At 37.0% G+C, this 51,362-nt stretch carries 49 protein-coding genes and 2 pseudogenes (1 of these 51 cut by a window edge); 37 read left to right on the top strand and 14 right to left on the bottom strand.

From position 1 onward, the window contains the following. Positions 1-163 precede the first annotated feature (163 nt). The 5 genes from BZK16_RS02880 to BZK16_RS02860 all read right to left on the bottom strand — a co-directional run bounded on the left by BZK16_RS02880 (position 164) and on the right by BZK16_RS02860 (position 4,755). Positions 164-1,528 (bottom strand): phosphohexomutase domain-containing protein, encoded by a 1,365-nt coding sequence (locus tag BZK16_RS02880; protein ID WP_077927371.1) that lies wholly within the window; start codon positions 1,526-1,528, stop codon positions 164-166. A 34-nt stretch (positions 1,529-1,562) separates the two neighbouring features. Then, positions 1,563-3,020, bottom strand: a complete 1,458-nt coding sequence (locus BZK16_RS02875; protein ID WP_077927370.1) for a glucosyltransferase domain-containing protein — start codon at positions 3,018-3,020, stop codon at positions 1,563-1,565. 283 nt (positions 3,021-3,303) lie between these two features. Then, positions 3,304-4,221 carry a glycosyltransferase family 2 protein gene (locus BZK16_RS02870; RefSeq protein ID WP_077927369.1) on the bottom strand — a complete coding sequence of 306 codons (918 nt, stop codon included), beginning with the start codon at positions 4,219-4,221 and terminating at the stop codon, positions 3,304-3,306. Beyond that, positions 4,218-4,391, bottom strand: coding sequence for a glycosyltransferase (locus tag BZK16_RS02865; protein ID WP_077927368.1), 174 nt, complete (start codon positions 4,389-4,391; stop codon positions 4,218-4,220). The genes BZK16_RS02870 and BZK16_RS02865 overlap by 4 nt, the downstream gene beginning before the upstream one ends. A gap of 19 nt (positions 4,392-4,410) precedes the next feature. Beyond that, positions 4,411-4,755, bottom strand: a complete 345-nt coding sequence (locus tag BZK16_RS02860) for a GtrA family protein (RefSeq protein ID WP_077927367.1) — start codon at positions 4,753-4,755, stop codon at positions 4,411-4,413. A 95-nt stretch (positions 4,756-4,850) separates the two neighbouring features. Here BZK16_RS02860 and polA point away from each other — a divergent pair, with 95 nt between their 5' ends. From polA to BZK16_RS02720, 27 genes are all read left to right on the top strand, one after another. Then, positions 4,851-7,901 carry a DNA polymerase I gene (polA, locus tag BZK16_RS02855; protein ID WP_077927366.1) on the top strand — a complete coding sequence of 1,017 codons (3,051 nt, stop codon included), beginning with the start codon at positions 4,851-4,853 and terminating at the stop codon, positions 7,899-7,901. A 6-nt stretch (positions 7,902-7,907) separates the two neighbouring features. Further along, entirely contained in the window at positions 7,908-8,723 is an 816-nt protein-coding gene (locus tag BZK16_RS02850; protein WP_077927365.1) for a DUF1152 domain-containing protein, read from the top strand. Positions 8,724-8,941: 218 nt separating this feature from the next. Beyond that, complete coding sequence (locus BZK16_RS02845) at positions 8,942-9,259, top strand: hypothetical protein (RefSeq protein ID WP_077927364.1); 318 nt, start codon at positions 8,942-8,944, stop codon at positions 9,257-9,259. 155 nt (positions 9,260-9,414) lie between these two features. Then, a complete protein-coding gene (locus BZK16_RS02835) occupies positions 9,415-9,912 on the top strand; it encodes a pilin (RefSeq protein ID WP_077927362.1) in 498 nt (165 codons plus the stop codon). Between the two features lie 93 nt (positions 9,913-10,005). After that, complete coding sequence (locus tag BZK16_RS14220; RefSeq protein ID WP_158076793.1) at positions 10,006-10,182, top strand: hypothetical protein; 177 nt, start codon at positions 10,006-10,008, stop codon at positions 10,180-10,182. Continuing rightward, complete coding sequence (locus tag BZK16_RS02830; RefSeq protein WP_077927361.1) at positions 10,155-10,379, top strand: lysozyme inhibitor LprI family protein; 225 nt, start codon at positions 10,155-10,157, stop codon at positions 10,377-10,379. The genes BZK16_RS14220 and BZK16_RS02830 overlap by 28 nt, the downstream gene beginning before the upstream one ends. Positions 10,380-10,400: 21 nt before the next feature. Beyond that, positions 10,401-11,168: an exodeoxyribonuclease III gene (xth, locus tag BZK16_RS02825; RefSeq protein ID WP_077927360.1), complete on the top strand. Its 768-nt coding sequence runs from the start codon at positions 10,401-10,403 to the stop codon at positions 11,166-11,168. 59 nt (positions 11,169-11,227) lie between these two features. Further along, the gene (gene dapA, locus BZK16_RS02820; protein ID WP_077927359.1) at positions 11,228-12,103 is read left to right on the top strand and encodes a 4-hydroxy-tetrahydrodipicolinate synthase; all 876 of its coding nucleotides are present in this window, start codon (positions 11,228-11,230) and stop codon (positions 12,101-12,103) included. 68 nt (positions 12,104-12,171) lie between these two features. Then, positions 12,172-13,218, top strand: coding sequence for an outer membrane protein assembly factor BamC (gene bamC / locus BZK16_RS02815; RefSeq protein WP_077927358.1), 1,047 nt, complete (start codon positions 12,172-12,174; stop codon positions 13,216-13,218). A 64-nt stretch (positions 13,219-13,282) separates the two neighbouring features. Then, positions 13,283-15,151, top strand: a complete 1,869-nt coding sequence (mutL, locus tag BZK16_RS02810) for a DNA mismatch repair endonuclease MutL (RefSeq protein ID WP_077927357.1) — start codon at positions 13,283-13,285, stop codon at positions 15,149-15,151. Between the two features lie 9 nt (positions 15,152-15,160). Further along, positions 15,161-15,991 carry a shikimate dehydrogenase gene (aroE, locus tag BZK16_RS02805; protein WP_077927356.1) on the top strand — a complete coding sequence of 277 codons (831 nt, stop codon included), beginning with the start codon at positions 15,161-15,163 and terminating at the stop codon, positions 15,989-15,991. Positions 15,992-16,010: 19 nt separating this feature from the next. Next, on the top strand, positions 16,011-16,760 hold the full coding sequence (gene ubiE, locus BZK16_RS02800) for a bifunctional demethylmenaquinone methyltransferase/2-methoxy-6-polyprenyl-1,4-benzoquinol methylase UbiE (protein ID WP_077927355.1): 750 nt from the start codon (positions 16,011-16,013) through the stop codon (positions 16,758-16,760). 20 nt (positions 16,761-16,780) lie between these two features. Further along, positions 16,781-18,166, top strand: coding sequence for a ubiquinone biosynthesis regulatory protein kinase UbiB (gene ubiB, locus BZK16_RS02795; RefSeq protein WP_233145162.1), 1,386 nt, complete (start codon positions 16,781-16,783; stop codon positions 18,164-18,166). A gap of 38 nt (positions 18,167-18,204) precedes the next feature. Continuing rightward, positions 18,205-18,534, top strand: a complete 330-nt coding sequence (locus tag BZK16_RS02790) for a hypothetical protein (RefSeq protein WP_077927354.1) — start codon at positions 18,205-18,207, stop codon at positions 18,532-18,534. Between the two features lie 107 nt (positions 18,535-18,641). Continuing rightward, entirely contained in the window at positions 18,642-19,073 is a 432-nt protein-coding gene (locus BZK16_RS02785) for a c-type cytochrome (RefSeq protein WP_077927353.1), read from the top strand. A gap of 87 nt (positions 19,074-19,160) precedes the next feature. After that, positions 19,161-20,258 carry an extracellular solute-binding protein gene (locus tag BZK16_RS02780; protein WP_077927352.1) on the top strand — a complete coding sequence of 366 codons (1,098 nt, stop codon included), beginning with the start codon at positions 19,161-19,163 and terminating at the stop codon, positions 20,256-20,258. Between the two features lie 15 nt (positions 20,259-20,273). After that, positions 20,274-20,621 carry a hypothetical protein gene (locus BZK16_RS02775; RefSeq protein WP_233145161.1) on the top strand — a complete coding sequence of 116 codons (348 nt, stop codon included), beginning with the start codon at positions 20,274-20,276 and terminating at the stop codon, positions 20,619-20,621. 13 nt (positions 20,622-20,634) lie between these two features. After that, complete coding sequence (locus tag BZK16_RS02770; RefSeq protein WP_077927351.1) at positions 20,635-21,879, top strand: hypothetical protein; 1,245 nt, start codon at positions 20,635-20,637, stop codon at positions 21,877-21,879. Between the two features lie 431 nt (positions 21,880-22,310). Further along, positions 22,311-22,835 (top strand): GTP-binding protein, encoded by a 525-nt coding sequence (locus tag BZK16_RS02760; RefSeq protein WP_077927349.1) that lies wholly within the window; start codon positions 22,311-22,313, stop codon positions 22,833-22,835. After that, positions 22,832-23,482, top strand: coding sequence for a hypothetical protein (locus BZK16_RS02755; protein WP_077927348.1), 651 nt, complete (start codon positions 22,832-22,834; stop codon positions 23,480-23,482). The genes BZK16_RS02760 and BZK16_RS02755 overlap by 4 nt, the downstream gene beginning before the upstream one ends. A 23-nt stretch (positions 23,483-23,505) precedes the next feature. Next, positions 23,506-23,868 carry a roadblock/LC7 domain-containing protein gene (locus BZK16_RS02750; RefSeq protein ID WP_077927347.1) on the top strand — a complete coding sequence of 121 codons (363 nt, stop codon included), beginning with the start codon at positions 23,506-23,508 and terminating at the stop codon, positions 23,866-23,868. A gap of 106 nt (positions 23,869-23,974) precedes the next feature. Next, positions 23,975-24,928: a thioredoxin-disulfide reductase gene (gene trxB, locus BZK16_RS02745; RefSeq protein ID WP_077927405.1), complete on the top strand. Its 954-nt coding sequence runs from the start codon at positions 23,975-23,977 to the stop codon at positions 24,926-24,928. A 12-nt stretch (positions 24,929-24,940) separates the two neighbouring features. Then, positions 24,941-26,116, top strand: coding sequence for a phosphoglycerate kinase (locus tag BZK16_RS02740; protein ID WP_077927346.1), 1,176 nt, complete (start codon positions 24,941-24,943; stop codon positions 26,114-26,116). A gap of 10 nt (positions 26,117-26,126) precedes the next feature. Then, positions 26,127-27,647 (top strand): ribonuclease G, encoded by a 1,521-nt coding sequence (gene rng, locus BZK16_RS02735; protein ID WP_077927345.1) that lies wholly within the window; start codon positions 26,127-26,129, stop codon positions 27,645-27,647. 9 nt (positions 27,648-27,656) lie between these two features. Beyond that, positions 27,657-28,859 (top strand): bifunctional phosphopantothenoylcysteine decarboxylase/phosphopantothenate--cysteine ligase CoaBC, encoded by a 1,203-nt coding sequence (coaBC, locus tag BZK16_RS02730; RefSeq protein WP_077927344.1) that lies wholly within the window; start codon positions 27,657-27,659, stop codon positions 28,857-28,859. Positions 28,860-29,069: 210 nt separating this feature from the next. Continuing rightward, a complete protein-coding gene (locus BZK16_RS02725) occupies positions 29,070-30,374 on the top strand; it encodes a porin (RefSeq protein ID WP_077927343.1) in 1,305 nt (434 codons plus the stop codon). Positions 30,375-30,459: 85 nt separating this feature from the next. Next, complete coding sequence (locus BZK16_RS02720) at positions 30,460-31,440, top strand: NAD(P)H-dependent glycerol-3-phosphate dehydrogenase (protein WP_077927342.1); 981 nt, start codon at positions 30,460-30,462, stop codon at positions 31,438-31,440. A gap of 57 nt (positions 31,441-31,497) precedes the next feature. Here the strand turns inward: BZK16_RS02720 and BZK16_RS02715 are convergent, their stop codons facing one another. From BZK16_RS02715 to BZK16_RS02680, 8 genes are all read right to left on the bottom strand, one after another. Then, positions 31,498-31,677: an alanine-zipper protein gene (locus BZK16_RS02715; protein ID WP_077927341.1), complete on the bottom strand. Its 180-nt coding sequence runs from the start codon at positions 31,675-31,677 to the stop codon at positions 31,498-31,500. 127 nt (positions 31,678-31,804) lie between these two features. Beyond that, positions 31,805-32,464, bottom strand: a complete 660-nt coding sequence (locus BZK16_RS02710; RefSeq protein ID WP_077927340.1) for an alpha/beta fold hydrolase — start codon at positions 32,462-32,464, stop codon at positions 31,805-31,807. A 39-nt stretch (positions 32,465-32,503) separates the two neighbouring features. Then, positions 32,504-33,325: a MetQ/NlpA family ABC transporter substrate-binding protein gene (locus tag BZK16_RS02705; RefSeq protein ID WP_077927339.1), complete on the bottom strand. Its 822-nt coding sequence runs from the start codon at positions 33,323-33,325 to the stop codon at positions 32,504-32,506. 23 nt (positions 33,326-33,348) lie between these two features. Then, a complete protein-coding gene (locus BZK16_RS02700; RefSeq protein WP_077927338.1) occupies positions 33,349-34,359 on the bottom strand; it encodes an isopenicillin N synthase family dioxygenase in 1,011 nt (336 codons plus the stop codon). 195 nt (positions 34,360-34,554) lie between these two features. Then, the gene (locus tag BZK16_RS02695; RefSeq protein ID WP_077927337.1) at positions 34,555-36,375 is read right to left on the bottom strand and encodes an ABC transporter ATP-binding protein; all 1,821 of its coding nucleotides are present in this window, start codon (positions 36,373-36,375) and stop codon (positions 34,555-34,557) included. Positions 36,376-36,539: 164 nt separating this feature from the next. After that, a complete protein-coding gene (locus BZK16_RS02690) occupies positions 36,540-36,935 on the bottom strand; it encodes an effector binding domain-containing protein (protein ID WP_077927336.1) in 396 nt (131 codons plus the stop codon). An 8-nt stretch (positions 36,936-36,943) separates the two neighbouring features. Beyond that, positions 36,944-38,455, bottom strand: a complete 1,512-nt coding sequence (ilvA, locus tag BZK16_RS02685; protein ID WP_077927335.1) for a threonine ammonia-lyase, biosynthetic — start codon at positions 38,453-38,455, stop codon at positions 36,944-36,946. Between the two features lie 59 nt (positions 38,456-38,514). Continuing rightward, positions 38,515-39,033 (bottom strand): adenylyltransferase/cytidyltransferase family protein, encoded by a 519-nt coding sequence (locus BZK16_RS02680; RefSeq protein WP_077927334.1) that lies wholly within the window; start codon positions 39,031-39,033, stop codon positions 38,515-38,517. 65 nt (positions 39,034-39,098) lie between these two features. On the opposite strand from BZK16_RS02680, the gene cls reads away from it, so the two are divergent. Further along, positions 39,099-40,580, top strand: coding sequence for a cardiolipin synthase (gene cls / locus BZK16_RS02675; RefSeq protein ID WP_077927333.1), 1,482 nt, complete (start codon positions 39,099-39,101; stop codon positions 40,578-40,580). Here cls and cynR read toward each other — a convergent pair. Beyond that, positions 40,577-41,467, bottom strand: coding sequence for a transcriptional regulator CynR (gene cynR / locus BZK16_RS02670; protein ID WP_077927332.1), 891 nt, complete (start codon positions 41,465-41,467; stop codon positions 40,577-40,579). The two genes, cls and cynR, sit on opposite strands and share 4 nt — an antisense overlap. Positions 41,468-41,795: 328 nt before the next feature. On the opposite strand from cynR, the gene BZK16_RS02665 reads away from it, so the two are divergent. The 9 genes and pseudogenes from BZK16_RS02665 to BZK16_RS14835 form a co-directional block, all read left to right on the top strand. Next, positions 41,796-43,004, top strand: coding sequence for a citrate transporter (locus BZK16_RS02665; RefSeq protein ID WP_096777490.1), 1,209 nt, complete (start codon positions 41,796-41,798; stop codon positions 43,002-43,004). A gap of 17 nt (positions 43,005-43,021) precedes the next feature. Continuing rightward, positions 43,022-44,257, top strand: a complete 1,236-nt coding sequence (locus tag BZK16_RS02660; protein ID WP_077927331.1) for an amidohydrolase family protein — start codon at positions 43,022-43,024, stop codon at positions 44,255-44,257. A gap of 143 nt (positions 44,258-44,400) precedes the next feature. Continuing rightward, a pseudogene (gene ycaC / locus BZK16_RS02655) lies at positions 44,401-45,026 on the top strand (isochorismate family cysteine hydrolase YcaC). 408 nt (positions 45,027-45,434) lie between these two features. Further along, complete coding sequence (locus BZK16_RS02650; RefSeq protein WP_077927330.1) at positions 45,435-47,678, top strand: ribonucleoside-diphosphate reductase subunit alpha; 2,244 nt, start codon at positions 45,435-45,437, stop codon at positions 47,676-47,678. 9 nt (positions 47,679-47,687) lie between these two features. Beyond that, positions 47,688-48,794, top strand: coding sequence for a ribonucleotide-diphosphate reductase subunit beta (locus tag BZK16_RS02645; RefSeq protein WP_077927329.1), 1,107 nt, complete (start codon positions 47,688-47,690; stop codon positions 48,792-48,794). 72 nt (positions 48,795-48,866) lie between these two features. After that, a complete protein-coding gene (locus BZK16_RS02640) occupies positions 48,867-49,094 on the top strand; it encodes a hypothetical protein (RefSeq protein ID WP_077927328.1) in 228 nt (75 codons plus the stop codon). 1 nt (position 49,095) lies between these two features. Continuing rightward, positions 49,096-49,923 carry a TIR domain-containing protein gene (locus tag BZK16_RS02635; RefSeq protein WP_077927327.1) on the top strand — a complete coding sequence of 276 codons (828 nt, stop codon included), beginning with the start codon at positions 49,096-49,098 and terminating at the stop codon, positions 49,921-49,923. Positions 49,924-50,007: 84 nt separating this feature from the next. After that, entirely contained in the window at positions 50,008-51,177 is a 1,170-nt protein-coding gene (locus tag BZK16_RS02630; RefSeq protein WP_077927326.1) for an acyl-CoA dehydrogenase family protein, read from the top strand. A 131-nt stretch (positions 51,178-51,308) separates the two neighbouring features. Next, positions 51,309-51,362: pseudogene (locus BZK16_RS14835) on the top strand (p-hydroxyphenylacetate 3-hydroxylase oxygenase component); its annotated part runs 69 nt beyond the window's last position; the annotation flags it as partial.

Genomic DNA, 51,362 nt, shown 5'->3' with positions numbered 1-51,362 from the left:
GAATTTCATTAAATCCTGACCTTGTTAAAAAATTTGTATCATTGTTCACTAAGTTAATGAATCATATATTTAAAAAATAGCCGACTATTGTAATCTAGAAAAAGAAAGTTGTAACTATGATTGCATAATTACAACTTATAATTTTGTACTTGTTTTACGTTTGTTATTGAATAATCTCTGTTAATACTTGCACATATTCTTCCATTGATTTGGGGTTCTGAGCACTTTGACTTTCAATATTTAATCTTAGTAAGGGTTCAGTGTTGGAAGCACGAACATTTAAGCGCCAAGCACCAAAATCTAAGCTGATGCCATCAGTTGTATCAATACTAGGATTTTGATTTGTGAAGTGATCCATAATTTTTTGGATTGTTACTTGAGTATTTTCTACTTTAAAGTTAATTTCACCGCTACATGGGAATTTTTCAATCATATTTTCCACAAGGGATGATAATGACTGCTGAGTTTCTGACATCACAGAAATTGCTAGTAACCAAGGAATCATACCACTATCACAATAAGAAAAATCACGGAAATAGTGGTGTGCACTCATTTCACCACCATAAATTGCATTGTGCTCACGCATCATTTCTTTGATGAAAGAATGACCAGACTTAGATTGTATCGCTATTCCATTATATTGATTAATAATGTCAAAAGTGTTCCAAGTTAAGCGAGGATCATGCACAATTTTTTCACCAGATTGTTTGAGTAAGAATGCTTGAGCCAATAAGCCTACAATGTAATAACCTTCGATGAACTGCCCTTTTTCATCAAATAGGAAGCAACGATCAAAGTCGCCATCCCATGCAATGCCTGCATCTGCATTGTGTTCTATTACTGCATTGGCTGTCGCTGCGCGATTTTCCACTAAAATAGGATTAGGGATGCCGTTAGGGAAGTTGCCATCAGGATCATTATGTATTTTGATGAACTCTACAGGAATATTAAGCGCCTTGAATTTAGTTTCCAATGCATCTACAACATGACCTGCTGCACCATTACCTGCATTCATCACTAATTTCATTGGACGAATTTTAGCTGGATCAATATAAGTTAATAGGTGTTCGATGTATTCAGGCAAAATATTATAAAACTTAGTTGTACCCTTGTTTTGAACTTCATCGAAATTACCTGATTCTGCCAGAGTTTGAATTTCCTTCAACCCACTTTCTGCACCAATTGGACGAGCATTTTCACGCACTAATTTCATGCCATTGTAATCCATAGGGTTGTGGCTAGCCGTGATCTCAATACCGCCTTGGACATCTAAATGAAATGCGCCAAAGTATACTTCTTCTGTACCTACTAATCCAAGATCTAAAACATTGACACCTGCATCATTCAATCCATTGATCGTCGCTTGTTTCAATGATTCGCTAGTTAAACGGACATCGCAACCGACAACGATAGTTTTAGGTTGGTAAATTTGACCATAAGCTCGGCCGATTTTATAAGCAATCTCTTCGTTGAGTTCTGTGCCGAGTTTGCCACGAATGTCGTAGGCTTTGAAGCAGGTAAATTTCATGGAATAATCCTTTAAGTTAATAATTGTAGATTTCTCAAATACATTTATCAAAGTCAATGATGAATGTATTTTCTTTTTGTCTAATTTGGTAAAAATGATTGCTTTCTAATAAAGGAAAGTCGCATTTTTGTAAGATTAATTCTTCTTTATTTGTTGACCAGTTGAACCAATAGTAGGTTGATAAGCTTTTGACTCCCCAATATTGGTCTTCTGACAAATGGTTGGGGACTAATAAATGCATGATAGGATACTTGTTATATAGTAATAAGCTTCTAATCGCTGGTGGTGCTGATCCTGCAATAACAAGCTCTATTTGTTCGTCTGGTACAACACTGGTGAGTTTATGAGTGATTTCTGTTGCTAAAAGATTATTATAATCATCATTATTTTTTAGAATGCTACCAAATATACTAGAGAGTACGAACGAGTAACTAAATAAAATAATGTAAGCAATTGTTGCAATGTATTTAAGTAGCTTTTTCTGATGCGTAAATAAAGGTTGTATAAAAATTGCTAGGATAATGATAAAAATAGGAAAAACTATAAATGTTCTAGCAGTTAACCACATAGTTTCCAACAGAATATTGGGAAATACTGAGCATATCATCACACCCAAAATACATAGGATTATAATCAATATTTGTTTAAGTCTAACTAACATAGAGTCTATTTTATATAATTTTATGGATAGACCGCAGATTGCACCTATGATTAAGAGTGCTGTTGCAGTTAGGTATTTACTAGATATGAATAATGTTTTATAAATATTAATATAGTCCGATAATCTATTAATTATAATGTGCATATTATTGATAGACATGGGTAAAAGAGCTGCGCGCTCTATAGTATAACCACGGAAATGCAATATTATTTTATATGCAGCAAATGCCAAGAAAAAGCTAATAAGAGAATAGAATAGGACTTTCCAAAGTATTTTTTTGTTATTAATAGAATGAGATATTTGTAGGCATAACAGCGCAGAAAAATATAACATGCTAGAGATTTGATAAAGTCCAAAAATTAAAAATAAACATATGCTACTAATTAAAATGAAAAACTTATGTTGATAATAATAGATCGGCAAAATGGCTAAAAATATTGACAGTGCCATATATAAACTGTCGAATCTGAATGCTAAATTTTCTAGTAGAAAAGGGGGAATTAGTAATATAAGACATGTGAGGTGAGAAATATGAAACTGTTTTGATGGTGTATATAGACCAAGTGTGATCGCTAATATTGTTCCTGATATAAAAATGATAATTGCAGAGATGATAATGGAAAAAGGATATAAAGATATTGCAATATCTTGAAGTGATAGTAGTTTGGCTACCAGTGATGCAATGAATCTACCGTCGTGCCCCCAACTATATCCTAATATTGCTCGCCCCATATCATCTAGATAATATGTGTTAGCCAGAATAATAGGTAGAACATATAATATTGCGATAGATAATAGTATATAATTGATTGGTTTAATTGTTTTCATCATCTGCTTTTACCTTCTACTTCTAAAATATACCTTAGGTATTTGTTTGATTTTGATATGAGTTTTATGTGTGCATTTATCTCAACTTATTAAATATTACTTTTTAGTAAGATATAAGTGATATCTTCGTTGAGTCATGCACAGAGGTGCTATAAATATCCCAAAGTCTAAAGCAAGAATAAACAGTCATAATATTTAATCTATCAAAATCGAGTATTGTCATAGTTTATTCGGGAGATTGCAATTAGGTTAATTTATTTTTGGGTGTCAGTCACAGATCTATAAACTATAACTTCTTTTTTAGAATAAACTTAGGGCGCTGTTTAGTTTCAATATAAATTCTACCAATGTATTCTCCTAGCACACCAATGCCAATTAACTGAATGCCACCTAAAAATAAAATAGACACTAATAATGATGGATAACCAGGCACAGGATTATCAAATAAGATTTTATCTAGCATCATGTAAGCACCATATAGGAATGCGAAACTAGCAACAAAAAATCCTAGGTATGTCCAAATACGAAGTGGTGCAGTTGAAAAACTAGTAATGCCTTCCAAAGCTAAGTTCCATAATTTCCAACCATTGAATTTTGTATCTCCAGCAGAACGTTCCGCACGAGTATATTCAACGATAGCTGTTTTGCCACCCACCCAAGAAAGAACACCTTTCATAAATAGATTACGTTCAGGGAGCTGTTTAATATTTTCTACAACTTCTCGAGACATTAGGCGAAAATCACCAACGTTTTCTTCAATTTTTGGCTGGCTAATTTTGTTATGTAATTTATAAAAAAGCTCTGCCGATTTTCTTTTAAGTGCAGTATCACTTGAGCGATCTACTCTTTTTGCTAAGACAACATCATAGTCTTCTTGCCATTTTTGAATCAATTCAGGGATGATTTCTATAGGGTCTTGTAGGTCAACATCAATAGGAATAATGGCATCGCCTGTCGCATGTTCTAAACCAGCAAACAGTGCAGGTTCTTTGCCAAAATTTCTTGTAAAACTCAAAGCTTTTACAGATGGATCCGAAGCCTCTAGCATATTAATCAAATTCTCTGTTTGATCTTTACTGCCGTCATTGATGAATACTAATTCCATTTGATAAGGCTTCAAAAATTCTGCATTTTTAATTGCTTGATAGAAGATTGGAATGGCAGCTTCTTCATTATAAACAGGGATGATTAGAGATATTTTCATAATATGTGNAGCATATTAATCAAATTCTCTGTTTGATCTTTACTGCCGTCATTGATGAATACTAATTCCATTTGATAAGGCTTCAAAAATTCTGCATTTTTAATTGCTTGATAGAAGATTGGAATGGCAGCTTCTTCATTATAAACAGGGATGATTAGAGATATTTTCATAATATGTGTATCTTTCAATTTATTTAAATACGATCCATTTTGAATATAGGTAACCTAAAATTAGACTCAAAGCTGAAAATGAAGCAAGAGTTATAATAGGGTGCAGATTTAATTTTTCCGCAATTAATCCCGTAGTATAGCTCAAAATCCCCATGAAAATGGTGAATAAAATATATCTTAAACTAGTAGGTGTTTTATTGAATGTGAACTTAGCATTCATAAAAAAAGAGAATGTCACTGCAACGATAAAACCTGCCAGATTTGCAATAGATTGCTCAAAATTTAGCAAGAGAATAAAAATTCCAAAAATTAGCCAATGTAAGCCTGTATTAAGAATGCCAATTGATACATATTTTAAGAACATAATGATTCTAATATTTGATTATTAAGAGTCGCATTGTAAACTTTTAAAGATAATCATGTAAAATCATTCTACTTATTACCAACATCTGGAAAATCATGTCTAACAAAACTTTCTTAATCATCGATGGTTCTAACTTTTTATTCCGTGCTTATCATGCTTTGCCACCTTTGACGACAAGATCAGGTCGTCCAACTGGGGCGATTCGTGGTGTCATCACGATGTTTCAAAAGTTATTGGATAGTTTTGATCCTGCTTATGTTGCAGTGACATTCGATGCGAAAAGTAAAAGTTTCCGTAGTGATATTTATGCTGATTACAAAGCGCATCGCCCGCCAATGCCAGATGATTTGCGTGAACAAATTGCACCATTGATGGATGTTGTGGATTTGATGGGTTTGCCTCGTTTAATCATTGATGGCATTGAAGCTGATGACGTGATCGCAACTTTATCCATTGAAGCTAAGCAGAAAGGTTTCAATGTGATTATTGCATCAAGTGATAAGGATTTAGCACAGCTCGTCGATGATCAAATCAAAATGTATGATGGTATGAAAAATCAGATGCTAGATCGTGAAGGTGTTTTTGAAAAACATGGCGTTTATCCTGAAGCCATTCGTGATTATTTAACCTTAATGGGCGATAAAGCCGATAATATTCCAGGTGTTGAAGGTGTTGGGCCAAAAACAGCTGCCAAATGGATTACTGAATATCAATCCTTAGAAGGCATTTTGGCTAATGCTGAGCAAATCAAAGGCAAGGTTGGTGAACGCTTACGTAATTCTTTTGAGCAAATAGAGCTATCCAAAAAGCTCACAACATTAGTCATGGATGCAGAACTACCTTATAAAGTTGAAGAATTAGAATTACGTGATGCAAATGTGGAAGGCTTAAAAGAGCTTTATACAGAGTTTGAATTTCACTCTTTATTGAAGCAGTTGGTTGCAGGTAAAGCTGATAATGCATTTAAACCGATGTTGAATACTATTGTATCAGCACCGAGAACAATGGAATGGATCATGCCACGTAAACCTGATTTTCAGGATTATCGTGTCATTACAAGGATTCAAGATTTAGATGATTATATTGCCTGTATTCCACAAGCTTATCGTTTATCGATTGATACAGAAACTGATGGCTTGGATTTCATGCAGGCAAAATTAGTTGGCATTTCTTTGTCCATTGCGGCTGGTGACGCTGTGTATATTCCTGTGCAACATGATCTATTGGTTGCGCCAGAGCAATTGGCGTTGCAGGATGTAATCACACGATTGAAGCCAGTTTTAGAAAATCCTGAAATTTTAAAAGTAGGGCAAAATCTCAAGTTTGATTGGCACATTTTACAGCGCTATGGCATTACATTGAATGGTATTGCGGATGATACGATGTTGGCTAGCTACGTTTGGGATGCGACAGAAAAGCATAACATGGATGATCTTGCATTGAAATATCTTGATCATACAACAACGCCGTTTGAAGAGATTGCAGGCAAGGGGCGCGCGCAAAAGACATTCAATGAAATTCCACTAGAAACGGCAACTCATTATGCCGCAGAAGATGCAGACATTACATTGCGTTTATGGCAGGCTTTAAAGCCGAGAGTGGATTCTATTCCAACATTGAAATCATTGTATGAAACGATTGAAATGCCATTGTTAACTGTGTTGGCAAAAATGGAACATGATGGGATTTTGGTGAATGTTCCTCATTTGGAAGCATTTAGCCAAGAGCTATCAGAGCGCTTAACAAAATTAGAAAATGAAGTTTATCATTTGGCAGGCGAAGAGTTTAATTTGAGTTCACCAAAGCAATTGGGTGAAATTTTATTTGGTAAATTGGGCTTGCCTGTGATTAAGAAAACAGCAAAAGGGCAACCGTCAACAAATGAAGAAGTATTACAAGAATTGGCACTTGATTTCCCATTACCAAAGCACATCATTGAATATCGCGAATTGGCAAAATTGAAATCCACTTATACAGATGCATTGGTTGCTGAGGTTGATGCGACAACAAAACGTATTCATACATCATTTAACCAAGCTTTAACATCTACAGGGCGTTTGTCTTCATCAAAGCCAAATCTTCAGAATATTCCTGTACGTACAGAAGAAGGTAGAAAAATTCGCCAAGCATTCATTGCGAAAGATGGTTATAAAATGATTTCTGCCGACTATTCACAAATTGAATTGCGTTTGATGGCGCATTTTTCAGGTGATGAAACTTTGATTGCAGCGTTTAAGAATGATTTAGATATTCATAGAGCAACGGCTTCAGAAGTTTTTCATACGCCATTGGAAGAAGTTTCGGGTGAATTGCGTCGTTCAGCTAAAGCTATTAACTTTGGTTTGATTTATGGTATGGGCGCATTCGGTTTAGCGAAGCAATTGGGCATTGCTCGTGCACAAGCACAAGATTATATTCAGCGTTATTTCAGTCGTTATCCTAGTATTTTGCAGTTCATGGAAGATGCTAAAGAGAAAGCGCGTCAATTGGGTTATGTGGAAACATTGTTAGGTCGCCGTTTGCCATTGTCTGATATCAATAGCACGAATCATATGATGAAATCAGGTGCTGAACGTATTGCTGTCAATGCGCCATTNGAAGAAGTTTCGGGTGAATTGCGTCGTTCAGCTAAAGCTATTAACTTTGGTTTGATTTATGGTATGGGCGCATTCGGTTTAGCGAAGCAATTGGGCATTGCTCGTGCACAAGCACAAGATTATATTCAGCGTTATTTCAGTCGTTATCCTAGTATTTTGCAGTTCATGGAAGATGCTAAAGAGAAAGCGCGTCAATTGGGTTATGTGGAAACATTGTTAGGTCGCCGTTTGCCATTGTCTGATATCAATAGCACGAATCATATGATGAAATCAGGTGCTGAACGTATTGCTGTCAATGCGCCATTGCAAGGTACAGCAGCAGATATCATTAAATTGGCGATGATAGAAGTGGATAAGCAATTAACCGCATCAGGATTAGATGCAAAAATGCTTTTACAAGTACACGATGAATTGATTTTGGAAGTTTCTGAAAAGGATGCAGAAGCAGCAGTGCAATTACTGAAAAATGCTATGGAAAAAGTGATTGAGCTAAAAGTGCCATTGAAAGTAGAGGTAGCGGTTGGCAATAATTGGGATGAGGTGCATTAAAATATTATGGAAATACCTTTTTTAGCAAAAATGAAAAAAGCTCAGAAAATATTATTGGCTGGTGCAGGTGGTGGATATGATATTGCCAATGGTGTGTTCTTATATCTTTATTTAAGAGCGCAAGGTTGTGAAGTTTATTTAGCAAATTTATCATTTGCCACTGTTGGTTATAGTGATTGTGAAGAGTGGACTCCAGGATGTTACGATGTTTTAAGAATATCAAATATTTCTGAAGATGCTCGCCATAGTGATTATTTTCCTGAAAAACATATTTTAGAGTGGCTTTATGAAGTACATGGTGAATCACCTAAAATGTATGCATTTTCTAATCAAATTGGCGTTTTACCTTTGACCAATGCTTACCAAAAAATTATTGATGAATATGATATTGATACTGTTGTTTTAGTTGATGGTGGAACTGATAGTTTAATGTTTGGTGATGAATCAGGTGTTGCCACGATTGTTGAAGATGCTTGTTCAATGCTAGCTGCAACGGAAACTAATATTCCTAATATTTATTTAATGTCGATTGGATTTGGTGTCGAAAATTTCCATAAACTCAATCATTATGCTTGTTTGGAAAATATTTCAACGTTAACTAAATTGGATGCATTTTTAGGTTGCCTATCTTTAACAAAAAATATGAAAGAAGGGCAAGAGTTCTTGGCGTTGACAGATTATCTCAATAATCATTTAAACCATCAAAGTATTGTTGTAAATTCTATTGCTCATGCAATGAGAGGAGAATATGGTGATTTTCATCACTCTAAACGTACTAAAAATTCAGAGCAATATATTAATGCCAATCTGTTGGTTTTTTGAGGCTAGAACTATTGCACAAAAAATAGTGTTTAGAGAAAGAGCGCTAGATACTTATACAATGCAAGGTGTTGTACAAGCATATCGCTTATATTATGCAACTCATACTTTACGACCAAATATGAAAATACCATTAGTGTAGTGACATAAGCGCAATCCATGGGATGGCGCTTTTTTATTGTACAATGATAAGTCTATTAATAATTAAGAATAAAATCATTATGAAAAATCTTTTGTGGATGTTATTAGATGTATCTAAGATGATATTGGGTGTTTTTTCTGGCGTTATTTTAGTATGGGTCGTTCTATTTCTTTGGATGAATGATACAGTGGAAAAAGATCAAGAGCTTCGCACATATATTTCTGAAGGATTGGCTTTGTCAGTAGGTGTTAAATTAGCAAGTATTGATTTCTATGAAAAAGAACAACGGTTCCCAAATGATAATAAAGAAGCTGGTTTAGTTGAGCCGAATAAAATTCAAGGTGCACGAGTGAATGCTATTGAAATTTTGCCTGAAGGAAAAATCATCATTCATTAATTTTGGTCTAAAAAATGATGAGAAACCTCAAATTTTATTAGAAGCACAAGTTGAAAATGGGAAAGTGAATTGGACGTGTAGAGATAATCCAAAAGCATTAGACCATTTTGATCAAAAGCTTTTGCCCGCTTCATGTAGGGAATGAAAATAGAAATATGCAAAATATATCAAAGACAGATAAGTCAAAGATAAAAAAATGGAAGAGAGTATTTGTTATATTTTTAGTCATTGCGATTATTATTAGTGTTGCTAATATGTTTTCGATGTGTGCTTTAAAAGATTATGGAAAACGTACTTATGTTGCTGAAGGATTTACAATAGCTTCAAAAGTAAAGATTGCTATCGCTGAATTTTATGAAAAAGAAAAGCATTTTCCGAATAATAATCAAGAAGCGGGCTTACCTGAAGCTAATCAGATAGTAGGGCAATCGGTTAAAGCTGTTGAAATTCTACCTAAAGGCAAAATCAAGATTACCTACAATAATAAATTGGCTGATAATGCCTTTATTATTTTGGAGGCAGTTTTGGATGATAAAGATAAAATCACTTGGCAATGCAGAGAATCGGATTTATTAGAAATTAGGATAATTCCCGCTCTTTGTCGTGGGCAGATTGATGATTTCAATTCACAAAATAAAGTTGGTTATCTTTAACATAAACATAAATGCATTGAAAATAATCGAATGTTATCAATGAAGCCCTGTAGTATGTAATATATAAACCACTTATTAAAATCAGGAATGCAGATGAAAAAGACACTATTGAAATCAGCTTTATTGATGATTTCATTTACAGCACCGCTTTATGCAGAAGAAGTTACTAGCGCAGATCCATTGGCGCAATGCTATGAAACAACTCAAAATGTTAAGACGAATGTGAAGCAAGCTGTTCAAACTTGTTTGGTCAATCCAAAGCTGCGTTAGAAGGCATTGATTCAGTCTCAACTGTAGATGCTGTTAAGGCATTAGAAAAATCCCAGGCTGTTTTTATTGAATTTAGAGATGCAGAATGTGAACGTGAATCGGCTGCTATGATGGGCGGAACAGGTTCAGGTAATATTTTGTTATCTTGTAAAGCACAGTTGAATAATTGGCGCGTTGATCAATTATCTAAGCAATAAATTAAAGGTTAAGTTGTTAATATGAAAATCATTACATGGAATGTGAATTCCGTTAATGTGCGCCAAGCGCATTTAGAGGAAGTGTTGAAAGATGTAAAGCCAGCGATTATTGGTTTGCAGGAGCTAAAGTGTGAAACTGCAATGTTTCCTTTTGATGCTGTCAAAGCACATGGTTATCACGCAATTGCAAGTGGGCAGAAAGCTTACAATGGCGTTGCTTTAATCAGCCAAATTGAGCCTCAAGATGTTGAAATTCAATTGCCCAATTTTGAAGATGATCAACAGCGCTTGATTGCAGCAACAATTGGCGATTATCGAGTCATCAATGTTTATGTTCCTAATGGGCAAGAAGTTGATTCTGAAAAATATGAATATAAACTCAAATGGCTCGCTGCATTTCATGATTATTTAAAAGATGCTTTAGAGCAATATGGGAATGTCATTGTGATGGGCGATTTCAATATTGTGCCTAAAGATGAAGATGTTTATGCGCCTGAATTGTGGCAAGGTAAAATTCTGTGCTCAGGTAAAGAACGAGAAGCATTTAACAATATGTTGTCATTAGGTTTTGTGGATGCTTTACGTGTATTTGCAACACAAGATCCAATGTTCACTTGGTGGGATTATCGTCAAGGGCAGTTTGAAAAAGATGAAGGAATGCGCATAGATCATTTCTTATTATCTAAAAATGTATCGGCTCGCTTGATGAAATCAGAAGTTTTGCGGGATGTTAGAGCAAAAGAGCGTCCTTCAGATCATGCGCCTGTGGCTATTTACTTAAAGGATTAAATAAATTATTGTATAAAGAATTTGTTTATCGTATTGAATAGCATTAATGGAGAGGAATCATGTTTACGGGAAGTATAGTTGCAATTGTTACGCCAATGTATCCAGATGGTCGTGTTGATTATGGTGCTTTAGAAAAGCTCGTAGAATTTCACGTGGTCAATAAGACGGATGCAATTGTCGCAGTTGGAACAACTGGTGAATCGGCAACTCTCGATTATGAAGAACATCGTCAAGTGATTCGTAAAGTTGTAGAGTTTGCAGATGGTCGTTTACCTGTGATCGCGGGAACAGGTTCTAACTCAACATTAGAAGCATTAAAACTAACACATTGGGCAGCAGAAGATGGTGCTCAAGCATGTTTATTAGTTACGCCTTATTACAATAAACCTACACAAGAAGGTTTATATCAGCATTATAAATTGATTGCAGAGTCTGTGGATATTCCACAAATTTTGTACAACGTTCCAGGACGCACAGGCGTTGATTTGTTGCCTGAAACTGTGGCACGTTTAGCAAATATTGATAACATCATTGGCGTTAAAGAGGCATCGACTTTAGAGCGCATTGATGAGTTATTAGATAAAGTCTCCAGTGATAAGTTTTCTGTTTGGTCAGGTGAAGATGGCTTAGCATGTGAAGCTATTTTGCGTGGCGCAAATGGCGTGATTTCAGTATCAGCAAATGTTGCACCATTGCAAATGCATAAAATGACTCAGGCTGCGATGGCAGGTGATCGTGAAAAAGCAGAAGCTTTTGATGCAGAATTGAAAGAATTACACCGTTTATTATTCATTGAATCGAACCCAATTCCTGCCAAATGGATTTTGAAAGAGATGGGTAAAATCCAAGGCGGCATCCGTTTACCATTGATTAGTTTAGATAAACAATATCATTTAACGATGCAAGATTTGATTGCTAAATTACCGAAAGCGTAATTTATTGCTATAATATCGCACAATTTTATGAAGTTAAATTGTTGATCTAAAACTATTCGGAAATTTATATGAAATATAACAAAGCATTAATAGGTGGTCTTGCCGGCTTGATTGTACTTTCAGGTTGTTCGACGAACTCAATCCAACCTAAAGGTCGATTAGATTATCTACAAGCAACATCTGTTAATCCATTGGAGTTACCGCCTGATTTAGTAGGTCGCGGTGGCAACGTGGATAGCAATAATCGCACAACTCAAATGTTGAGTGATTATCAGAAGCAAGCGAATAACAGAAATAACATGACGAATAGAGTGTTGGTATCATCTGATTCTGTGCGTATTGAGCGTTCAGGCGATACACGTTGGATTGCAACGACTTTGCCAGCTGAATACGTTTGGTCAAGATCAGTTCAGTTATTCCAAGAAGTTGGTTTACCGATTGAAATCCAAAACCCAGAAGCTGGTATTTTGGAATCAGGTTGGGCTGAAAACAGAGCTGATGTTCCAGATTCATGGATTCGCCAATTGTTGAAATCTACTATGGATAGCGTATTCTCATCACCAACACGTGATAAATTTAGAATTCGTTTAGAACGTAGTGGCAAAGGTGAGATCTTGGCTTATGTAACGCATTACGGTATGAAAGATCAAACTTCAGGTCGTGATAATGAATTCCATAAATGGGTAGATCGTCCAAGAGATTCTGAGTTAGAAGCAGAAATGATTTCTCGTTTAGCTGCTAAATTAGGCGCGGCAAATGCTAAAGAAGTAAAAAGTGCTAACTCTATGATCATGGAAGAAACAGCACGCGGTGTTGTGATCAACCGCCCATTGGAATCTGTATGGATTCAAGTGGGTAATGTACTAGATGATGGCGCAACATTTAAAGTTGAATCACAAAATAGTAATGAACATAGCTATATGGTATTACAGCGCGATCCTAACAAAACGAAAGGTGGCGGCATTAAATTCTGGCAAGAGAAAGAGTCTATCTACTATCGTTTCAAAGTGACAATGAGTGCTGATGGTAAAAACCGCACAGCAATCAACATTGAGTCATTGGATGGCATGCCAAAAGATGAAATTATGCAACGTTTGAGAACAAGCTTGCATTAATTCAGTCAAGAATCATTAAAAAGCGCCTGTTTGACAGGCGTTTCTTTTTTGTGTGATGGAAATTATGAAAAGAATCCAAAAATTATCTCCTCAAGTCATTAATCAGATTGCTGCTGGTGAAGTCATAGAGCGGCCAGTTTCTGTTGTTAAAGAGCTTGTGGAAAATAGTATTGATGCTGGTTCTACTGAAATCATTGTAGAAATTCATGAGGGTGGCGCTAAAAAAATCACGATTCGTGATAATGGCAGTGGGATTCATGAAGAGGATTTGTTGTTGGCATTGACGAGCCATGCAACGAGTAAGATTCGTGATTCTAATGATTTGATTCGTGTACAGAGTTTAGGGTTTCGAGGGGAAGCTTTGGCAAGTATTGCATCAGTTTCCGAATTAACATTGATCACTAAAACAGCTGAATCTTCTCACGGTTTTAAAGTGACAGGTGTTGGTAATGATGAAATTGAAAAGCCAATGCCAGCAGCACATCCATTCGGTACAACGATAGAAGTTAAGGACCTTTTCTATAATGTGCCAGCACGTAAAAAGTTTCTAAGAACAGAGAGAACAGAGTTTAGTCATATCGAAGAGTTGGTAAAGCGTTTGGCTTTGGTTCGATTCGATATTGCATTTAAACTCATGCATAATGATAAAGTTGTATTTGATACTAAAGTATGTCGAACACAAGAAGAAAAAGAGAGACGAATCGGTGCGATTTTCAGCCAAGAATTTTTAGATAATAGCTTTTATTTCACACATACAATAGAAGATTTACGTGGCACGTTAACTTTGCATGGCTGGATTGCCAAACCGACATTTTCACGGAATCAAACAGATTGGCAATTTGTGTATGTGAATGGTCGCATGGTGAAAGATCGTTTGATTGCCCATGCAATTAAACAAGCTTATCAAGATGTCTTATATGGGCATCGACATCCTGCATTCATTGTTTATTTAACAATGGATCCTGAAGGTGTGGACGTGAATGCACATCCTGCTAAGCATGAAGTTCGTTTTCGCGAATCACGATTTGTGCATGATTTTTTATTCAGAACAATTCATCAAGTGGTGGCAAAGCCATTGCTTGAAATGCAAGGCAATCAGCAATCATCTAATGCTGCATCTGAATTTATTCAACCAATGTCGGAGCCTGTACAGCAACAAAGCCGGTTGAATTTTAATCCTTCATATAACTCTAATAATGCATCTTCAACTTTTCAAGGTTCTCGCAATGATCAGCCTGTGAATGTTTATGCGGCTTTAGGATTGGATCAAAAATCTGAACAGATTAACCCTGTGCTTTCGACATTTCAGCCACAATCATTGGCTGGTGAAAATGATCAAGTAGATGATGCGCCATTAGGTTATGCACTAGGGCAGTTGCATGGTGCATATATTTTGGCGGAGAATCAGCAAGGTTTAGTATTGGTGGATATGCATGCTGCGCATGAACGTATTATTTATGAACGATTCAAACGTAACATTCATGATCAACAAACTTTAGTTCGTCAGCCTTTATTGATTCCAAAAGTGATGCAAATGCAAGGTAAACATGTTGCAGCAGTTGCAGAGTTTCAAGTGGAATTAGCGCAAGTTGGCATTGTTGCAGAGGCATTTGGAGATCATGAAATTGTAGTGCGAGAAGTGCCTGCGGCATTGATCAATGCAGATATTGATCGTTTAATTACGGCTGTGATTGATGATTTTGATCGTTATGGTTCAAGTGAAAAAATTAAGGCTGCGGTGAATGAGATTTTAAGCACAATGGCTTGTCACAGCGCGATTCGTCATCACCGTAAAATGACATTGCCAGAAATGAATGCGCTATTGCGCGATATCGAAAGAACAGAAAGGGCAGATCAATGTAATCATGGTCGACCAACGTGGACTTCTATCGGAATGGTGGATTTAGATCGCATGTTCTTACGCGGACAATAAGGAGAGATTATGCAGTTGTACGGTGTTTTAGGTAATCCCATTGCCCATTCAAAATCCCCAATGATTCATGCAATGTTTGCGAGAAATTGTGGCATTGATTTGGAATATAAAGCGTTCTGCTTAGCGAAAGATAATTTTGAAGGTGAATTGGCAGAGTTGATTCATCAAGGTTTACTGGGTGCAAATGTCACAGTGCCTTTTAAGGAAAATGCATTTCGATTTGCTCATGAGTTAACCATTGAAGCAAAAGAAGCTGGTGCAGTGAATACATTACGTTTCTCTGATGATAAATTCATTGGGCACAATACAGATGGTAATGGCTTGCTGTGTGATTTGGTGGAGCGCCATCAATTAGAATTAGCAGGCAAACGAATTCTAGTTTTGGGTGCAGGCGGTGCAACTAAAGGGATTTTAGGACCTTTATTGCGTGCAAAACCTGCGGAAGTTGTGATCAGCAATCGCACCCATGAAAAAGCTGTGCAATTGGCTCAAGATTTTAGCCAAGAAGGGAATATCAATGCTTGTGAATGGCAGCAATTATCAGGGCGATTTGATGTGATCATCAATGCAACCAGTAGTTCATTAAGCAATGAATTTACGCCATTACCTTGTGAGATTGATGCTAGCACGATTGGTTATGATTTGATGTATGGCACAAAACCAACAGTATTCATGGAATATTTGGCAGATAATGGTGCAGAAAAGAGCTTTGATGGTTTAGGAATGTTGGTGGAACAAGCGGCGCTCAGCTTTGAGTTTTGGCACAGCGTGAAGCCAGAAACAGAAATGGTTTATCAAGATTTACGCCAAGTTCTGTTATCATATACCGCAGATTTTTGAATGAATAGGATTAAAGATCATGAGCGATAAAGAACAGATCGACTTTGGCTACCAAACCGTTGATAAAGATAAAAAAGAAGAGAAGGTTGCTGAAGTTTTCCATTCAGTTGCATCGAAATACGATGTGATGAATGATGTGATGAGTTTTGGTATTCATCGTTTGTGGAAGCGCACGATGATTGAATTAACAGGCGCGCGTAAAGGGCAAAAAGCTCTAGATTTAGCAGGTGGCACAGGCGAAATTGCCATGAAAGTTGCTAAACGTGTGGGCGATTCAGGTCATGTAGTTTTGTCTGATATTAATTCATCCATGTTGGAAGAAGGCAAAAAGCGTGTCATTAATTCAGGATTTATTAATAATATTTCTTTTGAATTAATTAATGCTGAAGAAATTCCATTTCCAGATAATACTTTTGATTTAGTGACGATTAGCTTTGGTTTGCGCAATGTGACAGATAAATTGAAAGCATTGAAAGAAATGCAACGCGTCATTAAACCTGGTGGTCGTTTGGTTGTGATGGAGTTTTCTAAAACGAACAATCCAGCATTGACGAAATTATATGATTTCTATTCGTTCTCAGCATTACCTTTCATGGGGAAAATTATTGCGAATGATGAAGAAAGCTATCGTTATTTAGCTGAATCCATTCGTATGCACCCAGATCAAGAAACAATGAAGTCAATGATGTTAGAAGCAGGCTTTGATGAAGTTGAATATAAGAATTTAACAGGCGGTATTGTTGCGATTCATCGTGGTTTTGTTTATTAATTGATTTCACAAGGTTGGCTATGTTTTCACGTTGGTTAAGAGTTTTAAAAATCCATTGGATCTTAATGCGTTATGGTTTGTATGAACTTGTGTTTCTGATTCCAGTGTTTCGGTTGTTTGTGTTTTTAAAGCCATTAGCTAACCTTTTTAATCAGCATAAAAAAACGCCTTTGGCGATTCGTATTCGTTTAGCGTTGGAAGCTTTGGGCCCAACATTCGTGAAATTAGGGCAAGCATTGTCTACAAGAAGTGATCTTTTCCCTGATGAATACATTGATGAGTTTGCAAAATTGCAAGATAACGTGCCTGCATTTGATTCAGCTCTAGCCATTCAAATTATTGAAAAATCACTTAAAAAACCTTTATCAGAAGTGTTTAAAAGCTTTGATGAAGCGCCAATGGCTGCTGCATCCATTGCGCAAGTTCACAGTGCTGTATTGAAAAATGGCGATGAAGTTGTGGTGAAGGTTGTTCGCCCGAATATTCAAAAAGTGATTCTACGCGATATCCAATTGATGGAAATGATTGCTCATGCGGTTGAAAACTATGTTTCAGGCGGTGAGCGTTTGCGCCCTGTGGAAGTGGTTCAAGAATATCGACGTACAATTTTAAGTGAGTTAGATTTAACGCGAGAAGCAGCCAACGGTATGCAATTGCAACGTAATTTTGAAGGTTCGACAGAAATGTATATTCCGCATATTTACATGGAATATGCGTGCAAAGATATCATGATCATGGAAAAAATTTCTGGTGTGCCAGTGGATCATGTGGAGACTTTAAAAGCGCTGGGCGTGAATATTCCCAAATTGGCAGAATTGAGCGTGGAAGTATTCTTTAAGCAAGTATTTGTGGATAGTTTCTTCCATGCGGATATGCATCCTGGGAATATTTTTGTGGATGTTAAAGATCCTAAAAATCCATCGTACATTGCATTGGATTACGGAATCATTGGCACTTTAGGTGAAGAAGATAAGCATTATCTTGCTAGTAATTTCTTAGCATTCTTTAATCGTGATTATCGTAGAGTTGCTGAATTGCATGTGGAATCAGGTTGGGTGCCAGCAGATACATCAATCGAGGAATTAGAATCTGCAATTCGTTCCATTTGTGAACCTATTTTTAATAAGCCTTTGAGTGAAATTTCATTTGGTGGATTCTTGTTGTCATTATTTCAAACAGGCCGACGTTTCAAAATGGAAGTTCAGCCTCAGTTGGTTTTATTGCAAAAAACTTTATTCAATATTGAAGGTATTGGTCGTAAGCTTTACCCAGAATTAGATTTATGGAAAACAGCGAAACCATTTTTGGTGAAGTTTGTGAAGTCACAAAAGAGCGTGAAATCTGTTGCGCAAAAATATCAACGTGCGATTCCTAATTGGGTTGATAATTTACCAGAAGCAANTTAGATTTATGGAAAACAGCGAAACCATTTTTGGTGAAGTTTGTGAAGTCACAAAAGAGCGTGAAATCTGTTGCGCAAAAATATCAACGTGCGATTCCTAATTGGGTTGATAATTTACCAGAAGCAATGCAGAATATGTTTCTGATCTCCCAAGATATGGTGAGAGGAAAGCTTAAAGTTGATATTAATGATAAAGTACTAGAAAAATATCAGAAGATTCAAGCGAAACAAACAACACGAAAAATTTATGCATTGATTGGTGCAGTGGTATTTGTTTCCACAATGATTGGTTGGAATGGTTTAGATGAATGGCTTGGGGGCGGTTTGATAGTGTTGGCAATTTTAGCCTTTTATCAAGCTTTGCGAGAGTAAAGAGATGTAAATATGCCATGCAGCTATAAAATTTCGCTATAATCGAGCAGTGATTTTTATCACAAGTGGTTAGAATTATTAATATATAAGTATAAGGGAGTTATACAATGAAAAAGTTAGCTTTGTTAGCAACATTAGCAGTTGCAACAATGAGCGCAGGTTTTGCTCAAGATATGGAACAAGTAAAAAAAGTGCGTAAAGCAATGTTCCAAGTATCTGCATGGGAAATGGGTACATTGGCTGGTATGGCAAAAGGTGAAATTCCTTTTGATGCAACGCAAGCAGAAAAAGCAGCAAAAACAATGAATTCTATGGCCGTTTCTTTGAATGAAGTATTCTTACCTGGTAGCTATGCTGGCAGTAAAGTAACGAATGATATCAATACTAACCAAGACAAGTTCAAACAAGATTTGGCTAACTTTGTAACAGAAAGCAATGCAATGATTGCAGCAGCTGCAACTGAAGATACATTGAAAGCACAAATGGGTAAATTAGGCGGAACTTGTAAGAGCTGTCACGATACTTTCCGTGCAGACTAATATTTTAGAGTATTAATGAGTTTAAAAACGAGGCAGCTCGACAGTGTAACTGCCTCGTTTCCATTGTTTTTTGGGGAGAATGTATTAATGAAAACTATGGTTCGTAAAATTAGCCGTTTAGCGGCAATCACTGGGTTAATCGCATTAAGTGCAACAGCAGTTGCCAAAGAGGTTAGAATTTATAACTGGACGGATTATATCGATCCAGATTTAATCACTGAATTTACAGAAAAAACTGGCATTGATGTCGTCTATGATACATTTGATAGTAACGATGTATTGTTGGCCAAAAGTTTAGCAGGTAATTCAGGTTATGACATTGTTGTGCCTTCTGATTATACCGTTGCGTATTTAATCCAAGCGAACAGATTAGATTCAATTAATACAGATAAGTTACCGAATTTAAAAAATATTTGGCCTTTTGTGACAGAACGATTGGCTGAGTTTAAAGGCATGAATGAGCATTCAGTTCCTTATTTCTGGGGAACAACAGGGATTGCTTATGATGCTAAAAAGATTAAAGAATTAGTGCCAGATGCACCGTTGGATTCTTTGGAATTAATCATGAATCCTAAGTATGCTGAAAAATTAGCAAGCTGTGGCATTTATATGATTGATAGCCCAAGCGAAATGCTGCCAGTGATCAATATGTATTTGGGCATTCCAGCAGAATCAACAGATAAAGCAGATTTAGATAAAGCGTATGATGCTTTGAAACAAATTCGTCCTTATATTAAAAAGTTTCATTCGTCTGAATACATTACAGCTTTAGCTAATGGCGATGCTTGTGTTGCATTAGGTTGGTCAGGTGATATTTATTTGGCGAAAGCGCGTGCAAAAGAAGCAGGCACAAATGTAGATATTCAGTATTTCATTCCAAAAGAAGGTAGCTTAGTTTGGTTCGATCAGTTCACTGTATTGAAAGATGCGCCCAATAAAGATGAAGCTTATGAATTTATTAACTTCATGTTAGAGCCTGAAAATAACGCACGTGCTGCAAATTATGTTGAATATGCAACATCGAATGAAGCTGCGTTTAAACATGTGGATGAGTACTTAATTAAGGATGAAATCTTGTATCCAAGTCAAGAAGACTTGAATAAGCTTCACATAAAACAACCTTATCAGCACTCAGGGCAGAAAAAGTTGGTAAAATTTTGGCAAGATTTAAAAAATAGAAAATAAAAAGGAATCCTCACTATGGATATCATGCGTCGTGAAGAAATTTTGAGCTCAATCATCAGTCGCCAAGCTACTTTGAATGATTATAGTTTGCGTGTGCAATTTGAGTTGAAATATGGAGACTCGGCCAATTTATCTGGGGCAATTTTGGATTATTTCATCACATCAGGGGCGAATAATAATATTGATCGCCTCGACATGGTGAAAGAATGCATGTTGCAACTTGAAGATAATTGGTTATTATTCTTCTATGACAACATGGATCGTAAAGTGCTACCAAGTACGCCAATTCCGAAGAGTTGCAAAAGTATATTGACGGAAGATGTGCAAGGTAAATTTGATTTTATTGAGAACCCTTATTCCTAAATAGATCTTTAATATGACAACAATAATAACGTTAATTGGTGCAGATGCTCGCTTTAGTGCGAGCGTTGCACAACTACTAAAGCTCAAAACAAAAGGTCGTTTTGCATTGGGTGATCATGGTGATATTACATTAGTGGATGCTGATTCTATTGAAGGCAAACATGCGATTGATCAGCATTTAGATGATCGCACAATTATATTGACAGTTTCACCAGATCACTTTGATCATAATTTAATTGTACGTAAACCTATTAAGATTGAAGAGCTGTTACAGTTTTTGGATGGTATGGCAAGTCAGCCAAAGAAAGCAATCGCAAAAGTTACAGAAGAAGTTGCACCTAAGAAAGAAAATAGTGCAACTGGTAACCCTTTTGCTAAATTTATGGATCCTGATTATTTAACAAAGCGCAAACAACAAGAAAAAGAACCAAAACCGGTTGTAGAAGTAGCGAAACAAGATCCTGTAGTATCAGCAGCAAAGGTCATTAATGAAGATCAATTATTGAGCACAGAAACAACCTTTGCTCATTGGCATGAACCTTTAAAAGAAATTAAAAAGATCACAGAATATACGCATAATGATGGGTATTTTGTACAGATGGAAAAATCTCAACTGCATGAAATGTCTAGTATTTATTCTCAAACCAAAGATATTTACTATGACATGTCAGATTATGCAAGTTTGAAGATGTTTAAGAAGATTTATCAGCATAAATTAGATCATCAGCTGAATTATTTTGAATTAGAAGGCGGTATTGTTTTTTTATTCGGTGATGGCATTATTTTGTCTAATTTATCTGTTGAATACATTTTATCTTTTTCAGAAATGTCTCAAAGTGATATTCGTATTAAAGAAATTAATTCTAAAGAATTATTTATGGAGTTGATTAATAGATTCGATGCTTACCATTATAGTAATGCATTGAATGCGATGATGCGCTCGATTTTATTAGCAGCCAAAGGCCGTATTATTAATGGTAAAGACATTAAAGATCCTTTAGGGTTAATGAGAAAAAAAGAAGCATATAATAATACGATTGATGTACCATATGCTAAAGAATTAGACAGCGTATGGGGCTTTAGAAATGTATCCTTAAGAGATACAGCAGAGTTATTACCAGAAGTTAATCCATATTATATTTTCTCATATTATACATTATGTGATTTATATGGTTTTTTTGATAATGAATTAGTGGATAATAAATCAAAAAATCAATTAGATTTAAATGCGTTGTTGTCAGAGTTACAAAAGTTGTAAATTTTAAGAGTTTGGAAAAGCTCAGATAAGTATAAAAAAGGTAAAAATAATGAATCAGTATAAAATGCTTTTTGTTGGACCCATTGCAAGTGGTAAAACGACAGCAGTGCGCAGTTTATGTGGTGAAAATATTATCACTACATCTAAAAAAACAAGCGANATTGATGTACCATATGCTAAAGAATTAGACAGCGTATGGGGCTTTAGAAATGTATCCTTAAGAGATACAGCAGAGTTATTACCAGAAGTTAATCCATATTATATTTTCTCATATTATACATTATGTGATTTATATGGTTTTTTTGATAATGAATTAGTGGATAATAAATCAAAAAATCAATTAGATTTAAATGCGTTGTTGTCAGAGTTACAAAAGTTGTAAATTTTAAGAGTTTGGAAAAGCTCAGATAAGTATAAAAAAGGTAAAAATAATGAATCAGTATAAAATGCTTTTTGTTGGACCCATTGCAAGTGGTAAAACGACAGCAGTGCGCAGTTTATGTGGTGAAAATATTATCACTACATCTAAAAAAACAAGCGATGAAGTATCATCTTTGAAAGGTGATACAACTGTTTCGTTGGATTATGGTGTTTTGCAGTTAGATAGCTTAAAATTACACATATATGCAGCACCAGGACAAGAACGCTTTAGCTTTATGCATGATATACTTGTTAAAGGTAGCATCGGTGTTATTTTGTTACTAAGCATGGAACACATAAAGATTGAAGAAGTCGGGCAGATATTATATGAATACTTACAAGTTATAGAAAAGAATCCTTGTGTGATTGGTGTGACACGAAGTGAAAACTTTGATGCTAATCAGATTGAACTATTTTTAAATGCAATTTTTCAATATCACCCATCTCTTTCTGATACAATGGTTGTGGACGTTAGGAAAAAACATGATGTTCTTAAACTGGTTGAGAAGATGGTTGTAAAGGCTAACGAGCGATGACAGTAAAAAAGTACATTACAGTAACAGCGCAAGGCGCACTATACGCGGTACAGCAGACAACTACTAATCAAGCAGTTCGTAGCGTTCTGTTAAAATTACTGAGTTTGGATAAAAGTCCTGAATTATCAGATGACTTAATTTGCCAATTGACAGGATTTGAAACTGATCAAATTAAATTGGCAAAGGCAATCTTTTATCAATTAGAGATTATGCATTTTATCCAATCCGAAACAAAAGAAGTTGCAGTACCTCTTATCAACTTTGAGAATGATCTGCCGTCGCTATTGTCTATGTTTTCTAGCTTAGATAAAGCGTTATTATCAGATCAACTAGGTTTTTTATTAGGAAACGTAGGTTTTCCTGAAGAAGAATTGAATCAAATAGCAGCAATGAGTACTCGATTATCGAGTTTGTACCAAGACAGTTATGATACAGTTTCTAAAATTGTTAATGGCCACAGCCACATTGGTGTGGGTATAACAAACTATCAAGGTATGACTCAATTGGGTATTTATGCGATGGACGTTTCGGGTAATAAGTTTACCTTGACGATTGCGGGCATACCTTTTTTGAATCAAAAAGCTTTTCGAGATTTGATATGGGTGTTAGTATATCGATATGGCAATGTTAGGTTCAAAAAGAACTAAAGATATAATAAAAGGACAAGTATATGCGTGAAGAAGTGTTGAACTCAATCTTAAGTGAATTGAATGGTACATCAGCGGATATAGAAGCTTCGGCAATTATTTCGACAGATGGTTTGATCATGAGTTCACTCTTGCCTGCAAGTATGGATGAAGATCACGTTGGTGCGATGAGTGCTGCGATGTTATCGTTGGGTGAACGTATTGCTAAAGAATTAGCAAGAGGCGAGCTAGAGCAAGTTTTGGTGAAAGGTGCTTCCGGTTATGTCATCATGACATCAGCAGGAAGTGACGCTGTATTATCAGTGATGTGTAAAGCAAATGCTCGTTTAGGTTTGATTTTCTTAGATATCAAAAGAGCATCAGAAGCAATTAAGCCAATGCTGTAAGATTGGAATAAAGAAGCCCACTTATTCGAGTGGGTTTTTTTGTGCCTTTTAAAAATGAAATCTTTTGTATAATGATTCCTTTGGATTAATTTGGATTGATAAAATTATGGAAGAGAGAAAAATTTATCCGCTGATTATTTTAGGATCAGGGCCAGCTGGTTATACAGCTGCATTATATGCTGCGCGCGCAAATTTGAAACCTGTGATCGTGACAGGTATTCAGCAAGGTGGTCAGTTAATGACAACCACAGAAATTGATAACTGGCCAGGCGGCGAAGAAGGTTTGACAGGACCTGTTTTGATGGCCAAGTTGGCAGATCATGCTGAGCGTTTTGGTACAGAGATGATTTGGGATCATATTGAAAAAGTTGATCTGTCAGGCAAAACTTTCATCTTAGAAGGTGGTAGCGAAACTTATGAGTGCCAAGCATTGATCATTGCGACAGGCGCAACAGCTAAATACTTAGGCTTGCCATCTGAAGAAGTTTATAAAGGCAAAGGTGTTTCTGCATGTGCGACATGTGATGGATTTTTCTATAAAGACCAAGAGGTTGCAGTTGTCGGCGGTGGTAATACCGCTGTCGAAGAAGCACTATATTTAAGTGGCATTGCATCTAAAGTTCATTTGATTCATCGCCGTGATACTTTCCGTGCTGAAAAAATTATGATCGAAAAATTGTATCGCAAGGTTGAAGAAGGCAAAATTGAGCTCCATCTAGATAGCACCTTGGATGAAGTTGTTGGTGAAAATAACTTAGTCAATGGTGTAAAAATTAAACATGTGCAAACAGTCGCTGTGAAAGATATCTGCTTGCAAGGCGTATTTATAGCGATTGGGCATCACCCTAATACAGATATGTTTGCTGGGCAGTTGGATATGGTGAATGGCTATATTAAAGTGCGCTCAGGCATTGAAGGAAATGCAACTGCAACAAGTATCGAAGGTGTGTTTGCATGTGGCGATGTCATGGATTCTGTCTATCGTCAGGCGATTACATCGGCAGGAACAGGCTGTATGGCAGCTTTGGATGTTGAAAAATATTTGGATAAAATTAATTAAGGGGATCAATTTATGCGTTACAACAAAATGGAAGCATTGGATCTGAATGGGAAAACAGTTTTAATTCGCGAAGATTTAAACGTACCGATTCACGATGGCAAGATCACATCTGATGCTCGTTTAGTTGCATCAATGAAAACGATCGAACAAGCCTTGGAGCAAGGTGCTGGTGTATTAGTAATGTCGCATTTGGGTAGACCAGATGAAGGTGTTTACAGTGCAGAATTCAGTTTAGAACCTGTTGCTGCATGGTTAACGAATGCTTTAGGACAAGAAGTACCTTTAGTGCGCGATTGGATTGATGGCGTAACAGTTGAACCAGGTAAGGTTAAACTATTAGAAAATACTCGCTTTTTAGTGGGTGAAAATAAAAACAATGTTGAGTTGGCAGGTAAAATGGCTCAGTTATGTGATGTGTTTGTGATGGATGCATTTGCAACAGCACACAGAGCAGCTGCTTCAACCGTTGGCGTTGGTGGTCAAGCTAAAGTTGCATGTGCAGGTTTAGTCTTATCAGAAGAATTAGATTCTTTAAAGAAAGGCTTAGTTGCACCTGAAAGCCCAATTGTGGCGATTGTTGGTGGCTCTAAAGTTTCAACAAAGTTAACAGTATTGAATCAATTATTGGATAAAGTTGATGTATTGATCACAGGTGGTGGCATTACGAATACTTTATTATTAGCACAAGGCTTGCCAGTTGGTAAAAGCTTAGTGGAAGCTGATTTGGTTGAAGATGCGAAAGTATTGTTAGCAAAAGCTGTAGCAACAGGTAAAAATATTCCATTGCCAGTGGATGTTGTTGTGGGTAAAGCATTTGATGCCAATACTGAAGCGACAGTGAAGAAAGTTGCTGATGTTGCAGTTGATGACATGATTATGGATATCGGGCCTGAAACAGCGAAGTTATATGCTGAATTAATTTTGAAAGCAAAAACAGTTGTGTGGAATGGTCCAGTTGGTGTGTTTGAATTTGCAAGCTTTGCTGAAGGCACGAAGGCATTGGGCGAAGCAATCAAGCAAAGTGGCGCATTTTCTATCGCAGGCGGTGGAGATACAGTTGCGGCGATTGAGCAATTTGGTTTAACATCTGGCATCTCGTACATTTCAACAGCAGGCGGTGCATTCCTTGAGTTCTTGGAAGGTAAAGAATTACCAGCCGTTGCAATGTTGGAAAGAAGAGCAAACTAAAAGGAAAATTATGAGTGATGAAATCTTAATTAATAAAACACCATACGAAACTCGCGCAGCAGTCATGCGAGATGGCGTCTTGCAAGAAATATTAATTGAGAGGACAGATCGCAATCTTTTAGTCGGTAATATCTATAAAGGCAAAGTTGTCAGGGTATTGCCAGGAATGGAAGCAGCATTTGTTGATATTGGTTTGGAGCGTGCTGCTTTCCTTCATGTGAATGACATTCATACGGTGAGAAATTCTTTAGAAATTGAAAAAGAAGTTCTACCTGATGAATGTGATGATGAGAATATTGAAAAGCCTGTGATCATCCCGCCGAAAGCAGACATCACAGCGATTTTGTATCAAGGGCAAGAGATCGTTGTCCAAGTGATCAAAGATCCGCTCGGGACAAAAGGTGCGAGATTAACCACACAAGTTTCTATTCCTTCATGTTATTTGGTGTATTTGGCAGAAAGTGATGTGATTGGTGTTTCCATTCGCATTGAACAAGAAGAAGAGCGCCAGCGTTTAAAAGAGCATTTAAGTAACTTCCAAACAGAATTAGGTGGTGCTTATATTGCACGTACAGCAGCTGAAGGCGTTGATCCTTGGGTACTCAAAGCGGATATGCAGTTCTTATCGCGTCTTTGGGATAATGTTTCTGTCAAAATGAAAGAGTCCAAAGCTGGCGATTTGGTTTATGGGAACTTTCCTTTAGAGCTTAGAATTTTGCGTGATTATGTTGGTCGTGGGATTCAGCAGATTCGTGTAGATGCAACAGAGCCATTTGAGCGTATGTTAGGCTTTGCACAGGATTTCTTACCTGAAACATTAGGTAACATGCAATTATACAAAGGCTCGCGCCCAATTTTTGATCTCTATAATATTGAAGAAGAGATCGAAAAAGCATTGTCGAATCATGTGGCTTTGAAATCTGGTGGTTACATCATCATTGAACAGACTGAAGCGATGACGACGATTGATGTCAATACTGGCGCTTATGTTGGTCATCGTAATTTAGAAGAAACAATTTTTAAAACGAATTTAGAAGCGGCTCAAGCAATCGCACATCAAGTGCGTTTACGTAACTTGGGCGGCATGATCATCATTGATTTCATTGATATGATCAATCCAGAACATCAACAGAGTGTTTTGGATGAATTACAATTACACTTATCTAAAGATAATGCACGTACAACAATCAGCGATGTGACAAGCTTAGGTTTAGTAGAAATGACGCGCAAACGTACACGTGAAAGCTTGGAGCATATTTTGTGCGAAAAATGCCCAACGTGCCAAGGCAAAGGTTACATTAAAACTAAAGAAACCATTTGCTATGAGATTTTTAGAGAGGTTGTGCGTGAGGCAAAGCAATATCCAAATATTAATAGTATTTTAATTTTGGCATCATCTGATGTGATTGAGCAATTATTGGATGAAGAAGCCCATCATTTAGCTGAATTGCAGACATTTGCAAAATTGAGTATCAAGCTACAAGCAGAAGCACTATATAATATAGAGCAATTCGATATTATTTTATTGTAGGTTGATGCTATGAAAAAGATCGTGGTTGCCATCACAGGCAGTATTGCAGCATATAAATCTGCCCATTTGGTGCGTTTATTTAAAAAGTCAGGTTGCGATGTGCGCATTGTGATGACACAAAGTGCTAAAGAATTCATTACGCCGATGACAATGCAAGCGCTATCAGGCAATGCTGTGGTGGATAATATTTTAGATCCTGCACATGAAATGGGCATGGGGCACATCGAGTTGTCTCGCTGGGCAGATGCAATTGTGATCGCACCGTGTAGTGCAAATATGCTGGCAAAGTTAGCAAATGGTATTGCGGATGACTTGGTGAGTGCAATGTGTTTAGCTTCACCTAAAAAGATGCATATTGCCCCAAGTATGAATCGATTCATGTGGGATAATCCTATGGCGCAAGCCAATGTTCAAAAATTATTGGCAAGTAATTTGTATTTAATGATTGATCCTGGCAGTGGTGAGCAAGCTTGTGGTGAAGTCGGACAGGGTAGAATGGCTGAACCTGAAGCAATTCATGATCGTGTCTTAGCAGATTTAATGCCAAAACATTTACCTTTGTTAGGTAAAAAAATTGTGATTACAGGCGGACCAACAAGAGAAGCAATTGATCCTGTGCGTTATATTAGCAATCATTCCAGTGGAAAAATGGCTTGTAGCTTAGCGGATGCATTTGCAGAGCAAGGTGCTGATGTCACCTTAGTGCTTGGCCCATGTGAAGCAAAGCCGAAATTACCAATGAATATTGTATCAGTAGAAAGTGCGCAGAATATGTTGGATGCAGTTTTGGTGAATATTGATAATGCAACTGTATTTCTAGGTGCAGCAGCAGTTGCGGATTATCGAGTTGCCAATATTGCAGATGAAAAAATGAAAAAAACAGATGATCAGGATGGTTTAACATTATCATTTGTGAAAAATCCTGATGTATTAGCAACTGTTGCAGCATTACCAAAAAAGCCTTTTGTGGTTGGCTTTGCTGCAGAAACGCAGAATGTCATTGAATATGCCATAAAGAAACTCAATGCGAAAAAATTAGACCTAATTTGTGCCAATGATGTTTCTCAGGGCAAAGTTTTTGGTCAGGATGAGAATAGTATTGTCATTATTGATACAAATAATGAAAAAATTGAGCTGCCCCGTTCCACAAAACAGGATCAGGCTAAAAAAATTGTTAATTTAGTGATAAATAAATTAGGTCTTGAAAAATAATTGTATCAAAAAAACAACATTATAATTATTTGATATTTAGTGATATTTTACGTTTTTTATTTTTTGTTGGAATATTAATACAATAAAATGTATTAAAAATGAAAATAAAAGTTGCATTAAAGTCACAAATAGTATTAAATTAGCCACATGGATAAATATGAGCAGAAACTCATTATCTAATTTATTTTTAATCAATTTGGAGCTTACAAAATGAAAAAGAGCTTAGTTGTAGTAGCATTAGCGGGCGCAATGGCGTTCACAGCAGCATCAGCTGAAACAGTATTATACGGTTCTATCCGTTTAGGCGCTGAAGTTGCTAAAAACCACATCAACCAAGATGGTAAAGCAAAACGTGGTTTAGCGATGGAAGATTTCGGTTCACGTTTGGGCTTGAAAGGTTCTGAAGATTTAGGTAACGGCGCTAAAGTATTATTCCAATTGGAGTGGGGCTTTAACGGTATGAACGGTGGTTCATTCGGTTCAGGTTTTGAAAACCGTTTAGCATGGATCGGCGTTGCAGGTGATTGGGGTACAGTAGCTTTGGGTCGTCAAAACAACCCATTCACAGAATCATTGAACGCAGGCACAGAAGCTGATGAATTCAACGGTAACTTAGGTGCAACTTCTGCATTGCGTTATGCAACTGGTACAGTAATGATGTCAGCAGCTGGCAACAACCAAGGTAGCTTTGCTTCTATGCCAACTCGCGTAGGTAACTCAATTGCTTATGTTTCTCCATCATTCTCTGGCTTTAACTTTGTAGTTGCTGGTGTTGCTCAAGCGCCTACAGCAGCAGATTTACAATTAGCTGGTTACGATGCAGCTTATAACTCAAGCAAAGGTTTTGATATCTATACTGTTGGCTTGAACTATGAACACGAATCAGGTTTCTATGCTAAAGCAGCTTACTTAGGTGCAAACTTAACTAAAGATCACAAAACTTCAAATGTTTACGGTTTGAACGTTGGTTTCCAAAACGAACAATTCGGTGTTAACGTTGATTTTGGTGCTGGTAACCGTGGTAATAAAAATACTACTGATAATTGGGGTAACGTAACTTCTTCAACTGGTAAAGTAACTTCAACTGGTTGGGACTTAGGTGGTCACTTCTCATTTGGTCCTGATTACTTCAGCACAGTACGTGCAACAGTTGGTCAAGCTGATATCAAATATAAAAATGGTTCTTCAACAGTTAAAGATAAAATGACTGTATGGGCTGTTGGTTTTGAACAAAAATTGTCTACACGTACTAAAGTATGGGTAGAATACGGTAAAGAAAACCGTAAAACTGGTAAAACAGCTGGTTTCNCTGATATCAAATATAAAAATGGTTCTTCAACAGTTAAAGATAAAATGACTGTATGGGCTGTTGGTTTTGAACAAAAATTGTCTACACGTACTAAAGTATGGGTAGAATACGGTAAAGAAAACCGTAAAACTGGTAAAACAGCTGGTTTCAAAGGTGACAAATTCAACAATGATGCAGTATCAATTGGTATCCGTCACGATTTCTAATCTGACTTTTATCAGAGTATAAATTTGTGTAATATAGAGCCCGCATAGCGGGCTTTATTTTTACCTGAAATTTAAAGGGGGATAAATGATTGGAGTTTTAGGCAGTGGCTCATGGGGCAGTGCATTGGCTATTCACATTGCACGTGTAGAACATGTAATGTTGTGGGGGCATAATGAGGATAATATTAAAACCATTCAAGAAACTCGTTATAACCCAAGATATTTACCAAATGTGCAATATCCAGAAAATATCATTGCAACGAGTTCTTTGGAAAAATTAGTAGCGCAGTGTGATCAATTAGTGTTTGTTGTACCTTCTTTTGCCTTATTGGATATCTTGAAGCAGATTAAATCTTTTGGGAAAAAAGATTTAGCATTTATCAATGCAACGAAAGGCCTAGAGCATGATAGTAATCACTTTTTTTCAGAAATGATTGATGAGCTATTTGATTCACCTGTGCAGGCGGTATTATCTGGCCCAAGTTTTGCATCTGAAGTTGCTCGTCATTTACCAACAGCCATTACGATTGCCTCTAAAAATGAACGTGATGCGAAAAGCTTTTTGCCTCTATTTCATCATCATCACATGCGTGTTTATTTGAATTCTGATCCCATTGGCGTTCAGCTGGCGGGCACATATAAGAATGTGATTGCAATTGCGGCTGGTATTTCGGAGGGATTAGGTTTTGGTTTCAATGCAAGAGCTGCATTAATTACGCGTGGTTTAGCAGAAATGACTCGTTTAGGTGTTTCATTGGGTGCATCATTAGAAACATTCTTAGGTTTAGCTGGCGTTGGTGACTTAACCTTAACAGCAACGAGCACTGAATCCCGTAACTATCGCTTTGGTAAATTTATTGGTGAAGGTTTAACGAAAGAAGAAGCCTTTGAAAAAGTTTTTCAAGTGGTAGAGGGCGCTAACAATGTCATCAATATGAAAGCATTGGGTGAAAGACAAGGTATTGAATTGCCAATTGTGGCAGAAGTTTATAAAATTCTGACAGAGAATTTGGATCCCAAGATCGCGATGATCAATTTATTAGAGCGTTCCGCAAAAAGTGAATAAGAAAAAAGCCTCTTAAAAAGAGGCTTTTGAATATTTGGTGTTACTGCTAAAACTCAATTATTTGTAACGAGTTTTAGAGAAATAACGATCGAATTGTGCTTGTGTGTTTAAAGCAATGCTTTTCGCTTCGTTTGCAGTTACTAATGCTTCATCAGCAGTTTTTTGTGCATTTGTTGCGCAGCCTGTTGCTACTAAACCTAAAGCGATTAAACCAGTTACTTTTAATAAACCTTTCATTGTATAACTCCTTAGTAAGTTAGGTCACAAATTGACTTCTATATCATGCCCTTTTTTTAGACATAAATCAATTCTCAAGACAATTATAGTCCATTTATTGAGAAGTGGAAGATGCTGTGAAAAATATTTATTGAAGAAAATTTATAACATCAGCATAAATCATATCATTTTGAAATATATAGCTAGAATGATCGTGATTTTCTAATATCAATAAGTTAGATTTTTGAATGTTTTCGTGAATTTTTTCAAAAGTTCCTGCTTTATAGAGATCATTTTCTCCACCGATGATTAAAACTTTTGCTTGAATATTTTGGAGATCTTCAGCTTCAATATTGGGTTCATCCAGCATCATTTTATATAAAGGGTTAGGATCATTTTTGTATAAACGTTCTACGTAACGAGCACAGGCATCTGTAAAATCACTTGGTTTTAGATTTGGCCCTAATAATATTACTCGATGAGCTAACTTGGGATGTTGCATTGCCAATAACATTGTGACAATCGAGCCATCGCTGAAACCAATGATGTTCACCTTTTCAAAGTGCATTGCTGTGATTAAAGCATAGAGATCATCCATCATCGTTTGATAATGGAATTGATCTGTCATTTCGCTCTGCCCATGATTGCGGCTATCAATGGCATAACAAGTAAAATGATTAGCAAGTTTAGCAATGAGAGGATCAAATGTACGATGATCCTCACCATTGCCATGTAGAAAGATTAAAGGCTCGCCTTTACCTTGCTGTGTATAGAAAAGCTGAATACCATTCACTTTGATATATGCCATTGAATACTCCTAGAAACTTTGAAATATCACTTATGATAATCAATTTTCCCAAGCAGGTGGCAGATTATAAAAAGAAGGGAAAGTTTGCTTTACATAATCTTTATAACCTTGGCTATTTACAATTTCGATGATCGCTTTTGCCCAATCTTCATCTTTATTATTTTCAGCAATGACTATCCAGTTCACAAATAATTTTCCTGGTTCTGTTTGGAGAATATCGCTGTCTGGAATGTTAGCATCTTGTGCAAAGTTACCATTAATGATGGCATATTCAACATCGGCACGAGCACGGACAACTTGTGGTGCGTCAATGGCGAGAATTTCCACTTGCTGTGGATTGGCGATGATATCTTTTTCACCCACAATGATAGGATCAGCGTTAGGATCTAATTGAATCCAGCCTAAGGATTCCAAGATTCTTAAGCCACGAGCAAAATTCGTCACATTGGATGGAATGGCAATTTTACTACCAACTTTTACATCATCTAAAGATTGTGCTTTCGCTTTGTAAATTGCTAAAGGTGCGGTTGGCACTTGCACTAGTGGATATAAAGTGGTTTTAGCTTGAGCATTATATTCATCCAAATAAGGTTTATGTTGGAATAGATTTAAGTCAGCAGAACCATCCACAACGCTTTGGTTAGGCAGAATACCATTGGTGCTTTCTTTCAGGTCATATTGATAACCACGTTTTTTTAATTCAGGGCCAATGTAGTTGCGAATCATGTCTGCAAAATCTCCAGGGGAAGAGATAATACGAATCGTTTTTTGTGGTGTTGTGCTGTTGGCTTGAGTAGCAGAATCATCTGAACAAGCGGTGATAAAAAATAGTGAGGAAAGTAATAATAAGATTTTTTTCATGGGATTGATCTCGAGTAATTTTGTTATGCCAATTGTGGCAAATCTGAATAGTGTGCAACGGCAACATCAGGATGTGAGCGTAAACGACCTTTTAAGAAATTCTTGCCAATTTCTGTAAATAAAGGATTTTTAGGATCTTTAGTAATGGCAAAATTCTTTGGTTGTAAATGTGCGGGCAATTCTAAAAGTGGCACAGTTGCATTCAATTGGGATGTTAAGAAGAAGGCAAGTGAATAGCGGTCAATACCAACAGCTGGTGTTATGACACGATGTTGTGTGGCTTTGAGATAACCTTGAGATGCAATTTCCAATAATTCACCAATATTCACAATAAATGTGCCTTTAATTGGTGTTGCTGGCACCCATTCATCATTTTTTAATACTTCTAATCCAGAATGTTCATCTTGCAGTAAGAGTGTGAGATAACCACCATCTTTGTGTGCGCCAACACCTTGTTCCGCTTGTTCTGTGCCTGGGTAATGAATAGCTTTGCAAAGTACAGAAGGGCTTGTTGAATAAGTATGTGCAAAAGCATCTGGCGATTGTCCTAGAGATTCAGCAAATGCTGTTAACAATACTTTTGCGAGGGCAACTTTTTGGCGCTGTAATTCCAATAAAGTAGGTTTTAAATCTGGAATGGATTCAGGCCATTGATTTGGCCCTTGAATGCGTAACCAAGGTTGATCTTTTGGGATTTGATCTAATGGGATTGCCTTATATTCAGGCATGTAATCCAATTGTTCGCGTGAATCAGGTTTTTCACGTGTGATTTCATCTTTAAGCTTGGTGTAACCACGAAAATGTGGTGATTTCACCATTTGGATTTCTAGTTTTTTTTCAATAGGCAAAGCAAAGAACTGCTTAGATAGATCTAAAGCCTGATCCAATAATGATTGCTCAATGCCATGATTTTTAAGGTAGAAAAAACCAATGTTGTGCGTAACATCACCCAATTCTTGAATGAATTCAGCTTTTGCTGTGCCACCTTCGCGGAATTTAGCAAAATCCAAAATGGGTAAATTCTGTTGAGTCATGAGATCTCCTTGATATATCAAATAAATATTGCCTTTGATATTGCGCTTGCCTCTGTGATTTAGAGGTTTCTAAACATGGAGATCCCTTGGTTTGACCATAAGGATGGACGCTTTAGCTGTTTTATGCCCGCAAGCTGTTTTTCAAATCGGCATGTGAATATTTTTAATTCAATTAAACATATATGTCAAGTATATTTATTTTTGCTGTAGTTTCCAAAGGGAAGAATATAATCCACCTTGTGCTACCAAATCAGTGTGAGAGCCAGTTTCTACAACTTTTCCATGATTGATCACAACTAAGCGATCCATTTTAGAAATAGTAGATAAACGGTGGGCAATTGCGATTACAGTTTTACCTTCCATCAATGTTTCTAAATGCTCTTGAATCACGGCTTCAGATTCTGAATCTAGGGCAGAAGTTGCTTCATCCAAAATTAAAATCGGTGCATTCTTGAGTAGAACACGTGCAATGGCGATTCTTTGGCGTTGCCCGCCAGAAAGCTTCACGCCATTTTCACCCACAACGGCATCCAAACCTTTATTGCCATATTGATCCACTAAATCATAAACAAATTCATGGGCTTTGGTCTGTTTTAACACTTGGGCGATCATGTCATCGGTTGCCGTTGGATTACCATACAGAATATTGTCGCGAATAGAGCAGTGCAACAACGCGGTATCTTGCGCTACAACGCCAATATTGCCACGTAAACTCTCTTGCGTAACGTTTTGGATATTCTGCCCATCAATCGAAATAGAGCCTGATTGTGTATCAAATAAACGGAGTAATAGATTAATCAATGTTGTTTTACCAGCACCAGAAGGACCAACCAAGGCAATCTTTTCACCTGAAGCAATGTTTAAATTTAGATCTTGGTAGATCGGCTTGTCAGGATGATAGGCAAAATTGATATTGGTAAATGCAATTTGCCCTGTTGGCACAGATAATTTGTCAGCATTGTCATCATCCATAATTTCACGATCAGCAGTCATGATTTTGATACCATCTTGCACGCTACCGACATCTTCAAAAATCCCGCTCACAACTTTCATCACCCAAGTGGACATTGTGTTTAAACGAATCACTAAACTCAATGCGAAAGCAATCGCACCTGTAGAAATCAGAGCATCCTGCCAAAGTAGCAATGAAACAATTACCGTTGCGGCGATTAATAAGCTATTCAAGATCATCAATGAGAAATCTAATGTCGTAATCAAGCGCGTCGAATAGAGTGCAGCATTGGTTTGATTAGCCATCAATTGATTAGTTTTTTCTTGTTCTCTTGCTGAATGAGAGAAGAGTTTTAACGTCAAAATATTGCTATAAGTATCCACAATGTGGCCCATTAAACGAGAACGAGCTTTCGCTGATTTATGAGAGCGTTCGCGAGTTTTGGGTAAGAAACATTTGAGCAGTAGAATATAAACAATGATCCAAAGTACAATCGGCACAGCAAGCCAAAAGTTCAATTCAACAAATAGCACAACAGTGGTGAGTGCTGAAATGATCACGCGCCACATAGAATCAATTGTCATTAACACAGAATTTCGAACAGATTGCCCAGTGCTCATCACTCGGCTTGCAATCCCACCAGAGAAATTGCTATGGAAAAAGTTAAGGCTCTGTTTGATTAAGTAATTGTGTTGCTGCCAGCGAATCAATGATGTGAAGTTGGTGGTGATCACTTGATTCATCATGATGTTATGAATCAATGAAACGATGGGGCGAATGAGCACAATAACAGCCAACATCCATAAAAATGTAGATTTGTGTTGTGCAAATAATTCTGAAGGGGATTGAACAGATTGAATGATATCAACAATATCACCAATGTATTTGAATAAGATAATATCCAATAGCGCAGCAAAGAAACCCACGATGAATAGGATCACAAATGGACCTTTTACTTGCTTGAGATAAAACCAATAGAAGGCAAAGAGCGTTTTGGGTGGGGCGATATCTGGGGAATGTTTGAAAGGGTTGATGATTCTTTCGAATAGATTGAGTTTTTTCATGTTTGATTATTGTGTGCCAATTAAGATATAGATATATCTTATTCTAATTGGGAACGATTATCAATTATAGAATGATCTGATGAATGATTTCATCGTCTTTCAAAGTTTGCGAAATATTGATTGAAAAGCCTTCTCGCTGTAAGCGAGAAGGCCATAATTTAAATCTAGGATTTTAAACTAATGAAAATAGAAACTTTGCCATCCGAACGATACTCTTCATAATCTGCATCATATTGACGATCTAGTTCACCATTTTTTTCCATTTGCCAGATATTTTGCCAAACTTCCACAATACTGCTGGGTTGATTCAATGCAATGGGAAACTCACGATAGTTATGACCTAAAGTGATTGTATTATCTTGCAATTGCTCAGTCGTAATTGAAATGGATAAATCATAATCACCTTGATAATTACTGTCATAATTGTGATAAACACCGTAAATGCTGCCATGATGATCAGTAAGTGTTTTGAGTGCTTTTGCCCAAAGATCCGTAACTTTTTTGATGATTTTAGGATCGCTAAAGTTGTTCGTGCGAAGTGATAGTATTGGCTGAAGCATAGGATTCCTTATAGAAATAGCTCATAAGCTGGATTATCAGTTTCTTCAATATAATCGTAGCCAAGTTGAGATAGGAACTCTTGGAAGAATGCTTCACTTTCTGGTGGAACATTGATGCCAACTAATGCGCGACCATAATCTGAGCCGTGATTACGATAATGGAATAACGTGATATTCAGCTGAATATTCAATGTGGTTAAGAATTTGAATAGTGCATTTGGTTGCTGTGGGAAAATGATGCGAAGTAAGCGTTCATGCTTAATGGTGCGAGGCTTTTTACCACCAACCATATGGCGAATATGCAATTTAGCCAGTTCATTATCGCTCAGATCAGTCACAGCCAATTTGTGCGATTCTAGTGCTTTAATCACTTCTTCTTTTTCAGTTTTACCATGTTGTAAATGAATACCTACATAAACAATCGCTTGGCGATCTGTTGAATAACGATAGTTAAACTCTGTGATATGGCGCTGACCAATCACATTCACGAAGTTTAAGAAGCTACCAGGTTCTTCTTGAATCGTTACTGCTAACAAAGCTTCTTTGCCTTCACCCAATTCTGTGCGCTCTGCAACATATTGTAGGCGGTCAAAGTTGATGTTTGCGCCACTTAAAACATTGCCAATATTTTTAAATTTGCATTCAGGGTTTTCTGCCAAGTATTTTTTAATGCCTGCAACACCCAAAGCGCCTGATGGTTCTGTGATTGCGCGTGTATCTTCAAAGATATCTTTCATCGCAGCACAGATTTCATCTGTTGTGACACAAATAATATCATCCACTAATGTTTTAGCAATTTCAAAAGGATTTTCACCAATTTGTTTAACTGCTGTGCCATCCGCAAATGTGCCCACTTGTTTTAATTTGATGCGCTCATTTTTAAGTAATGCTTCTTTCATTGAAGCTGATTCAACAGGTTCTACACCAATCACTTTGCAATGTGGTGCAATGAATTTAATGTAAGATGCAACACCTGCAATTAAACCACCGCCGCCAACTGGCACGAAAATAGCATCTAAGTCAGGTTGTTGCTCAATCATCTCTTTGCCGATTGTGCCTTGGCCTGCGATTACGCTCCAATCATTGAAAGGATGAATGAATGTTTTGCCACTTTCATTAGCTAAACGTAATGCATATTCGCTGGCATCATCAAAGTTGTCTCCGTAAAGTACAACGTTTGCACCACGCGCTTGGCATGCTTGAACTTTTAAAGCAGGTGCTGTAATTGGCATCACGATTGTTGTATCAATACCGAGAGCTTGACCACTTAACGCAACGCCTTGTGCATGATTGCCCGCAGAGACACAAATCACACCTTTACGACGAGCTTCTGTATTCAACTGATAAATACAGTTATAAGCGCCACGAATTTTGAAAGAGAAAACAGGCTGAGTATCTTCACGCTTAATCCAAATGTTGGTATTCAGATTTTTAGATAAACGTGGCATGAAATCAAGAGAAGTACGCTCAGCGACATCATAGACGCGAGCAGTTAAAATATTGCGGATCAAATTATCCATGAGAAACCTTTGTTGGTAGTCGAGTAAATTTCTAATGAATATACGAAGATAGCATTACTTTATTCAAAAAAATAGGGGTAAACAGAATCTAGCAGATATGCTTTATGTTGTTCAGGATCATTGCGAAGTTTTGTGGCAGATATATTAATTTTTGCACGATCAGGATCAAACAATTCCACAGGCAAATCAAAATATTCACCATACAATGGCGCATCTTGTGGCTCGCTACTGAATACAACATCAGGTTGAATATTGAGTTCTGCTAATGTTAATTTCACACGATTAGACCATTCAAGCCAACCATTAGGATAAGTTGGAGTACCATCTTCATTAAAATCTATTGGGTGAAGGTTTGGATATTGTTGTGCTAAAGGTTTAAACCATGACATTCTTTCAGCCCTTGTTGGCATTTTGATCATTTGGCTTTGCTCAAAAAGCTTTTGATCACGTTCTGTATCACTACAAACAAAAACGTAGAGCTCATTGACAGTTTGCAATGCTTTTTCCATCATAAGAATATGCCCAGGATGCAATGGAAAAAATTTACCAAAAATTAAGCCTGTTTGATACTTTTTCATAGTTTTCTGTTACCGTCCGCTATACTAAGAGAAATAGTATAACAATTGAATAAAAAGGAAGATAAATGCACGGAGTGTTTCTTGATATTATCACAGACTGGGGCACCTTTATGGGGATGTTTGCGATCCTCTATTTCTTAGCTATATTGAGCGTGACTGTGATCATTATTAATAACGAAGAAGGGGCGACTAAAACCCTTGGCTATTTAACATTGATTTGGTTTGTTCCTTTGTTTGGTGTGATTCTTTATTTCTCATTGGGCGTGAATTATCGCAATAATCAGATGTACTCTAAAAAGCTCGAGATGAATAAATGCCTTGAGGAAGAAGCAGATGATTATATTAAAAAGATATCAGCCGAAGCTTTAAGTCATGATAGCCAAGCTGTGAGCCAATTCAAAACCATTGCAAAATTGGTTGGTCATGATTTTGCAGATCAGATCAGCGTTGGTAATAAAATTGATGTATTGATTGATGGTGAAAATGCTTTCCCTGTGATCATCGAAGCATTGAAAAATGCGAAAGAAACGATTCACTTAGAGTATTACATTATTCGTAATGACAACATTGGTAATCAAATCAAAGATATCTTGATTGCTAAAGCGAAAGAAGGCGTGAAAGTTCGCCTCATTTATGATGATTTTGGTAGTAAAGCGATTCGTGGCACCTATTCTGATGAGCTCCGTGCAGCAGGTGTTGAGGTTTATCCTTTCCGCAAGATCATTTTAGTCGCATTTGCAAATCGATTAAATTATCGTAATCACCGTAAAATTATTGTTGTGGATGGCAAAATTGGCTTTGTAGGCGGCATTAATATTGGTGATGACTATATTAACTTACCAACTTCTAAAGTTTATCACCGCGATATGCACATGCGAGTGGAAGGCCCAATTGTCTATTCATTGCAGTATATTTTCTTGGGCGATTGGCAGTTCTGTGCCAATGAAAAACTCACAGTGGATAATACTTTATTTCCAAATCATGTACGCCAAGATGATGGAAAAATCGCACAGATTTCTGCAAGTGGGCCGGATTCTAAATACCCAATGATCATGTATACAATCTTGCGTGCAATCATGTTAGCAAAAGAAGAAATTTTGATTACAACGCCATACTTTGTGCCATCAGAAGCGGTGATTGAAGCGATTAAAAATGCAGCTTTAAGTGGTGTGAAAGTTAAATTATTAGTGCCTTATGAAACGAACTCTTTAGTCACTCAATTAGCTTCAAGCTCTTATTATTCTGCATTTATGGCTGCCGGCGTTGAGATTTATCGCTATAAGAAAGGCTTTATTCATGCCAAAACCTCTGTATTTGATGGGCAATTCAGCATCATTGGCACAGCGAATATGGATAACAGAAGTTTTAACTTAAACTTTGAAGTGAATGGCATGATTTATGACGAAGAGTTAGGCCAGCAAATGCGTGATGAATTTGCAAAAGACTTAACTCACTCAGTGCGTTTAGATCCTATTGAGTGGGAAAAACGAGGCTCTGTGAAACGCTTTGTTGAAAAACTAGCACGTTTAACTTCATCATTGCTTTAAGTTAATTTTGCATGCTGAACAGTATTGTGGGCAATCTCTATCACGGCTTTCATAGCGACAGATTGCCACGCATCTTTTCGGCGCATTAAGATAGCTGTTCGTTCAAATTGCTCGCCAGGCAAGGGAATTGCAATGAGGTCCTGCTTATGGCGAGTGATATTTTCAGGAATGATCGTCACCAATGATGTCTGGCGAATGATCTCTAAAATTGCACTGATGGAATCCACTTCAGTGTGCGCTTGTAGATGAATGCCAATGTGGCGGAAATGATCATCAATTTGCACGCGCGTTGCGAAATTTTGATTGAGCAAAACCAATGGGTAATCATGCAGTTCATCAATGGTAATGGATGAGTGATCCGCTAAAGGATGATGATTAGAAACTACAAGCGCCAATCGCTCTGTTAATAATGGCTCTGCAATAATATTAGGTGAATGGCTTTCATCAAACGCAATGCCCACATCAATTTCATCATGCAATAGCATATGTTCGATTTTATCTTGTGTTGCGCTCTGAATTTGCAAATGAATGTTTGGGTATAACTCGTATAACTGCTTAGATAAAGGCCCAATAAAATAGGTGATAAATGTTGGCGTTACGGCTAAACGAATATTGCCTCGGCTTAAATCTGCAATGTCATGAATGGCACGTTTGCCTTCATTCAAGGCTTGAAAGGCTTTACGGATATATTCCAAATAGACTTCGCCAGTATCTGTTAAGCGAATCTGCCTACCGCTTCTGTCAAACAGTTGTGTACCTAAATCTTCTTCTAAGGATTTTATATGCTGTGATAATGCAGGCTGAGAGACATGTAAAATCTCTGCTGCACGCGTAAAACTCAATGATTCAGCCACTGCTAAAAAGTATCTCACATATCGTAAATGCATAGTTTTAACCTATAAGTATTTTGAATAGATCTTATCATAAATAAGACTTTTACCTTATGAAGTATAGGGGCTAATATTCAATTAAGAATAAGGGAGCGAGCAATCATCCTCTCTATGTTTGGGTGCTGAGTTGCTCGAAGTGGTTGTTTAGGTTTTGTAATAATAAGGTGACGATATGAGTCTAAGTATAGATCGAAAAACCGTAGGCATATTTGCCGTTCTTCTGGTGTGTTATGTGTTGGCTTTCCTTGTGAAAGGTAATACTGAAACCACTTATTATCAATTAGTCAGCGTATTACCATTGATCGTTATTTTGGTGCTGTTATTCATGCAAGTGGATATGTTAGTTGCAGCATTAGCAGGCGGTGTGATGGCGATGATCATTGGTGGTATTGGCATAGCAGGCGCCAATAAAATCATGATGGATACTGTACCAAAAATGTTATCCAACACTGTGCCAATCATCAACTCTGCTGTGGCAACAGCTGTATTTAGAGCAGGTGGTTATACTGCGGCATTAACATTGGTTCGTCGCGGTATTGGTGGTCGTTTAGAGTTTGTTGCAGCATTCATTGTAATTCTACAAGCAGCCGCAACTTATATGTCCGGTATTGGTGGTGGTAGCGCAATGGTGATCGCGCCATTAGCATTCGCAGCGTTAGGTGCTAATCGTTATTTAATTGCGGGCATGTCAATTGCGACAGCGGCATCCTTCACTACTTCTCCTGCATCATTGGAATCCAGTGTTGTATCAGACTTATCAGGCACACCAATTGCTGAATATGTGGCGGCAATGCAACCTTATTGGTTAATGTTCTTGGTTTTATCCATTGTGATCGCATTTGTGGGCACATCGAAAACTAAGCAGCTATTTACAGCAGAAGCTGATGATGGTTTTGCGGATAAATCAAAAGCTGAGCTTTGGAAATTAACAGTACCTGCAATCTTCTTATTGTTCGCTGTAATTGCTGGCCCAAGCATGAACAAATTATTGATTGCATCAGGTTTAGTTGAAACAGCAGTATTTGGTCCATTAATGTACACAATTGTAACGATTGCATTGATTTACTTCTGTAGTAGCTTGAGTGCAAATGAATCCGTTGCAGCGATGGTGAGTGGCTCTGAATACATCTTGAAATGCTTATTCACAGTTGGATTATTCTTAACATTCATCTATGTGATCGAAGCAACAGGCGCATTCAAAACAATCGCTTCAGTGGTTGCCTTAGCACCATCATCTTTAGTTGTGCCAGTTGCAGTATTAGTTGGTTTCTTAATCGGTGTGCCCGCAGGTGCTTATGTCGGTTCAATCTTAACGTTAGTTTTACCGATCACAGTTGTCTTAGGTTTTACGCCAGTACAAATCGGTATGGTGGCAATCGGTGTTGGTTTTGGTAGCCAGTTAAGTTTAGTGAACATCACTATGCAGGCATTGTCAGCAGGTTTCAGAATCCCAATCATTCAAGTATCTCGTGGCAACTTGCCATTCGTATTGGGCGCAGTCGTATTATTGTTAGTAGTTTCAGCATTTGTATAGTCTGAGAGGAGAATATAATGAGTCATTCAGTAGATATGATCATCCGTAATGTAAAAATTGATGATGCTAAACCAGTTGTAGATGTTGCGATTAAAGATGGAAAAATTACCGCGATTGAATCTAATTCAGCTTTAACAGCAACCAATGAAATTCAAGGCAATGGCCATGTATTGATTCCAAGTTTTGTGGAAAGCCATTTGCACTTAGAAAAAGCATTTGTGATGGATCGTAAAGCTAATCGTTCAGGTACATTGCAAGAAGCAATCGCTGTAACAGCAGAGCTAAAACCAACATTTACACATGACGATATTATGGAGCGTTCTCGCCAAGTGATCCGTACATTGGTACAAAATGGTAGTACACATGTGCGTGCACATGCAGAGTTTGATCCAGGACAAGGCTTTACAGGCTTTGATGCCGTATTACAACTGCGTGATGAGTTTAAAGGTATCATTGATATCCAAGTGGTGGCATTTCCACAAGAAGGCATTTTTAAATATCCTGGTACTGAAGCTATGATGGTGGAAGCGATGGAAAAAGGTGCGGATGTTGTGGGCGGTATCCCATACAACGATCGTGATGCAAAAGAGCATGTAGATTTTGTCTTTGATTTGGCGAAAAAATACAACAAAGATATCGATCTGCACCAAGATTTCTCTGATAACGCAACAAATATTTCGATTGATTATGTGGCACAAAAAACCATTGAAATGGGTTGGCAGGGAAGAGTAAACGTTGGTCATTTAACAAGCTTGGGTGCATTAGAACCTGCTCGTCGTGACGAAATCATTGCTTTGATTAAGGAAGCAGATATCAGTGTGATGTGTTTACCTGCAACAGATCTTCACTTAGGTGCACGTAAGGATGAATACAATGTTCGCCGTACATTAACGCCTGTTCGTGCATTGCGTGATGCTGGTGTGAATGTTTGCTTAGCAACGAATAATATTCGTAATGCCTTTACACCATATGGTACAGGTAACTTGTTACATATCTCAATGCTTGCGGTTCCAGCTGCACATTTAGGCGGTGCGGATGATCAAGTCACAGTATTACCAATGTTAACGACAAATCCTGCAAAGGCGTTAGGTTTGAAAGATTACGGCTTGGCAATAGGTAAAAATGCAGATTTAGTATTATTGAATACAGATAAAATTTCTTCAGTAATTTTGGACATGCCAGCACCATTGAAAGTGATTAAAGGTGGAAAGATTGTCGCAGAAACAGAAGTGACGCAGAAACTAGCATTTTAATGTTTCATTGTTAGAAAAGCCCTGAAAGGGGCTTTTTTATTGTTCTAAATTTGGAATGGCTAATTGAATTTTTGCTTGTTTATCTAATGTTAGAAAGCCATTAATATATTCTCCATCAACTCAATTAATTCAGGATAATAGCAATGAAAAAAGATTACGTTCGTTTAAATAAAGATGATGCAGTTGTTCTATTAGTAGATCATCAAGCAGGTTTATTATCATTGGTTCGTGATATTGACCCTGATAAATTTAAGAATAATGTATTGGCTTTAGCAGAATCTGCAAAGTATTTTAATTTACCAACAATATCTGCACCATAAGTTTTGAAGAGGGTCTAAATGGTCCATTGATGCCAGAATTGGTTGAAATGTTCCCTGATGCACCATACATTGCGCGCCCTGGTCAAATCAATGCTTGGGATAACGAAGATTTTGTGAATGCGATCAAGGCAACAGACCGTAAGCAGTTAATCATTGCAGGCGTTGTGACAGAAGTTTGTGTAGCTTTCCCTGCATTATCCGCTTTAGCAGAGGATTTTGATGTATTTGTTGTGACAGATGCTTCAGGCACATTCAATCAAATCACTCGTGATGCAGCTTGGGATCGAATGTCTAGCCAAGGCGCACAATTGATGTCATGGTTTGGTGTTGCGTGTGAATTACACAGAGATTGGCGCAATGATGTGGAAGGTTTAGGTGCATTGTTCACAAAATACATTTCTGACTATCAAAACTTGATGACAAGCTATGTAAAGCAAACATCTAAATAAATTTTATTTTGAATAAAATAGGTCAATATCCCCACTTTTTGTGGGGATATTTTTTCTATTGATGAGAATTTTTGGTCTGAAAAATATCATCGGTTGATTGATGATCGTATTCATTATAGAGTAGTGACATCTCTGTTAGAGCATCAAATTTAAAAGTTTTGGTTTAGCATATAAGTTAATAGAATTATCATAGCGTTGCATATAAAAATCAGCATTATCAAGATGTTATATTAATCAAGAACAGATTTCACACAATCATTTTCTAAGATAAGTGCTATAATTGTTTTTCTCTAGAGTAATCGAGAGAAACATTGAAAAATGTTCTACGCGTGAAAATTGATATTTGTATTTTTGATTTTCTCGCTTTTTTATTTTTAAATTTCAGTAAAACTTGGGTGAGGGATAGTAATGATTCGGTACATTGTAAAAAGCAGTGGCGAAAGAGAGGATTTTGACGCTGATAAATTGAATAAATGGGCCGAGTTTGCTGCTCACTATGAAGTTGATTGGAGTACGATCGTATTAGAAGCTTATCGTAAATGTTACGATGGCTGTACAACTTTGGAACTGCATAAAGCGATGATTGATGCGTGCGTAGAGCGCGAAGATCATAATCACTTAAAGATGGCAGGCCGTTTCTTAATCGGTTCTATCTATAAAGAAGCTTTCGGTGGTTTCCGTAAAATTCCTTCATTGACTGTATTCTATAGCCACATGATGCGTTTAGGTCATTGGGAAAGAATGGATTACTCTGAAGAAGAGTTAGTGGATTTAGATCGCATCATTGATCATAGCATTGATATTAACTATAACTACACAACTTTGCGTCAAATGAAAGATAAGTATTTGATTCAAAATCGTGTGACTGGTCACTGCTTAGAATCTCCACAGTTCATGTTCATGGGAATGGCGATGCAGAATATGCAAGGTCAGCCGAAAGAACGTCGTATGGACGATATCAAAAAACTATATCGTTACTTAAACGAATTAAAGATCAACACGCCAACGCCAATGTTGATCAACATGCGTACGCCACATAAAGGCTATGCATCTTGTTGTGTTTATACAACAGCAGATAATGTAGATAGCTTATCAACGGGCGATCACATTGCTTATATGATGACATGTGCATCAGCGGGTATCGGCGCGCACTTATTGACGCGTTCAAAAGGTGATCCTGTTAAACAAGGCCGCGTGATTCACCAAGGTAAATTGCCTTATTACCGCATGATTCAAAGTGCTGTACATGCAAACATGCAATCCAGCCGTGGTGGTAGTGCAACAGTCTATTACAACGTGTTAGATCCAGAAATCTTTGATTTGTTGGTATTGAAAAATCCAACAACAGTAACGCAAAAGCGTATTCGTGACATTGATTATGCGTTGTTATCTAACCGTTTATTCGTAGAAAAAGTTGCAAAAAATGAAGATTGGATGTTGATCAGCTATCAAGTTGCACCTGATTTATATGATGCTTTCTATGCAAATGATTATGATCTATTCAAGCGTTTGTATGATGGTTATTTTGCTAAAGATTGCAAAAAGCAGATCGTAAAAGCACGTGATATCGCAGTGAAAGCATTGACAGAATCTGCTGAAACTGGCCGTATCTATATGACATACATTGATGAAATGAATCGTCATACACCATTCAAAGATACAATTTATTCAAGCAATTTATGCTTAGAAATTGCATTACCAACGAAGCCATTCCGTGATATTCAGGATTTATATTCTGAAAATCCTGAAGGTGAAATCGGCTTATGTAGCTTGGCATCAATCGTTGTTGGTCGTGTTGAGGCAGATGAGTATGAAGATGTTGCGTATTACACAGCATTGATGATTGATAACGTAATCGAGTTGATGGAATATCCATTCCCATCATTGAAAACAACTGCGCAAGCGCGTCGTTCAATTGGTGTTGGCATCACAAACCTTGCGCACGAAATGGCAAGAAAAAAATTAAGCTATGCATCTCATGAAGGTAAAAACTACATTCATCAGATCGCAGAGCGCCACAGCTATTGGTTGCACCGTGCATCACTTCGCTTAGCGAAAGAGAAAGGCAACGCATCTTGGATCAATAAAACTAAATATCCTGAAGGTTGGTTGCCTGTAGATTCTTACTGTAAAGCAGTGGATGAAGTGCACAACCAAGCATTGTTATTCGATTGGGAAGCATTACGTACAGAAATCAAAGCACAAGGTGGTATTCGTCACAGCGTGTTAGAAGCAATGATGCCAGTTGAATCATCTAGCCAATTAACAAACACAACGAATGGTGTTTACCCAATTCGTAATCTTCGCGTGATGAAAACATCGAGCAATAATAAGAACTTATTGTTAGCACCAGACTTAGAAGAATTGGGTCCATTCTATGACATAGCATGGAACTTAGATTCTAAGGATTTGATTGATATGTATGCGATCATTCAGAAGTTCACAGGCCAAGCAATCTCTGCTGACTTGTACTTGAATCTAAAAGACGAAGCGAATATTTCAACGAGTAAGTTGCTTAAAGATTACATCTATATGATGAAAATGGGCTGTAAAACTCGTTATTACTTGAATAGCGCATCAGGCATTATCCACGAATCATTTGTCGAAACAGTGGAAGACAAAGGTTGCGCTGGCGGTGCTTGTACTCTATAGGAGATTATGATGGAAAAAAATGAAATGACTTCAATCTTTAACCAAGATAATACGGCGTGGCAAACAGGTCGTTATCCGTTGGTTTTAGGTGAGCCATTGGGTTTGTATGACAGTGTGAACGTACCTTATCCAAAACTATTTGATTTGTATAAGCTACAAAAATCAATGGATTGGACTGAAGATGAAGTGAATCTTGAGCAATCTCGTATGGATTTGATCAACTGTTCTAAAAATAACTATGACATCATGGTTAAAACATTGGCATTCCAATGGGAATTAGACTCTGTTGCATCACGCTCTATCGCACCATTGTTTGCACCATTTGTGACAAACAGCGAATTGTGGGTAATGTTATCTAAGCAGTCAGAAATTGAAAACTTACATGCTTTGACATACTCAGAAATCATTCGTCAGTGTTTATCTGATCCTAAAGAAGTATTTGAAGCAGTGATGAAGAATGATGAAGTATTGAATCGTTCAACAACTGTAATCGAAGCATTCGATAAATTATCTGAATTTGGCGCTTTGTACAAATTAGGCAAAATTGATAAAAATGACTTGGAATTAAAACAAGTTGTATTAAGAAGTTTTGTTGCTTTGTACTGCTTGGAAAAAGTTGAGTTCATGAGCTCATTTGCATGTACTTTCGCATTGGCAGAGCAAAATATCTTCCAAGGTATTGCAAAATTGGTTCAAAAAATTGCACAAGATGAGCAAGTTCACGTAATGATGGATGAAGCAATCTTGGAAATCTTGCTAGCAGATGAAGAGTGGATTGAAGTGTTCAATACAATCCGTGATGATGCTGCAAACATCATTAAGGAAGTGATCGAGCAAGAGTTCTCTTGGAACAAATACTTGTTCAGCGAAAACCGCTCAATTGTTGGTTTAAACGAAACTTTATTGAATGAGTGGGTTTTATATAACGCACAAGATTTGTATCGTTTCTTAGGCATTGATAATCCATATCCTGTGATCAAAAACAAACCATTGGTTTGGATGGATAACTGGTTGGATTTGAACAAAACGCAAAATGCTAACCAAGAATCTGATAACACGAACTACCGCTTGAACAGCGTACTCGATGATTCAGAAGATGAAATCTTTGATATTTAATTAAAGAATAAATAGATCAAAAAAGGGCTAACTGTTATTAGCCCTTTTTTATTGGAAAACGAGGCAATAATTATGAATATAGATAAATTAATTGAAGCTTTAAATAACGAGCCTGATGATGTGATTGAGCTATTAGAACAAATCACAGATGCCAATATTCAAGAGCTGAAAGATCGTAATTGCACACAGGAATTAGCAAATCTTAAAGCAATGGCACAAGACGTGTTAACAATGCTCCAAACGACTGCTTCAGGTGGGCATTTGGTTGATGTGGAAAGAATTAAGAAGTTAGGAGAATGATATGTTTTATCATGTTTTAGTTGAAATAGATGATTCTAGTAAAAAAAATAAAATTTCATATTTATATGAAGCGGATAATCAGTCTTTAGATGATATTAAAGAAGATGTTTTATTACCTTATAGTAAGGAAAAACAGATTTATATTGATGGTAGATATATTGATTATAAAAAAATACGTAAATTAAAAGTTTTTAAATCTATGGATTCTGTAGATACTCTTGTGAATCGTGCATACAATGGCTTACCATCAGGTGTTTTTGCTATTTATAATCGTGATGATGTAATGAATAGTGATTATATGTTTGATATTACTAAAGAAAGTATAAAATCTTTAAAGTGTAGTTCGCTCAATATATCTAATAATACTGTTGAAGAGAATGAAGTGGTAGATAATCAGAAAGTATTTTTAGTTCATGGGCGTGACGATGGGGTCAAGAATGAAGTGGCAAGATTCATTCAAACTATGGGATTAGAGCCAGTTATTTTGCATGAACAAGCAAACAATGGAAATACACTAATAGAAAAAATAGAAGAGAATACAAATGTTGGTTTTGGCATAATTCTATATACACCATGTGATATTGGTGGATTATCTGAGGATAAATTATCCCCAAGAGCAAGGCAGAATGTTATTTTTGAACATGGCTATTTGATTGGAAAACTTGGGCGTAAAAAGGTTGCGGCTTTAGTGAAGCCAAATGTAGAACATCCTTCAGATATTTCGGGTATTGTCTATATTCCACATGATAATCACGATGGATGGAAAGTTTCCCTTGCACGAGAATTAAAGTCAGCAGGATACAACATCGATATGAACAAGATATTCTGATAGCATTGAAATTCTCCAATAATCAGGCAATATATGCTTCGGGAGTAAGTGGTTAATCCATTTATTAAAGGAGCATGATTCATCATGAATCACTATGATTGTTTATTGGAGAAAATCCAAGAAATCACGCCATTTCTCGCCCAAAATTCAGCTCAATGTGAGCAAAATCGCATGGTTTCACATGAAAACATTGAAGCACTACAATCCATCGAGCTTCACAAAGCATTCATTCCTAAAAAATATGGTGGTTATGAATTATCTCTGCCTGAATTTTCCAATTGTATTACAGAACTAGCTAAAGCTTGCGGAAGTACAGCTTGGGTTTATGGCTTATTTTCTGCCAATAACCATACGTTGACGTATTTCTCTGAACAGTTACAAGATGAAATCTGGAAAGACGGTACGAATACTTTCACAGCTTGCACTATTGCGCCAATGAACACAGTGGAAGAAGTGGATGGCGGAATCATCATCAATGGTGAAATGGGCTGGAGCAGTGGCATTGATTATGCCGATCGTGTGATCATCGGTTGCAATCGCATTAATTCAGCAGGGCAAAAGGTTTATTCATTGGCAGTTGTGCCAAAAGGTGATTACGAGATCATTGATGATTGGTATGCAATGGGCTTAAAAGGCACAGGCTCAAAAACAATTCGCATGACTAATGTATTCATTCCTGAATATCGCATTGAAGCAATTATGGGTTTGATGGGCGGGAAATCCTCAGGTGCATGTTTATATCCTGAAAGCATGATCTATTCAGCGCCATTTCGCCCATATTTCTCAAGCGTATTTGCCGCGGTTGGTTTGGGCGTTGCAGAAGCATCATTGACAGCATTTAAGGATAAAACGAGAAATCGTATTCGTGCTTATACTGGCGCACATGTTGGTTTATCTACACCAACATTAATGCGCTTGGCAGAATCAACACATCAAATCACAGCTGCACGGTTGTTATTAGAAACGAGCTTGCAAGAGATTAAAGAATTTAGTGCTCGCAAGGAATATCCAAACCGCACAACATGGATCAATTGGCGCACGAATCAAGCTTACGCATTGAAAATGTGCAAAGAAGCGGTAGAACGATTAATGGATTCAGCAGGTGCTTCTGCATTGTTGGAAAACTGCATTTTACAAAGATTACTTCGTGATATTACGATCATCACAGCACATGCTTATACAGATTACGATATTTGTGCACAGATTCTCGGACGAGAATTGATAGGCTTAGAACCTGATCCTGCCATTTATTAGCTGCATCTTCACACAATCTACATATTAATCACATCTTGGCTTTCTATAATCTTCAATATTAATTCTACATTGAGTGAGAAAGCCATGAATTCAACAAAATTAACCTTTTTAGGGCAGTGCGCTGTATTNTTTTACAAAGATTACTTCGTGATATTACGATCATCACAGCACATGCTTATACAGAT

Source organism: Wohlfahrtiimonas populi (assembly GCF_002006795.1).
In the GTDB taxonomy this organism is placed as follows: Bacteria; Pseudomonadota; Gammaproteobacteria; order Cardiobacteriales; family Wohlfahrtiimonadaceae; genus Wohlfahrtiimonas; species Wohlfahrtiimonas populi.
The sequence above is the reverse complement of the archived record's forward strand: the minus strand, read 5'-3'. Positions and strand labels throughout refer to the sequence as shown.

Bases quoted from the DNA above. Each gene is read 5' to 3' on its own strand.
- BZK16_RS02720 (WP_077927342.1), top strand. From the start codon at position 30,460: ATGATTGGAGTTTTAGGCAGTGGCTCATGGGGCAGTGCATTGGCTATT.
- BZK16_RS02635 (WP_077927327.1), top strand. From the start codon at position 49,096: ATGTTTTATCATGTTTTAGTTGAAATAGATGATTCTAGTAAAAAAAAT.
- BZK16_RS02780 (WP_077927352.1), top strand. From the start codon at position 19,161: ATGAAAACTATGGTTCGTAAAATTAGCCGTTTAGCGGCAATCACTGGG.
- BZK16_RS02835 (WP_077927362.1), top strand. From the start codon at position 9,415: ATGCAAAATATATCAAAGACAGATAAGTCAAAGATAAAAAAATGGAAG.
- BZK16_RS02650 (WP_077927330.1), top strand. From the start codon at position 45,435: ATGATTCGGTACATTGTAAAAAGCAGTGGCGAAAGAGAGGATTTTGAC.
- BZK16_RS02870 (WP_077927369.1), bottom strand. From the start codon at position 4,221: ATGAAAATATCTCTAATCATCCCTGTTTATAATGAAGAAGCTGCCATT.
- cynR (WP_077927332.1), bottom strand. From the start codon at position 41,467: ATGCATTTACGATATGTGAGATACTTTTTAGCAGTGGCTGAATCATTG.
- BZK16_RS02860 (WP_077927367.1), bottom strand. From the start codon at position 4,755: ATGTTCTTAAAATATGTATCAATTGGCATTCTTAATACAGGCTTACAT.
- BZK16_RS02880 (WP_077927371.1), bottom strand. From the start codon at position 1,528: ATGAAATTTACCTGCTTCAAAGCCTACGACATTCGTGGCAAACTCGGC.
- aroE (WP_077927356.1), top strand. From the start codon at position 15,161: ATGCAGTTGTACGGTGTTTTAGGTAATCCCATTGCCCATTCAAAATCC.
- BZK16_RS02740 (WP_077927346.1), top strand. From the start codon at position 24,941: ATGCGTTACAACAAAATGGAAGCATTGGATCTGAATGGGAAAACAGTT.
- BZK16_RS02760 (WP_077927349.1), top strand. From the start codon at position 22,311: ATGAATCAGTATAAAATGCTTTTTGTTGGACCCATTGCAAGTGGTAAA.
- cls (WP_077927333.1), top strand. From the start codon at position 39,099: ATGCACGGAGTGTTTCTTGATATTATCACAGACTGGGGCACCTTTATG.
- BZK16_RS02845 (WP_077927364.1), top strand. From the start codon at position 8,942: ATGAAAAATCTTTTGTGGATGTTATTAGATGTATCTAAGATGATATTG.
- BZK16_RS02775 (WP_233145161.1), top strand. From the start codon at position 20,274: ATGGATATCATGCGTCGTGAAGAAATTTTGAGCTCAATCATCAGTCGC.
- BZK16_RS02630 (WP_077927326.1), top strand. From the start codon at position 50,008: ATGAATCACTATGATTGTTTATTGGAGAAAATCCAAGAAATCACGCCA.
- ilvA (WP_077927335.1), bottom strand. From the start codon at position 38,455: ATGGATAATTTGATCCGCAATATTTTAACTGCTCGCGTCTATGATGTC.
- BZK16_RS14220 (WP_158076793.1), top strand. From the start codon at position 10,006: ATGAAAAAGACACTATTGAAATCAGCTTTATTGATGATTTCATTTACA.
- BZK16_RS02875 (WP_077927370.1), bottom strand. From the start codon at position 3,020: ATGATGAAAACAATTAAACCAATCAATTATATACTATTATCTATCGCA.
- BZK16_RS02705 (WP_077927339.1), bottom strand. From the start codon at position 33,325: ATGAAAAAAATCTTATTATTACTTTCCTCACTATTTTTTATCACCGCT.
- BZK16_RS02710 (WP_077927340.1), bottom strand. From the start codon at position 32,464: ATGGCATATATCAAAGTGAATGGTATTCAGCTTTTCTATACACAGCAA.
- BZK16_RS02690 (WP_077927336.1), bottom strand. From the start codon at position 36,935: ATGCTTCAGCCAATACTATCACTTCGCACGAACAACTTTAGCGATCCT.
- BZK16_RS02660 (WP_077927331.1), top strand. From the start codon at position 43,022: ATGAGTCATTCAGTAGATATGATCATCCGTAATGTAAAAATTGATGAT.
- BZK16_RS02750 (WP_077927347.1), top strand. From the start codon at position 23,506: ATGCGTGAAGAAGTGTTGAACTCAATCTTAAGTGAATTGAATGGTACA.
- BZK16_RS02715 (WP_077927341.1), bottom strand. From the start codon at position 31,677: ATGAAAGGTTTATTAAAAGTAACTGGTTTAATCGCTTTAGGTTTAGTA.
- bamC (WP_077927358.1), top strand. From the start codon at position 12,172: ATGAAATATAACAAAGCATTAATAGGTGGTCTTGCCGGCTTGATTGTA.
- BZK16_RS02850 (WP_077927365.1), top strand. From the start codon at position 7,908: ATGGAAATACCTTTTTTAGCAAAAATGAAAAAAGCTCAGAAAATATTA.
- trxB (WP_077927405.1), top strand. From the start codon at position 23,975: ATGGAAGAGAGAAAAATTTATCCGCTGATTATTTTAGGATCAGGGCCA.
- xth (WP_077927360.1), top strand. From the start codon at position 10,401: ATGAAAATCATTACATGGAATGTGAATTCCGTTAATGTGCGCCAAGCG.
- BZK16_RS02640 (WP_077927328.1), top strand. From the start codon at position 48,867: ATGAATATAGATAAATTAATTGAAGCTTTAAATAACGAGCCTGATGAT.
- BZK16_RS02645 (WP_077927329.1), top strand. From the start codon at position 47,688: ATGGAAAAAAATGAAATGACTTCAATCTTTAACCAAGATAATACGGCG.
- BZK16_RS02785 (WP_077927353.1), top strand. From the start codon at position 18,642: ATGAAAAAGTTAGCTTTGTTAGCAACATTAGCAGTTGCAACAATGAGC.
- ubiE (WP_077927355.1), top strand. From the start codon at position 16,011: ATGAGCGATAAAGAACAGATCGACTTTGGCTACCAAACCGTTGATAAA.
- BZK16_RS02695 (WP_077927337.1), bottom strand. From the start codon at position 36,375: ATGAAAAAACTCAATCTATTCGAAAGAATCATCAACCCTTTCAAACAT.
- BZK16_RS02665 (WP_096777490.1), top strand. From the start codon at position 41,796: ATGCAAGTGGATATGTTAGTTGCAGCATTAGCAGGCGGTGTGATGGCG.
- coaBC (WP_077927344.1), top strand. From the start codon at position 27,657: ATGAAAAAGATCGTGGTTGCCATCACAGGCAGTATTGCAGCATATAAA.
- mutL (WP_077927357.1), top strand. From the start codon at position 13,283: ATGAAAAGAATCCAAAAATTATCTCCTCAAGTCATTAATCAGATTGCT.
- BZK16_RS02680 (WP_077927334.1), bottom strand. From the start codon at position 39,033: ATGAAAAAGTATCAAACAGGCTTAATTTTTGGTAAATTTTTTCCATTG.
- rng (WP_077927345.1), top strand. From the start codon at position 26,127: ATGAGTGATGAAATCTTAATTAATAAAACACCATACGAAACTCGCGCA.
- dapA (WP_077927359.1), top strand. From the start codon at position 11,228: ATGTTTACGGGAAGTATAGTTGCAATTGTTACGCCAATGTATCCAGAT.
- BZK16_RS02755 (WP_077927348.1), top strand. From the start codon at position 22,832: ATGACAGTAAAAAAGTACATTACAGTAACAGCGCAAGGCGCACTATAC.
- BZK16_RS02700 (WP_077927338.1), bottom strand. From the start codon at position 34,359: ATGACTCAACAGAATTTACCCATTTTGGATTTTGCTAAATTCCGCGAA.
- BZK16_RS02770 (WP_077927351.1), top strand. From the start codon at position 20,635: ATGACAACAATAATAACGTTAATTGGTGCAGATGCTCGCTTTAGTGCG.